This is a genomic window from Oryzophilus luti (assembly GCF_059726245.1).
This window is the reverse complement of record NZ_AP040874.1, coordinates 1-57,671: the sequence shown is the minus strand read 5'-3', so window position 1 is coordinate 57,671 and position 57,671 is coordinate 1. Positions and strand designations below refer to the sequence as shown.

Here is a 57,671-nt window from a genome sequence, read left to right as displayed (position 1 = left end):
GACCTGCGAACCCGAGCTGTGGTGCGTCCAGCCCACGGCGTAGATGATGCTCCCGACCTTCTTCATGTCTCCGCCCTTGCGGATGGAGGTGAACAGGTCGGCGGCCTTCACAATCTCTTCCTTCGAGATGCCCGTGATGCGCTCCACCACTTCCGGCGTGTAGCGCGAGTACTGCTTCTTCAGCAGTTGGTAGACGCAGCGCGGGTGTTGCAGGCTGAGGTCATAGGCCACGTTCGGTGGCAGCTTCGGCGCAGGCGCAGGCTTGCCCGGCTCAACCGCAGCCGCCTTGGCCGGAGCGGATTTTGCCGCAGACGCATCCTTGCCCGTCAGGTTTCCGCCTTCTTCGTAGTTCCAACTGCTCTTGTCGTAGCTGTGCTTCTCGGCATCAAAGCCCGAGTAAAGGCCGTCTTCCGGCAACTGGAAGCCTTCCTTCACGATGAAGGCGGCGTTCGTGTAGTTGACCAGATATTCCTTGTTGATGCGGTCGTTCGATAGGATGTAGTTGATGAACGCGCCCAGCAACGCGATGTCGGCGCCGGTGCGGATCTGCATGTGCATATCGGCGACGGCGGCCGTGCGCGTGTAGCGCGGGTCAACCACAATCAACTTTGCATTGCGGTTGCGCTTGGCTTCCATCAGCCACTTGAAGCCGCAGGGGTGATTTTCCGCCGGGTTGCCGCCCATTACCAGCATCATGTCGGCATTCTTGATGTCCACCCAGCCATTCGTCATGGCGCCACGCCCAAATGATGGTCCCAGACCTGAGACCGTTGGGCCGTGTCAAACACGCGCCTGATTTTCGATGTAGGTCAGGCCCAGGCTGCGCATGGACTTCACGGCGAGATAGTTGAACTCATTCGTGTCCGTGCAGCCGCCCGTAAAGCCAATCGACGGGCAGCGGTTCACCGTGTTGCCCTTGTCGTCCTTCTCGATGAAGCTTTCATCGCGCGACTTCTTCACCAGGTGCGCGATCTCATCGATGGCCTGCTCCCAGCCGATGTCTTCCCATTTATCGGAACCGGGACGGCGCACCTGCGGCTTCAGCAGGCGGCGCTCATTCAGGATGTCGTGATACAGCGAGGAACCTTTAGGGCACAGCGTGCCGCGGTTGATCGGATGGTCAGGGTCACCTTCCACGTGTACCACCTGCGGCGTTACGTTCTTCGCCTTGTCGCCGATGGTGTGGATGATGATGCCGCAACTGACCGAACAATACGGGCAGGTTGAGCGCGTCTCTGTCGTACGCGCAATTTTCAGCTCGGAAACTTCTGCGTATGCTCGCTCCAGACCAAAACCGAAAGCCACGGCTGGGATGGTCGATCCCAGGGCCGTGGCTTTCAGAAAGTCTCTTCTTGTAACGCTCATTCGAACTCCTTGTTTCGTCCCACTTTCAAAAGGCGTTGCCTGCCTTTGACAAAGCAGCGTTCCTCTCGCGGGGACCAAATGTGAAATTCGTGCAGCGGGGCGTCAGCCACATGAAAAAAGAGAAAAAAGACGGCAGCACAATGTTGCCGGATTTACTCCACTCTTTCTTACGATGTTCTCGCACATCGTAAGATTCACATTCTGCTCCACTTTGGGAATAAAAGGTGTGGAAAAACGACAGTATTTTTAGAAGGAATCGCCCCGCTCGTCGTCAACGGGAAAGTTGAGGACCACGGGAAGCGAGAATGGTCCCAGGAGACAGCCTTCGCGCTCGGTGGGGGTGGAAGCTGTGGCTACAACGCATCTGAGTCTTTCTGACTCACTCGATCTGCGCTGGTAGTCGTTGTAAGGACTGTTATTTTCATATTACGAACAATTTTCTGGTCGTAAATTAACTGCGAAGAATTTCAACAGGCAATTCACAATCGCGCAGCCCGCGCCACCAATGCAGCCAGCACGCTGAAAACGTACCTCACCGCAAGCAGAGGCGACTCAGAATCCGTGTGCACGGCGGAAACGATGCTGGAGCCGAGCACGCCGCCCAGCATCCCCAGGCAGCCGAGCAGTGCAGGGCCGCGTTGCGTACCCCTTCGCGTCTTCCAGACAAAAAAGTGGGGCCGCATCAGCGGCCCCGTGCAGGTGCGAAGCAGGCCCGATCACTTCGGCCGGGCCTGCCTTGCGTGGAAGACGGTTACTCCGACTTGAGCAGCTTGGCGGAGAAGTTGAAGCGCACGCCAACCTGCACGCCGGTGACATCCTTGCCGGTAACCGGCAGGTTCTTGGTAATCGGCCCGGCGGCGCCAAGTCCGAAGTCTGCGTTACCGACGTTGACCAGGCGGCCGGCGGTTCCCCACAGCATGCCCCACTTGGCAAAGTCATAAGCAGCAATCACGCTCGGCTCATGCGCCTTGGCGCGCGGCCCACTCTCAGCGCTGCCCCAGCCAAAGCCTGCGCCCACGCGCAGCTTCGGTGTCAGGCGGTAATTGCCGGAGAGCGAGTACATGTCCCAATAAGGGCCGTGCGCGACCTTCTCCGCAACGTTGCTGCTGGAGAAGTCTCCGACGCTGGCCTGCGGCGAGTTGCCGTGGAAGTAGCCGGCAAACACTTTGCCATGACCGTAGTCGTAGGACGCGCCGGTGAAGCCCGAGCGCACCGAGAACGAGCGGTCGGCGGCCAACTGCTGCTGGTAGTTGCTGACGAAATAAAACTTGTTGTTGCGGCTGTTGTAGTCCACCGAAGCGATATAGGCATTCAGCACGTCGGCCGACTTGCTGTACTTGCTGTTGACGCCCGCGATGGAGGTGTGTGCCTGCACGCGCCAGCCCTTAATGATGGGCGAGCGGTAGCTGATCATGTTGTCAAAGCGCGGGGTATAGCCGCTGGTGTTGTTGAGGAACGAGCCGAAGGTTGCACCGGAGAAGGTGTCGATGCTACCGAGCTGATCGAACAGCGGGCTGTTCTCGCGGCCGAAACGGAACTCGCCGAACTTGCCTGCAACGCCGAACCACGCCTGACGGTTGAACAGACGAGTTGTGTCGCTCAATCCGCCATTGTAGGAATAGAAGCCATTTTCCAGCGTGTAGGTGAGCTTCAGCTTGCTGCTGATTTCAGAGGCGCCGCGGAAGCCGATGCGCGTTGCCTGCCAGCCGCCGCTGTCCAGTTTGAACTGGCTGCCGGTGCCGGCGGCATCGGTGTAGCCGGCGTATTCATCAATGAGGCCGTAGATTTCCAGGTTTGTCTTTGGTACATACAGCGGCTTCACCGGAACCTGTGCGCCCGTATCGGGCTTGTCCGGCGCGCCTTGCGGATAGTTGGCCTGCGCCCATGCCGAACCGCAGACGCTCATCACTCCAGCCAGAATAAATACTGCTAACTTTCTCATAACGTCGTCCTGATTTCGGAAATGAATTATGAAGACACACTCCGGGCCTGCGGGCTGTAAGCCTCCAGCCCGGAGAAATACTCTCTTGTCGCCTATGGGGGGAACCCGGTTCTACTTCTTGTGGCAGCTATCGCAGTAGTTCTCGCTGGCCTTGTGGCCGTGGTGGCACTGCGTGCACTCAAGGTCCACAAAGTGCCCCTTGTGCGGATTGTGGTCTATCGCCTTGGTGCGCTCCGCCAGCTTTTCATAGGACTCATGGCAGGTGAGACACTGCGCTGTCTTCACCGGCTTGGTCTTCGGACGGTTGTTGTGGCAGGCTTCGCAATCCAGCCCCAGGGCCTTGTGCTTGTCGGCCAGCATTGGCTTGTCCTGCGCAAACAGCGCGCTGGAAGCGACCGCGACCGCAAACAGGAGAGCGAAGAAGAATAGCTTTGCAAATAATTTCATCACTTCAGACTCTCAATGCCCCCGGGGCCAGGAGGAGCCCCGGAGGCGTTTGGTTATGAATTAATCAGCGTCAACCGTCGCGATGGCAGCGGCTTCCTTGCCTGCGATGCGTCCGAAGACCGAGATCGCGGCCAGCGAGTTGCCACCCGCGCGATTGCTGCCGTGAACACCACCGGTGACTTCACCGGCGGCGAACAGGTTCGGAATCACCTTGTTGTTGATGTCGAGCACCTGGGTGCGCGAGGTGATGTGCAGACCACCCTGCGTGAAGTGAACGTTCTCGCGCTCCATGCCGTAGTAGTAAGGCGGCTTGTTGATGAGCTGCGTGAAGGTCGTCTTGCCGAAGTCCGGGTCCTGCTTCAGGGCCGCGTACTTGTTGTAGCGGTCGAGCGTCTCCTTCAGAGTCTTGGGATCAACGCCCATGCCCTTGGCCAGCTCTTCAATGGTGCTGGCCTTCTTGATGAGGCCGGTCTTCAGCTTGGATTCCACGGTGGCGTTCTTGATCGACTGATCGTCGGTGATGACCCAGCAGAACTGGCCCTTCGCCGCCAGAATGGCGTCGGCAATCTTGTCGCGGCGGCCGCCTTCGTTCACGAAGCGCTTGCCTTCCGCATTCACCCACACATCGCCGCCTACGTAGTCAATGGCGCGGCCACCGTACCAGGGAATGAGCTGGATGTAATCCATGCCAACAACATCGGCGCGGATGTTCTGGCCCATGATGATGCCGTCGCCGGTGTTGAAGTCCACGGCCTTGCCGGTCGGGTTGGCGGTGGTGTGGAAGCTGGCGTCAAGGCGCGGATCGTACTTCATGCGCAGTTCAACGTTGCCGGAGAAACCGCCTGTGGCAACGATGATGGCCTTTGCCAGGAAGGTGATCTTGCCTTCCTTGTCCTCGGCCTTCACGCCGTAAACAGCGCCGTCGTTGCCGTCGCGCAGCAACGCGGTGGCGCGGGTGTTGGTGCGGATTTCGACGCCGGCCTTCTTGGCGGCATCATTCAGCACACGGATGTAGTCGCGTCCGGCATTGGTGGCGCCGGAGTTGTGACCGCGCGGGAACAGGCCGCCAAAAGGCTCAAACACACGGTCGGCCCACTTCAGGCCCAGCGATTCATACCACTGCTTCAGGTCGGCGGCGTTGTCGGTGAACACCTTCACCAGCGCCGGATCGCCGCGGTTGTCGCCAGCCGCCAGCGTCTGGTGGTACATGATCTCGGCCGAGTCCTTGATGCCTGCCGGGCCTTGCAGGGCCGGATCCGGAAAGTTCATGGAACCGCCGGAGATGATGGTAGCGCCGCCCACGGTCGGCATCTTCTCCAGCATGATGACCTTTGCCTTGAGCTGCGCGGCGGTGACGGCGGCGTTGTAGCCCGCGCCACCGGCGCCGATCACCACGATGTCCGTGGTGACGATGCGCTCCGGCGCTGCCTGCGCGTAGCCGAGCGCGCAGAACATTGTGAGAATGACCAGGCATGCTGCCAAGCGGATGTATTTCACGTATGACTCCTAAGCAAGCTGATTTCTGGGATCTTCCATGTTCGGCCTCAACTGGGTACGTATGAAGAAATCTGGGAGGCCCGAACTGCGGTAACGCGGAAGAAGTCCGAGGGCATACTACCCCGGCTGTTTCTCAGGACTAACTACTTTATTTGTCTTGCCTCATGCCTGGCAGGCATATATGAAATGGACCAGTAATTATGCGGCTTTGCGCTCGTATTCACCGGCGTCGCGAGCCCACGTGCGCGCACGCTCGGTCAGCAGCGCCCCGCCGGCCCCGGCGATGGCGGCGGCAGCCGCAAGCGCAAACGCGCTGACGTATCCCCAGTGATGAATGGCCACTCCGGCCAGCGGCCCGGTGATGCCCAGCGAGAGGTCGAGGAATGCCGTGTAGACGCCCAGTGCGGCGCCTCGGTCGGCCAGCGTCACCACCTTCACGGCCTCAACGCCGATGGCGGGAAACACCAGTGCGAAACCCGCACCTGCCACGGCCGCGCCTGTCATGGCAACTGCGGAAGAGTGCGCGAGGCAGAGGCACGCGAGGCCGAGCGTCTCCACCAGCATGCTGGCTGTGGCCACGCGCAGGCCGCCATGATGGTTAATCCAGTTGGAGCCAACGATGCGCACCAGCACGAAGCAGCCTCCGAAGAGCGAGATCGGCAGCGTGGCGTGCGCCCAATGCTGGTTCTGAAAATAGAGCGTGACGAACGTGGCGATGGTGGCGAAGCCCCCGGTGGCGAGCGCCAGCACCATGCCGTACGGCAGCACGCGTCCCAGCACCCGGCTTAGTTCCAGACGCTCACCGTGCGCGACCTTGGCCACGCCCAGCATCTGCGCCACGGCCGCGCCGCCCAGCCCGACCACCGTAACGGCAATGCCGACGGCTGCGATTCCATGTGCCGCGGCCATCTCCACGCCGAGCGGTGCGCCAAGCGCCAGTGCGCCATAGGACGCCACACCTGCCCAGGAGAGCACGTGCGTGGAGTGCTCGTTGCCGACACGCGCCAAGCCCCAGGTTGTGGCCCCCGTGGCTACCGCGCCTTCGCCAATTCCAAGCACAAGCCGGCTGGCAAACAGCAGGCACAGGCTGAGCACGGGCTGCTGCACGGCGTCTCCGGCGGCTATCAGGATCATGCCGCTGAAGCCGCACACGGCCAGCCCGCGCACCACAGCCTTCTTCGGCCCAACACGGTCGGAGATTCGCCCCAGCAGCGGACGGAACAGCACCGTCGCCAGCGACTGCACGCTGATGACGAGCCCGGCTACGATCAGGTTGTAACCGAGGATGCGATGTACAAACTGCGTCAGCGATGCGAGCGGCAGCCCGATGCTGAGGTAGCACAGAAAACCAAGGAACGTGGTGCTCAGAATGCGCCAGAAGGCGCGACGGTCCAACGGGGCCTGCTGCTTCAACTGCTCGTTACTCCTCATACTTCTCCAGGCAGGCCCGGCGGCTCACGCGCATTGGCAACTGCTCATCTTCCGCTGACGGCCGGCTTCGTCTTCCACAACCGCAGCACGCGCAAAAAGTGCTGCAGAGCCATGGAGTCATTCCCCTCTCGATAGGCGACCATCAGATCAATCTCCGGTGCTGGCGTGCGCGCAATGGGCTTGACCGCCACGGTTGCCGGGGCGAACTCCCTCACGCCACCGGTCAGCACCGTGTAGCCCAGGCCGGAGCCGATCAGCGTCATCTGATCGATCAGCGTCTCGCGATCTCCGGCGGCTGCCGAACGCTTCGCCGAAAAATCCACGTTGGGGAACAGCTTCTGCAGTTGCGCCAGCACCTGCGTGCTCACTTCAATGAATGACAGATCCTTCAGATCGTCCAGACGGATGGCGCGCTTGCCAGCCATCGGGTGCCGCGCAGGAAGAAACACATAGAGCTGCTCCTTCAAAATCACTTCCGAGCAGATTTGCTCCTGCTCGATGGGACCGCGCAGAAATCCAATGTCGAGACTTCCATCCAGCAAACCCGCGATCTGCTGCGACGCCGAATGCAGCCGGAGCTGCGGCTTCATCTCAGGGAACTGCTGCTGCAACATGGGCAGCAGCGTGGAGAACACAGTGACTGCCGCTGGCGCGATGTAGCCGATGGTGATGAGTTCGCCCGCGCCACTGGCCAGCGCTCGCGTCCGTGCAATTGACGCATCGAGATCGCGAAGCAGGCGGCGCGTGTCCGAGAGGAATGCCTTGCCCGCCTCTGTAAGTTGCAACCGGTGCTGCTTGCGCTCGAACAGCTTGACCTGCACCAAGTCTTCCAGCTGCTGAATCTGCCGGCCCAGCGACGGCTGCGACGTGTGCAACAACTCCGCGGCACGCGTGATATTCAACTGCTCCGCGACGACCACAAAATAGCGCAGGTGGCGAAGCTCCATGGCGTCCTCCCTCTTCACGACCCGACCGGCCTTTCCTCCTCCCAACGCGGAATCCAGCGGTGCGCGCCGCCCAGACTGGGCGCCACAGCGTGCACTTGCAGGATGATTGCCTGCGCGAGAGCGAAACAAGCCAGACCGTAGAGGAAGATACAGGAGCGCAACCCAACCAGCAACACCACTTCGCCCGCCAATAGACTGCCCAGCGGCGCAACGCCCCAGCTTGCCATGCCGAAGACCGCCATCCGTCTTCCACGCGAGTGCCCACTACCGTCCTGCTGCAACAGCACATTGGTCGCGGAGATCTGCAGCATCATGGTGAAGCCGCTGGCAAACATCGCAAGCATCGCCGCCCATGGCTGCTGCGCCAGCGCCAGCACAATCAGAGCAAGACCGGTGCCAAGCAGCGCGGGCAGCACAAGGTGCTCCAGCCCTTGATGCCACCTGAGCCGCTGCAACAGTACGCTCGCTGCAATGGCTCCCATGCCGGAGGCAACAAGCAACAATGACAACATCATGGAGCCACCACGCAGTTCCTCGCGCGCGAACATCGGCATCAGTGTCAGCAGCGGCAGCGCGAGCAGGTTCAGCAGAGCCAGCAGCAGCACCGTGCGCAGGCGACCGCTCGATGCGCGCACAATTCTCCATCCCAGGCTTAACTCAGTCCACCAGCGGGATGCTCTGCCTGGTGCGACACTTTGGACCGGATCATTGAGATTCCACAGCACCGCCAACAGCGGCGCGAAGCTGATGGCGTCCAGCGCGAAGCATGCCCACTCGCCGGAAAAGTGTATGAGCCCTCCCGCCAGCGCCGGCCCCACCAACCGCCCCACCTGCACATAAGTTCCCTGCACGGCCACCGCGTCGCGGATGTGCGCATCTCCGGCGAGTTCTCCGCTCAGTCCATCGCGCGCAGGTTGCTCCAGCGCAAAGATGACGCCACGCGCGGCACACATCGCCAGCAGCAGCCGCACGTCCTCGCACTGCGAGAGCGCCAGCCACAGCAGCCCGCAAACTTCCAGCGCAGAGGCAACCTGCGTTGACAGATACAACCGCCTGCGGCCCCATCGATCCGCCAGCACTCCACCGACGGGGATCAATAGCAGCGAAAAACCCTGCCCCAGAAACGCCGCCAGGCCCAACATCCATCCGGAATGCGTGAGCCGGAAGATCCACCACGCCACGGCGAAGCGCGTACCCCAGCCAAAAGCCGACGAGATGCCCTGCGCCGCAAGAAGACGGCGGCATTCGGCGCTCAACCCGGTGGATTGGAAGAATGGTCTGTGCACTGTGCACTCTCTGGCGCTGCACTTCTATTCTGTCCGGTTGCCGCGATTTTGCTAAATGCTTTGTCTGCCTGCTGCCAGTCCTGCCAGGCATGGCGGACGACTGCACGTTTTGGGCGCAGAAAAAGGAGCTGGCCGAAGCCAGCTCCCTGTTGGCGCCGAAGCGCAAGGGTTAGAAGCTCAGACGGAAGCCGAACTCGCCAGAGAGCGAGCGGGCCGTAAGCTGGCTCGAAGGGTTGATGAAGCCGGACGCCGTCTTGAAATCGGACGAACCAACGTTGCCGTTGAAGTTGTTGCCATAGTTCGCACGGTTGGTCAGGTCGAACGCCTGAGCGATGATCTGCAGGTTCACAGTTTCGCGCAGCTTGAAATTCTTCGCCAAGCGGGCATCCAGGGTGAACGTCGGATCGCCACGAAGCGCATCGAACTTCGCGATGGTGGCAGTTCCGGTGAAATACGCCTGCCGCAAGTCCGCCTCCGTCTTACCGGAAGCAAGCTGCGTCTGGGACCAGGTGTAGTCCTTGGTGTTGCTGACAGGAACCAGGACACCAGTGCCGGCACCAGAGCCGTAGCCGATGTAATCATCGGGGCTGACCAAATCGTACGGACGAGCCGAACCGAACTGGAGGATCGGGGAGAACTGCAACTTCCAAGGCAGTTCCACCAGACCCGCGATGGTGACGTGGTGGCGCTCGTCGTTCGGCGAATAGCCGAAGTCAAAGCTGGACAGCGGCGCGGTCGGGTCCTTCGGGTAGTTGCGGAAGGAAGTACCGCCACTGGTGTAGCCCTGCGCCCACGCCAGGGTGTAGCTGGCGTTTACCGAGAAGTGGCGTGACATGCGCTGCTTGTAGACAAAGTTGATGCCATCGTAGCGCGAACGGCCGTTAGAGGATTCCACGCGGACCGAAGCCAGCGTCGGCACAGCGGCAGCCGCGAACGCGGAGGCCAGCGGACGATACGAACTGGTGTAGTCGCCCGCAACCGGCAGGTTCGGGTTGATGTTGATCGTCTTGTTCTCATGCAGGCTGAGCACATGAATGTACTCAACTTCGAACGAAGAGACCTTGTTCAACTCGTGGCTATAGCCGATGTTGAATTCCTCGGTTACAGGGTTCACGTAGCGCGGATCGATCAGGCGGCCCGTGCTGCCAGCCTTCAACGTGCTCGAAGCGGCCGGCAGGTTTGCAATGACCGTGTTGATGTTGGCGGTGGTGTAGGAGAAGTTATTCACCGTCGTGCCGGCGAAGCCCGGAACATAGGAACCGTCATTCTTATTCAGAGAGAAGCCCTGGAAAACGGTGTCGTTCGCCTGCTGCGTCATGAACAACGGAATGTTCTGGAAGATGTTGCCGTAGTAGAGGCCGTAGCCGCCACGAAGAATGTTCTTGCCCTTACCCGTCAGATCATAGGCAAAGCCGATGCGGGGGCTGAAGTTCTTAGTGTCATCCTGCGGAGTCTTCGAGGTGTAGGTCTTCAACCACGAAGGAGCATACGGGGTGATGGCAACCAGCTCCTGATAGGTGCGGCTGTTCTTCACCGAGTTGCTTTCCACCATATTGAAGTCGCGGTCCCAACGGAGGCCGAGGCTCAGGGTCAGGCGGCGGGTGACCTTCCAGTCATCCTGAAAGTAGATGCCAAACTGCTTGGTGCCGCCGGGGACGTTGGTCTTCGGGTCGCCCGTGGCGTAGGTGATGGTCTTGATGATGCCCGGCTGCGCGATGTTGGCGGCAACCTCTGCGGCCGTGGAACCAAGGGCCGTGGGGTCAACCGAGAAATCAACCTCGATCGGCACATCGTACTTGAAGTAGCCGCCCAGGGTCGGCTCCCAGAGGTAGTCGAAACCGGTCTTGAAGGTGTGCGCGCCCCAGGTCTTGGAGACGTCATCCTTGAACTGCCACTTACGCTGGAACGACTGCTGGGGAACGTTGGCGTTGGTGCCGAACTGCGTGCCGCTCGCAAAGGTCAACAGCGGAAGCTGGTAGTTGGTATTGATGTTGTTGTTCCAGTACTGGAAGCCAGCAGTGAACTGGTTCACCAGGCTCGGGCTCAGAACGGAATTCAAGGTGAAGCTGGCAAGCTGCAACTGGTTGGTGGTGTAGTTGCCGTTGGTCAGGTCACCGGTGCCGTCGGCCTGGTCGTTCTGGCTGTTGTTGCCCTGCGAGCTGTAGCTCAGGTAGGCCTTGTGGCTGGGATTGATCTGATAGTCCAAGCGGCCGTTGTAGCGGGTATCAAAGTACGGCGTCGGGATGCTGGCTGCGGGCTGTGCTCCCAGTGCGGTCAACAGCAACAGGTCTGAATAGTGCGTCGGATCTTCCGTCAGAGCGGTGTGTTCGCGCTGGCGTTCATAGGCGAAGAAGCCGAACAACTTGTCCTTGATGATGGGGCCGCCCACGCTGCCGCCGAACTGCTGACGCGAATATTCCGGGCTGGCCTTGCTGCCGTCGGCGAGCTTGTAATCGGCGTTGAACTGGCGCTCGCGGAAGGTGGCGAAGAGCGAACCGTGATACTTGTTGGTGCCGCTCTTGGTGATCATGTTGATGGCGGCGCCTTCCGAACGGCCGTTGGCGGCCGAGAAGCGCTGCGTGGAGATGTTGAATTCTTCGACGGCTTCCAGCGGAAGCTGCATCACCGTGCCGCCGACCGTGTTGTCCTTGTTGTCGACGCCGTTGACGGTGACGTTGACGTTACGGCCGCCCTGGCCGTTGACGGACAGAACCGCCGAGCGGTTCTTCGTCGGATCGTAGGAGTCGGCAGCCTTCACGCCCGGGACCAGGTACGCCAGGTTGGCGGCGTCGCGGCCGAGCATCGGCATTTCAACAACATCCTTCGGGGTGATCTGCTGTTCCACCGAGGTCTTGGCCTGGTCGATCAACTGAATGTCGCCGGAAACTTCCACGGTTTCCGTGGCCTGGCCAGGCTTCAGGAAGGCATTGACCGTAGCGGTCTGGCCGACCAGCAACTGAAGGGTCTCAACGTAGGCGGCAAAACCGTCCTTGGTCACCTTCACGGTATAAGTGCCGGCCGAAAGTCCGTCGAAACGGAAGCCACCCGTGCTGTTGGTGGTTGCCGAACGAGTCGCGCCCGTGTCCTTGCTGACGGCCGTGACGTTGGCGCCCACCAGAACCGCGCCGCCCTTATCCGACGAGGTTCCAACGATGCTGCCCGTGGCGGTCGCCTGGGCAAAGCCAAAGTTCACGCTCAGCGCGACGATGGCCATGATCAACAACATTTGTAGAAACTTCTTTGTCATTCTGTTCCTTGTCTCCCTGCTCTCTTCAGGAAAGAGGGTCAGTGTGTCAACGGTTGCAAAATGCGCCTAACAGCGGCAGCGCTGCCAATGCAGACGGAAATCCGATGGCGTCTCCGCGACCATGCGTGAGCATCGTCTGGATACACCTCGAACCAACAGCTCTCCGCAAACGCGGATGAACCGCTCGTAATTCCGAATGCGGCCCGCCCAAGGCAGGACCGAATCGGCAAGCTAACTCAAAACGTAAAGCCCCAATACTGAGTCAGGTTTGACTCAGCTCAGTTGATGATTCGTGGCAAATCGTCTGGTAGGTTCGCCAGCCGGGAGATGGAAGGTCTCCTCCACAAGTTGTGGTGGTAAGTAGCACGTTTAGTGCCAAATCTGGATAAGCGGGAGGGCGCATTCTCACGTGAATGCAAGTCTTTGAATTCACGCGACTCGCACGATTAGACACAAACGTGGATGATTCATGTAAATAATTTATTCTAAATATACTTATAGAAAGTTTATGAAGAGGGAGCGAAATCATGCTACATGCCCCAGATCGGTACAAATTCACAGGATTATTACAGGTTATGGAATTCGATCCGATCTGGAGTTATGGCAATTCATAGAATCACATCTCTCCAGAACCTGTCCGGCGGCATGTAGCTTCTCAGAAATCATCGGCCGCCAGCCAAGAACTCTCTTGACCTCGGAACCACTTCTGCATCAAGAATCCGGCAGTTGCATGAAACGTCCGCGCAGAGGGTGCCGGTGGCACCCTCTGCGTTTGCAGGGCATGGTCTGCGGTTCTACAAATTACGACCCGCACGCCTTCGGCAGGACCGGAGTGATCGTCAGGGAATGTCTGCTGTGGTTCTGTCTCCCCTTGGCAGAAGCGATCAGTAGAGCCGCAACCGATGCACCGGTAGCCAGACCGCTGATGCCGGACCAGCCCCACCTGACAAGGACGACTCCGCTCAACGAGGACCCTGCCGCCATTCCAAGAAACATTCCGGTAAAGAGGATGGCATTCAACCGGCTGCGAGCCTCATGATCCGCGCCATAGATGATCGTCTGGTGCGCTACCAGCGTAGCCTGCACGCCAAAGTCAAAGCCAATTGCGGCGAGTACCAGTAAACCAATTTGTGCCACGTATGGAACCAGCGGGAGGGCGAGCATCGAGGCGAACGAGATTGTGGCGATGGCAATTCCAATTCTCACCACCACGCGAGAGCCTTTTTGATCGGCCAGGCGTCCCGCAAGCGGCGCGGCAATGGACCCTGCTGCGCCAGCCAGCCCGAAGGCTCCGGCAACAGTGCTGCCAAGGTGAAACTTGCTGCCAAGCATCAGCGCCAGCGAGGACCAGAAAGCACTGAACGCAATGGAGAGCGCGCCCTGTGCCAGGGTTGAACGGCGCACCGGTGCATGGTGGGTCCAGAGGTGGCGCATGGAACCGAGTAGCGCGGGGTAGGACAGCTGTGAGTTCACCGGAAAATGCGGTAAGTGGCGCCACGCCGCAAACAGTACCGCGAGGACCGCTCCTGCGGCCAGTGCGTAGACCGAACGCCAGCCAAACCACTCGGCAATTGCTCCGCTCACCACGCGCGAGAGCAGAATGCCCAGCAGAAGGCCGGTCATCACCGTGCCCACGACCTTGCCACGCGCATGCTCGGGTGCCAGCGTGGCGGCCGCAGGGACAAAATCCTGCGCCAGCGTTGCGCTGAGTCCGATCAGCACGCTGGCAAATAACATGGAGCCGTAGCCAGTGGCGAGGGCGGTGAGTGCCAGCGCCAGAACCAGGGCGGCGGCCTTCGTCAGGATGATCTTGCGACGGTCAAAGCGGTCTCCGAGCGGGCTCAGAAACAGGATTCCAGCCGCATAGCCAAGCTGTGTAAGAGTGGGAATCAGGCTCACCATGCGTTCATTGGCATGGAAGGCCGTCGCCAGCAGACCAAGCATCGGTTGCGAATAATAAAGCGAGGCGACACCAAGGCCTGCTCCCGCGGCCAGCAGCAGGATCAGCGAGTGCGGCAGCGAAGTTGGGGTTGTTGCGTTCTGTTCTTGTTCATTCGTCTCTGGAATGGCAGGCATCTCGGTGCTCCTTCTTTCGTCAAGATGTTTCCATTCTGAATGCGGAGTTTTTCGATTTGTAGTAGGCTGCCCCTTAGAACGGCTATACGTGCGACGCATGAAGAAACTTATAGAGATCGGCACTGACCGCATCGAACTCGTGGAGACCTTTCTTCGCATTGTCGAGACGGGGAGCCTCTCCGCGGCCGCCAAGCGACTTGGCACAACGCAACCGACCGTGAGCCGCCGCCTTCAGATGCTCGAACAGTGGCTGGGCATTCGGTTGCTCCACCGCACCACTCACACGATGAATTTGACCGAGAGTGGAGAGCGCTACTTTGCCAGAGCCAAGGAGCTGATTGATGGCTGGAAGTCTCTCGAAGAAGAGATACGCGGCTCCAAATCCACGCCAAACGGACATCTGCGCGTGGTCGTTCCCCATGCGTTTGGCCAGGAGCAGTTGATCGCCCCGCTCACGGAATTTCTGCACAGCTATCCCAAGGTCACGGTGGAGTGGATTCTCCACGACCTGCGGCCAAATTTCATCATGGACGGAGTCGATTGTGCGATTCAGCTTGGCGTTGCCGATGATCCGAACACGGTGGCTCTGCATCTAGCCGAGGTGCCGCGAATTGTGGTCGCGGCGCCTGCCCTCTGCGGCAAGCCATCGCACCCTGTCTCCATCGATGAACTGCACACAATTCCGTGGGTGGCTCTGCGCCAGTATTATCGCGACGAAGCTTTTCTGATTCACGACGAGAGCGCCGTCGAACGCCGGATTCCGATTAAGACGAAGCTCCTTACCGACAGTCTCTATGCCTTGCGTGCCGCCACATTGGCGGGGTTAGGCGCGAGCCTGATTTCCGCGTGGCTGGTGGAGGACGATCTTGCGAAAGGCAGATTGGTGCAACTCGTGCCGGAATGGAGAGCGCCGACGTTGCCGGTCTATATCGTCTACCCCTACGCGCCGTTCTACCCTGCGAAATTACGCCGCTTTGTTGATCTGATGCGAGAACGAATGCCGGGCTTGGTAGGAATGCGCGCACCGCGGAAAGGTGCACGCATGAAGTAAGAGTGTTGCGAGGTTCCTCAAACGGCAGCGGACTCTAATCTCTATGCTGAGGTGTGGAACGTTCTTCTCGAACAGGAAGTCTCGCGATTCGCAAAACGGCGCTTCCCGCCCGAGCGCAAGCCTGCAGAAGATCACGAGACTCGTCTCTTTCCGCCGATCACAGACTGGACGGAACCCGAGTCACTGATTAGCCACGGAAACCTTGGGTTCAAAGGAAACACCTTTCCTTCAACAAGCTCTTTGCACGATGGAGGTCGCATCGAAACAGAAATGTGCCTACTACCAGCATGTAAGCGCAGCAAGTATGACCGGTGCAGTTCTTTGTGCTCTAGGGGTGCGGGCCTAATGGGTTGTTCTGGTGGTTCCCGACGACATATCCATTGATATGCCGTTCCAGGTCAGACAACATTCAAACGTCTGCAGATTACTCGAGAAAAAATTGGTGCCGAAGAAGGGACTCGAACCCCCACACCGTTGCCGGTACATGGACCTGAACCATGCGCGTCTGCCAATTCCGCCACTTCGGCACTGGAGTTCGGCTTGCGCGGGTCTCGCGCGCCCAGAAGGGCTGCCGTTCCATCAGATCGTAGATGATTGTAACATACCGGAAACGGTCGTCAAACCTTCCCACAACCGCATATTTACTGGCCTATCGCGCACCGCTGCGTTTTGCACAGGTGTTGCACAGGGCCGGCGGGTAACTTCCTGCGCGGCTGTTGCGGCCACAGGCGTGACGCCGGGAGCTTTGGCGCGCGGGCTTGGCTCAGTTGCGCGCAGAGGTTCCGCCCGGACGAGGGGCTTGGCGCAATCACCGCCCGTCCTCTATCATCCTTGCCACGGTGACGGGGTTGGTCGCGAAGAAGGTGCGCGGTCGGCGACAGCGTTCCGCTTCCCCGCTCCACCACCGGCGCTACGCGGCACACGAGAGGAGCCTGCACCATGACAGACGACGTCGATTCCGGCCGCAAGATTCCGCTGCAACTCTGCACACAGCTCCGCACCCTCGCGCATGACCTGTCCAATTCGCTGGAGACGATCCTGCAAGCCAACTATCTGCTGGCACAGGGAAACCTCGACGCGGGCAACCGGCGCTGGGTGGAGATGATCGACAAGGCCTCGCAGGACGCCGCGCGCATCAACCGCCAGATTCGCGAGCTCCTGCGCAGCAACACAGACTCGCAGTAGACCATCGCTCGGCACTCCCCCTCCGCCCAAATGGAAAGGCCGCCTTCTTCAGGCGGCCCATGCTAGACGCTCGAAGGCGCAGCCTACTTCAACAGCTTCGCATCCAAAGTGATCTTCGCGTTCAGCACCTTGCTGACCGGGCAGCCGGCCTTGGCGGCGTTGGCGGCTTCCAGGAACTTGGCTTCGTCGGCGCCGGGAATCTTCGCCGTCAGCACCAGGTGCACGATGGTGATGCCGAATCCGCCTTCCACCTTCTCAAGTGTGACCGTGGCCTTGGTGTCGATGACTTCGGCCGTCATGCCCATGGCTCCGAGCTGGCCAGAGAGCGCCATGCTGAAGCAGCCGGCATGCGCCGCCGCGATCAGTTCCTCTGGGTTGGTGCCAATGCCATTCTCAAAACGCGTGCTGAACGAGTACTGCGTGCTGGAAAGAACTCCGCTGTCGGAGGAGATGGATCCCTTGCCGTCTTTCAGGCCGCCCTGCCAGTGGGCGGAAGCGCTTCTCTGCATGATGAGGCTCCTTGCGCGGATTCACCGCGACCGGGCATTGTAAACCACCCCGGCACCGCTCGTCTTTTCTGCTTGACCGGGGCCAGTGTTCATCATATATTGCGTTCCTATATATATGGAGGCTTCATGAGTATCGATGCCAACCTGAAACGCGGTAGTGCCGAGCTGGCCATCCTCAGCGTCCTTCGCTCCGGCCCGCTCCACGGCTATGAAATTGCCCGGCGCATCGCCGAGACCACCGGCGGCACGCTCACCTTCGATCTGGCCTCGCTTTACCCGCTGCTCTACCGCATGGAAGCCGACAAGTGGCTGGAGGCCGCATGGGAGGAGGGGCCCAACCAGCGGCGTCGCCGCTGCTACCGGCTGACCGCGCTGGGACGCAAACAGATCAAGCCGCTGCAATCGCAGTGGCAGGCGCTGTTCGCTGCCATGCAGAAGCTCGCGGAGGCGCCCAATGCCTGATTTCCGCGCCCTGCTTCGCGAACACCTTGGCGGCGCTTCCCTGCCTCCGGACGTGGAGGAAGAACTGACGGTGCATCTGGAAGAGTTGTACAGCGCGCGCCGCGCAGATGGGGATGACGATTCCACCGCATTGGCTGCCGTGCACGCCAGCCTTGGAGACCGCGGCAAACTGCTGCGGGCGGTACGCCTCTATAAAGGAAAAGGAACCATGCGCAACTTCATGCGACACATTCTTGTTCCCGGTTTGTTCGCCACCGCGCTGTCCACGCTTGGAGAGAATCTTCTGGACCTGGTGCGGATAAACTCCTTATTCCACCAGCCGCGGGGGCTGCTGCATCGGTATGTTTGGCACTTCGGACCGGAACTGCCGATCGGTGGGCGGGCAGGCTATTTTTATCTGGAGATATTTCTGCTCTTGTTCTATGCGGCAGCTGGAGCGTTGGCGGCGTATCTCTGCCTGCGTCTCGGTGGCCGGCGCCGCCAGCAATTCTGGGCCGCACTGGTTCCAGCCGTGGCACCGCTTCTGGTCGTCTTCTTCAGCTACTTTGTCCACCTTGTGCTGTATCTGATTGGTCGGCCGGAGAGTGTGATTCCAGCCTCTGCACTATGGATGACGTTCGCCGGATATTTCCTCAGCTTCAACGTGGCTCCAGCACTCGCATTATTGCTGGGCGCCGCGCCGCTGCTGTTGCAGCACAGTGCGGATGCGCCAGCTGCCGCCTGAAGCCTCGGGTGATACACCGCGAGCCGGCCGCCCTCCACGACAGCCGGCTCCACGGTGGGAGGGCCGGAGCGATGCCGGCTCGGCCCTCAAGCTCTCAGCCGCTCGATAAACTGCTCGACCTCGGCATGAATCTCTACCGCATCGTCCGGGCTGCCGGTGGTGACAATACGCAAGGTCGGAATCGCCTTGTCATCCAGGACCGTCATCAGTGGAGAAGTCTCCACCTGGCAGGCGCCGCAGGCCTGTATGGAGTAATGAATGACGCCATCGGCCTTGCGCTCGCCGCGCAACTTGGTCAGGCATTCCTGCTGTGTCGGGCTCGGTGTAAACACCGTGCAATCGATGTTCAAATACCGCTCCACAAGCAGGCTCAACATGGCTTCTACGGTGTCACCGGTCTCAGACATCAACCACCGGCGGCTGCGTTCGCCCACGCAACCTTCTGCCGCCACGATCACAGCGCCGCAGTTTTCGACGATCGCCGGGATCGTCCAGCCCGGCACTGCCATGGGGCAGCCCGAAAGCACAATACGCGGGCACGCAGGCGGCACCACGCCCTCACAGTGGCGAATGCGCATCTCCAGCTCGTCGCACACCTGGTGGACGGCACCGGTGAAGCGCACCGGATCGTCGTAGAAGGAGACCTTTGAGATCAGCAGCGCGTCCAGCCCGGAGATGGGTGACGGCACGGCGCTGCGCAGCGAGGCCAGCCGCATCATGGCCTTGCGCTTTTCATTCACTGTCGCAATTGCCGCCTGCAATTTGGCAGCTTCCAGCTTCTGCCCCGTTACCTCTTCCAGGGTCTCCACCAGCTTGTAGAACTCGTCGCGAAGCGCCTGCTTCGCCTCCTCCGTTTTCTGCTTGGGCAGGTCGATGACGTGGAGCCGGGGCAGGAATGGGCGAAGAATTTCATAGGCCTTGCGCTTGCCGGAGCAGGTGTTTTCACCCGCCACCAGGTCGCAAGCCTGTAAATAAGGAGACTGTTTGCCGAGCTTGACGCCGAAGGCCGAGCGGATGAGTGCGCAGGTGTTGCGTGGCAGATACTGATCGACCAGCCCGGAGGCCACGTTGCCGTCCGAGCACAGGCCCACGGAGATGGCATCGAGAGCAAGGATGAGTTCTTCCGGAACGAACGTGCAGTAGGAACCGACCACCTTGCGTCCCTGCTGCTTGGCTTCCAGCAGCTCGCGGAAGCGCATGGCATGGAGATCGTCCATCACAAAGTCAAAATACTTCATCGTCTCCGGGCGGTTCTTCTGCCCAAGGACGATGTTGTGGTCAAAGCCCCCTGCCACGGACGCTTCAGGCTCCCGCGCCGGAATGACCGGCTGCAAGGCCCGAAAGGTTCCGAAATCATCCAACATGACTACACTCCTTCTGCAAACTCCCGGACCTGCCGCAAGCCTGCCCGCCACGCCCGGCAATCTGGTGTCGGAGACTCCGGCGGACGGCCAATCGCAGCTCCCGCCTCACAGACCCATCGGATGGAGACCTCCGACAACCGGAGTGCGGGATGCTTGTCCTTTTGCAACCCAAATGCCATAAGGTACTTAGAGGTTGCCGAATTCCACACCCATCATTTCAGTAATTTAGGAGCGAATTCAAGGGGCGGGATAGTTTTCAACAGCGATTGTCGATGTAAATCGGGTCGATGACACTTCGACACTTAGCCTTCGACACCTGCAAGCGGCATCGGGATCGACAGAAACGAACAGAGCGGCGGTATTCAAATAGTGCCCGCCCTGTTTTGTGACGCATGATTGATTTCACAGGAGTTGTTCGTCCTTCCGACACCATGTCGAAGAGAGAGGAGATCATCGACACTCTCGACAGTTCGACATCGACAGTGATCCTGAAAAGCGAGTGGAGCATCGAGTTTTGAGGCAAACGAGGACAGCGGACGGGATATTTCGGAGAAGATCTAGCCGAAAAGGAAGGAACCGGAAGAACGGTCAGGCGCGCAGGCCGGTACTGCCAATCGCCTTGGCGTCCAGCCCGAGCTTCTTCATGCGCGAGATCAGGGTTGTGCGCTTCAGGCCCAGACGGGCAGCGGCACCGTTGCTGCCTCCAACTACCCCGTTGGCTTCAAACAGCGCCTGCAGAATCCGCTCCCGCATTCGGGAATCGGAAACGCCCTCCGGAGAGGTAAATGAGGGGGCCGAAGGTCTGGCTGGGCTACCCAGGGGCAAGGATGGCCGCAATGGGATGTTGGGCCGCGTTTCGGTTGTGCTGCCAGCGTCGGTGTAGAGAATCTCGCTGATGGGGACGTGCAGCACCGGCCCTTTGCAAAGGATGACGGCACGTTCGATGGCATTCTCCAGTTCACGCACGTTGCCCGGCCACGGCAGGCGGCTCAGCCCTTTCATGGTTTCCGAGGAGATGGACTCGATCGTCTTGTTCATGCGCCCGGCGTACTTCTGGGTGAAGTAGCGGACCAGCGCCGGAATGTCGTCCTGGCGGTCGCGCAGCGGCGGAATCACGATGGGAAAGACGCTGAGGCGGTAGTACAGGTCGCTGCGGTAGCGATGTTCGCGCACCATCTGCGGCAGATCGCAGTTGGTGGCGGCCAGCACCCGCACGTCAACCGGGATGCCGGAGCGCCCGCCGACTCGGTCCACTTCGCGCTCCTGCAACGCACGCAGCAACTTAGGCTGAATGTCCGAAGGGATTTCGCCGATTTCATCCAGCAGCAGCGTGCTGTGGTTGGCCAGTTCAAAGCGTCCGGGTTTGGAGGAATCCGCACCTGTAAAGGCTCCCTTCTCGTGTCCGAACAGGTCGCTCTCGAAGACGCCGGTGGGGATGGCGGCGCAGTTGACCTTGACCATGGTGTGCGCCTTGCGCCGGCTCATGTTGTGGATGGCGCGGGCCACCAGTTCCTTGCCCGTGCCGGTCTCGCCCATGATGAGCACGGTGCAGTCGCTGTCGGCAACCATGCTCACCTGCTCCAGCACGCGCTTGAGCCCGGTGCTCTGGCCAATGATGGCGCCGAAGTTTCCGGCCTCGCCAATCTCCTCCTGCAGGTAGAGCTTCTCGCGCGTCAGCTTGTCTTTGAGCCGCGAAATCTGGTGATAGGCCAGCGCGTTGTTCACGCCCATGGCAATACGGTCGGCCACAGCCTGCAGCAGCGTCACCTCGTCGTTGGTGAAGGCCGCGCGCTGGGTACGCGCCAGGGTGAGCACGCCGAAGACGCTGGAACCGGAGATAAGCGGCAGCGCACAGAGTGCCTGCGTCCCGTGCGTGACCAGGAAGGCGGCAAACGGCGAGGTCGCGGCCATGCGCTGCAGCGCTTCGGCATCGGCCAGAAAGACCGTCTTGCGCTCGAAGACCACCGACAGCGGCGGCTCCTCCATGGCCTTGATGTTGTGCATCCCCTGGCTGGCCTCGGCGTTGACGTAGCGCAGCATGCCTGCGGGTTCCGCTGCTGCGCCCGGATACTCCGGCTCCGCCTCCGGCACCTTCAACTCCATGCAGACAAATTCGACACCGAAGTAGCTGCTGAGCGAGCGTGAGACCTCCGCCACCAGTTTCTGCAGGTCCAGATAGGTGATGACCTCGTTGGTCACCTCGACCAGGATGTGGTCGTTTTCGCGCTCGCGCTGGAGCCGCTGCTGCTCCAGCCGCGCCTGAGACATGGAGCTGATGCGCTCCAAGGTCTCCGCCACGGCGAATGCGATGGTCTGGATGACATAGAGGTCTTCCGAGGTCAGCGGCACTGATTGCAGGCTGATGACCTCCAGGCCTCCGAGGCAGCGCTGGCGGCTGGTAAGCGGCACCATGCAGTAAACGCCGTCCTGCTGATAGACGGGCAGGTGCGCCACAGCGGCGTAGTGCGAGCGGCACTCGGCCAGCATGCCGGTCAGCGCCTTCTGGTGTGTCCACACCCAGGAGAGCGGCCAATCCTCAAGACGGTAGTTGGGCTGGGGCTGGCTCGCGTCGGGCACCGGCTCGGGAGGTTTGGGCAGGATGGTGATCTGCCGCGTGACCGGATTCAGAAGATGGATGCTGATGGAATGAGCATGAAGAACGCCCGCCAGAACTTCCGGCAGCGATGCGGCCAGAAAAGCGGCGTCCTGAAAAGACGCAATCGCCTTGGAGGCGACAAGAAGCCTCTCGAGCCTCTCGGCGCTGGAGGCAGTGGCGACCTCGACCGCACGGATTTCCGCGGGAGCAGCGTCCATGGGCTGACGGTAACACGGAGAAAGCAGCAATCTCAAGGTTCAACTTTCCGCAAAACAAAAGCCAGCCTGACAAGGCTGGCCTGCACATCTGAATCTTGTTGATGGAATCGCGGTTCTACCCGCCTAAACACCGAACATCATGTGCATCAGGATGCGGGCAAAGACGCCCAGCACCAGCAGGAACACCACCATCCCAACCAGCAGGAACCACAAATACCGCTTTTCCTGATCGGCGGAAGGAGGAGTAACGCCCAGGTAGTAGACAAAGAACTTCCGCATGAATTGCAGCAGGTAACTCATGGTCGGCTCGCCTCGAGGTCGGTTCTCCTCCTATGGTACCGCATCCATCACCCACAGTTGCGCAACGTGGAAACTGTTTCCCGGCGGCGCTTAGGAGACGACCGTATAGTAACTCTTCTGGGCCGCGCAGGGCTTGCAAAGCGTCTTGCCATCCACCACAACTTCCCGGCCGTCCATCACGGATTCCCCGCACTTGGCGCAGGTGGCGCGGCGCAGCGGCTTGCCCGGCAGGTCACAGGGATCAAGCTGCACCTTCACCTGCTGAATGTTGAACATCTCGGGTTCCGGCACGGTCTTGAAGTCGCACTCCACCTTCTCGCCTTCCGGCTTGGGTGGCGCGGCCACCAGGCGCACGGCCTTGCCGGTTTCAAGGTTGATGAATGTCGCGGCCATTTTGCCGTAGTCGAGCACCTTCATGGAGCGCTTGCCCGGACGGCATCCGGTCAGGCACATGATGGCGTCGGAGGCGCAGCGGTCGATCTCGGTGAAGATGATGAGCTTCTTGCGGTCCTCGCCCATCGGGTCGCTGATGCCGATTTCGCGCAGTCCGGCCATGGCCATGCGCACGCCAATCGTGATGCCCGCGCAGAGATGCCCGTGAAACTTCTCGGCCACCGCCACCAGTTCGTCCACATTGTTGTAATTCAGCTTTTCCATATCGCTACCTTCTTCCATGTTATGAGTGCGGGGCCTGCAGCCTGCGCGTCCACGCAGGATTGATAAGGTTGATTTTGCGCACGCAGGTGCCAAAGAACTGATAGGCACCGCCGCCCTCGGCAATGATCTCCATTGCCTCGTCGCCGTCGGTGACCACCGAGGTTGCCACCACGGCCACGCCGCGCGCGAACAGCGGTTCGGGCACAAAACTTGCGGTCGGTCCTACGATGGCCGCAGCTGCATTTTCCGGCAGCGCCGCCAGCAGGGTCAACACGCTGCCGTTGGCAACCGAGGCGCCCGTAAAAACCCCAGTCTCGCAACGGCCCAGGGCTTCCATGGTCTGCTCCAGCGGAACAAAGTGGCCGCCGGCGAACTCGGCCTTCGTCTCTTCCTTCTTGTCGATAATGGCCACGTCGGCGGGAGCAAGCGTTGCCAGCTTGCGCAGCAGCGGCACAATCGCTCCGACCATTGCCACGCGCCGGCTGGTGAACAGTTCGGCAAAAGCGCTGAGGTCGTCGCCATCCGTGTGTGTGTAACGCGCGCCGGTCAGCCATTCGGCGGAGAGAGCGTTGAGCGTGGCGAGCCGCACCAGTTCGGCAAACGGCCCCAGGTGGCCGCCCTGCAGAACTTCGGCCACGGGCATGCCGCGGTAACGCGGCAGCTTGCCCTTGAGGATGCGCGTGCTTGCGCGCTGCACCATTTCCGGCGGTGTGTAGGCCACGCCAGTTGCGCCGTTGGAGAGGCGCACGCCGGTGAAGAACACGCCGACGATGAGCTGCTCGATCCTCAGCGTTGCGAACCGCTCGCCGTAAAGCTCGGTGAGCAGCGCCGCCGCCTCGTCGAGAATGGGCGTGCTGCCCACCGCCTGATCGGAACTCACTGTTGAGCCTCTTGCGCCGGATGATGCTGCAGCACTTCGACGCGGCGCAGATAGCGCAGCAGCCGAGGCGCGCGGTCGTCTCCGGCGGAGAGGAACAGCAGGCGTCCTTCCTTGTCATCGAGCGGCTGGCCGTTCTTTTCGAGCACCACCAGCGCCTGATCGCCAATCGCGGTGTAAAACAGTTCGCGGTAGGAGAGCAGCGCCCAGTGGCCGTCGCTGGAGGTGAGCGTGACGTAAAGATGGCTGGGAGACTCGTGCTCGCTCATCACGACATCGGCGCGCTTCAGCACATCCGTGAGCAGCACGCCGCGGCAGCTTGTGATGGAGCCGTCATTGCCGCGCACGCGGGCGAGATCGCGCACATCGGTCAGCGGCATCGCCTTCAACTCTTCAAGGCTCAGCTCAAGCGGATGCAGCACTTCCCCGCCGACGGTCAGCGAATGGGTTACAAATTCCGGGCCGAACAGCTTCGGCGTGGTGCGCTTGGGTTTTTCCATGAATTCGCTACTCCTGATGATCTCTTCCAGACAATAAAACTGCTTTAGGCACCGCGCGTGCGCAGCACGGGCATCCCGCAATGCGTGGCCTGCGCGCGCTCAAACAGCGCGGGCGGCAGAGCGTAAAGCTCGGCCATCTGCGCGGGCGTCACCGTCTGCGCGGGCGTGCCGTCCTGCAGGATGCGTCCATTTTGAATCGTCACCACGCGGTCGGCAATGGAAAGCGCATGCTCCGGATGATGCGTGGTCAGCAGGAAGGTAAAACCTTCATCGGCCAGCAAACCTACACGCTCCAGCAGACGCACCTGGTTGCCAAAGTCGAGACCGTTGGTCGGCTCGTCCATGATGAACACGCGCGCCTGTTGCGCCAGTGCACGCGCCACAAGCGTCAACTGGCGCTCGCCGCCACTGACCTCCGTGTACGGACGCTCTCCCAGGTGTTCAATCCCCATGCGCTCCAGCGCCTGCCAGGCAATCTGTGTGTCACGCTGGCTGAACTGCGAGAGGAAGCCACGGTGCGGCGTGCGGCCCATCAGCACCACGTCAAAGACCGTGTAACCAAATGCCTCGCGGTGCGACTGCGGCACGTAGGCCAGCTCGCAGGCCAGTTCGCGCCGCGTGTAGCTCTGCAGGTTGCGTCCGAGCAGGTTCACCGTGCCACTGGCGGGCTTCAGCAGACCAAGCAACAGCTTGAGCAGTGTCGTCTTACCGCTGCCGTTGGCGCCGAGCAGAGCCACCACGCCGCCTTCATCCACGCGCAATGAAAGGCCGTCGAGCACGCGATGGCGTCCATAGGAGAAACCGAGGGAGTCCACTTCAAACAGCGGCATCAACTCCACCCCTTGCGCGCATTGCGCAGCACGAAGGCAAAACACGGAATGCCAACCAGCGCGGTGATGATACCAATGGGGATTTCAAAGGCAAAGGCGAGGCGCGAAATGTCGTCGGCCACAATGAGATAGGCCGCGCCGATGAAGATGGCCGCAGGCACCAGGCGACGGTTGTCCGGGCCGGTGATCATGCGCGTGAAGTGCGGAATGATGAGTCCAACCCAGCCGATGGTGCCGGCAATCACCACGGTCAGCGCGCTTACGACGGTGGCGGCAAAAATCACCACCAGCCGCATGCGCTTCACGTTCACGCCCAGCGCGCGCGCTTCCTCGTCGCCCATGCTCATCACGTTCAAGTGGCGCGAGCACAGCACGAGCACCACCAGCCCGATGACGATGGGGATGGCGATACGGATCACTTCTCCACGGTCAGAGAGCGTCAGGCTGCCCATCAGCCAGTTCACGATGGTCGGCAACTGGTTGTAAGGATCGGCGAGGTACTTGACGAGCGAGAGCAGCGAGCTGAACAGCGCGCCGCTGATGATGCCACCCAGCACCAGCATGATAGTGCTGTTCACCGGGTAGGCATGTGCGATGGCCACGGCAATAAGCACCGCCAGCACGCCACCGAGGAAGGTGGCAAGCTGCACGCCGAACCACGTCTTCAAATACACGATGCCGAGCGCCGCGCCGAACGAGGCTCCGGCCAGTACACCCAGCAGGCTCGGAGAAACCAGCGGGTTCACGAACATGGCCTGGAAGGCGGTGCCCGAGGCCGAGAGCGCCGCCCCGATCAGCCCGGCGGCCAGAATGCGCGGCAGACGAATCTCCACCAGAATGCCGTTCAGCAACTGCATGCGGTCGGCGGGGATGCTCTGCACGCCCAGCCACTTCTGCGCCACAAAACGCAACAGCTCGGAGATTGAAACCGGATACTTGCCCAGTCCGAGCGATACCAGCATGACCGCCACCAGGGCGACAATGCTGCCCGCCAGTGGCAAATGCCTCCGGAAGAACCCGGCGCCGGAACGTGTGTTGCTGTCCGGCGCCGCATCGCTCTCCGCGAAGGTTGCGTTCATAGGCTGCACGGCACTCATTGCGCCAGCAACTCCCGCGCTTCCTTCTCCGTCAGCTTCACGTTCAGGAAGACGTCATAGAACGACTGCGTCTCCTTCACGATGTTCGCTTTATAGGAAGAAGCTGGATAGACGTTGGACATCACCCACTCCAGCCCCAGCAAGCGCATGAAGGACGGCGGGCGGTCAAACCAGTTGAGCGGCACGCGCGGAATCAGGTAGACCTTGTGCTCGCGCACTGCCTTCACCTGCTGCCACGCCGACTCGTGATACACCTTGTCGAAGAACAGCTTGTCCTGCACCAGAATCACGTCCGGCGCAGCCACCAGCAACTGCTCGAGTGAAACCTTTTCATACCCCATGTGGCTTGAAGTGTGGCAGCGCTGCAAGTTGATGTCGCCCGCCAACTGAAGAATCTGAACGTGGATGGAGTCATTGCACTCGGTCGAAAGACCGTCGGGGCCTTCGGCGTAGTAAACCTTGGGCCGCTTGTTCGCCGGGATCTTCGCCACCGTGGAGTCAACGTCGGCAAGAATCTTCTCGGCCTTTTTTGCCATGAGTTCGGCGCGCTTTTCGCGGCCCAGCAGCTTGCCCATGTAGCGGATCGCCGCCGGGTAGCCCTTCATGCCGTCGGCCACCACGTAGACATAGGGGATGCCCATCTTGTCATACTGCGCCGCCGCGCGGTCGTCGACCGGATTGGTGTCGTTCTTCCACAGAATCAGCAACTGCGGGTTGGTCTTGGCCAGCGATTCCGGATTGCCCGGACGCGGTCCGCCACCCAGCACCGGCAGTGACCACAGATGCTTATCCATGTACTTCTTGTCGCTGTCCTTGACCTCAAAGACCACGCCGGTCATCAGGTCGGGTGCCAGGGCGTACATCATGAAGGCGCCATAGGGCGAGGGCGCGAAGACACGCTCGATCTTGTCCGGCACATTCACCTTGCGCCCGGTCATGTCGACCACCTGGCGCGCATGCATCATCGGCGCCATCGTGGCCAGCAGCAGAAGAACTCCACACAGCCTTGCTCTCACTCTCATCGCATCTCCCTAAAACTCTCGCGGCAATTCGCCGCATATGAATGCTGCCCAGACTTCGTTTTTCTGAACCAAACCCAGGTGCCGTTTTCACCGCGCAGAACTTCGCCGGCAATACCGGCCTCGCGCAGCGCATCTTCGTAATAGCCATCCGGATGACGGGGAATATTGCTGCGCTCACCGTTCACCCAGTTCGGGTCGCGCTCGCGCATCTGGCGCATGATCTGCTGGCGCATCTCGGGCGTTCCCAGCCCACCGCCCACGTAGGCATGCCCGCCGGGCTTCATAACACGTTGGATTTCGCGGAAGGCCTGCGGCAATTCCTCCCAGAACGGAATGGAGCCGCGGCTGACCACCAGGTCGATGGAATCGCCAGGCAGCGGTAGTGCCTGTACTTCGCCCTGCATCACCCAGACCGGTGTTGGCAGATGGCGTTCCAGGGCGTTGCTGCGCGCACGCTCCACCATCTGCGGCGATTGATCGACCAGCACCAGCGCCATGCCGCTGCGCTCGGCCAAGGCCAGTCCAAGATGCCCGCCACCGCAGCCCACATCAAGGCAGCAACCCCGATTGATGCCGGTGCGCGTCAGGATTTCCCCCGCGTAGTAGGGATAGAGCGGTGCGAATGGCCCGGTGGCAATGGCGTGGTAGCTCTCGGCGTCCATGAATCGTGCAGCTCTCTGCTCCATCGCTCCTCCCGGCCGTGGATGCCTCGCGCCAGACGTCTCGTGTACACGACAAACACCCGTTCGCGAGGATAACGACGCCAGTGTACACGACACTGTCTCTTTTGGTAAACACAAGTTTTACCGTCGTGCCGCCCCTGCCGGAGGTGCCGGTCGGAGCGCAAGCCGGCACCGAACTTTGTTAGTTCGTGTACCGTAAAACATGTACTAGTTTTGTATAGTAGACATTCACAAGGAACCTTGAAACGCCATTTTCGGTTGGAGAACCGCGTCTGATGACCCCATACGAAGAAGCCGTAGCCATCATCCTCAATCATGTACAACCCTTGGGAACAGAGAGTTGCTCCACCCTTTCCGTACTTGGCCGCGTCGCTGCCGAAGCGGTCCACAGCGGCCTCGACCTGCCGCAACAAGCCACTGCGGGCCCGGATGGCTACGCGCTCCGTTCAGCCGATCTCGCCGAGGCCTCGCGCGAGCACCCAGTCACGCTCAGGATCGGCGAGACGGTGGGAGCCGGCTGGCTTCCACGGGCCATGGTTGAACCCTGCACCGCCGCGCGGGTCATGACCGGCTCCGTGGTTCCCGATGGCGCCGACTGCGTGGTGCGTTTTGAAGACACCGATGAGCCTCCTGAGAAGAACGGCCCCAACGTGAACCAACCGGCGCAGGTGCGCGTCTTTGTCTCCGCTCGGCCGGGGGAGAACATGCAGCCTGCGGGTGCCACCGTGCACAAAGGGGACGAGGTGGTTCCGGCCGGTGCAGTGATCGGCCCAACGCAGATTTCGGCACTCACCTCCATTGGGTGCCGGCGCATCCGCGTCTACCGGCGTCCGGCGGTTGCCATTCTCGCCACCGGCGACGAACTCATGAGCAGCACGGCAAAGTTGCAGCGCAGCAAGTCCTACAACGCAAACACGCCGGCGCTGGCCGCGCTGGTGCGTCATCACGGCGGAGTGCCCCGTATCCTTGGCATTGCGCGAGACAACGAGCCGTCACTGACCGTGAAGCTCAAACGCGCGCTTTCCGCAGACGTCATCCTCAGCAGTGGCGGCGTCTCCCGCGGAGACTTCGACCTGGTTCGCATCATGATGAACCGCATGGGCCGGCTTGTTTTCAACCGCATCGCCATGGGCCCCGGCGCGGCCTTCAGCTTCGGCATGCTGCAGGACGGCAAGCGCACGGTGCCGTACTTTGCCACTTCCGGCCCGCCCGCGGGATGCCTCATCAATTTCGAGACACTGATCCGCCCTGCCCTGCGCAAGATGCAGGGACACACCGAACTGCGGCATCGCACGGTGGAAGCCGAGGCTGCGGAAGCAGTCGCCAACCGTGCGCCCTTCAACTTTGCCCGCTGGACACGACTGGAGCGCACGGATCACGGCTACTCCGCGTGGTTTGGGGCAACGGGCGGACGCGGCTACCTGCCGTCTCTCTCGCACGCCAACGCACTCACCATTCTGGAGCGTGGTGCCGACATCAAGGTCGGCGATCGAGTAAAGGTGTTGCCGCTCGATTGGGTGGATTAACGCGCGGGCTGTGGCAGTGCTTTACGTTCTGCGAGTGGAGGCTTCCGCACGTTGGCCCAGGACCATGCAGAGGCCTCACCCCGCTGCGCAAGTGAGGACCGAGGGGAAAGCCTCCGCTCCCTTTACGCAGTCTCTGATCGGAGAAATCGAAGGGAGTCTCAGTGGGAAGACACACCGTTCACGAGGATCAAGTCTTGCGTCGAATGCTGCGATTCTGCTCCCGCCTGAGTCAATCACTCGGTGTCATTGTCTTACCCCTCGCGAGATAGTGAGGCTTGACCGACTCGCCATCCAAGGCTGGGCTCCCCGGCAATATTTCTTCCTCTGACTTTCAAACTCGGGCTACACTCAAGATTGACGATTCTCGCCCTCCGCTGTCTCCCCCCCCCGGACCGGGCCGTCGCAAGTGCCGTTCAATTCATGTTGTTGTTCTCGGTTTTGGCCGGGCAGGGCTGTTTTGCCACTGGGAGGATCCATGCGTTCCAACATTCGCACCTGGGCAGTGCTCTCTTCTTTGTTATTTCTATTTGCCAGCTTGTCTCACGCGCAGGTCAGTTCGCCGCGTGCACGCGTGGTGGAGCCGGTCAGCGACACGAAGATGACAACGCTCGCCGGGAGCCGCCACCCGATGGCCCGTGCGGAGCTGGACCGCGGCGTTGCACCCGACTCAATGGCCACTGACCGGATGTTGCTGCTGCTCTCCCGCGCGCCGGAACAGGAGGCGGCACTGGCAAAGCTTCTGGAGGAGCAGCAGACCGCCAGTTCGCCGAACTATCACCAATGGCTGACGCCCGCCGAGTTTGGTGCTGCCTACGGCGCGGCCGACAGTGACGTGGCAGCCGTGCGCTCGTGGCTGGAGTCACAGGGCTTCCGCGTGACACGCGTCTCGGCGGCGAAGAACCTGATTGAGTTCAGCGGAACAGCGGGCCAGCTGCGAACGGCGTTCCGCACAGAGATTCACAAGTACCGCGTGAACGGACACAACTACTGGGCAAATGCTACTGAACCCAAGGTCCCCGCCGCACTGGCGCCCGTGATCGCAGGCTTCGCCTCATTGAACAATTTTCCGCACCGGCCGCAGCACCGCCTTCTCGGCAGCTTCACCCGCACGGCGGAAGGCACAATGTCGCCGCTGGTCACACTCAGCAACGGTTCGGTGCACTACTACGGCGTCGGCCCCGGCGACTTCGCCACCATCTATGGCTCCAAGTCCCTGCTGAGCTCCGGCATCAACGGCTCGGGCCAGACCATCGCCGTCATTGGCGAAACCAATGTCAACCTGCAGGACGTCACCGACTTCCGCACGTTGTTCGGGCTGACTGGCGGCACCACCTCGGTTGTGATCGACGGTGCGGATCCGGGCATTGTCAGCGGCGCTGAGACCGAATCACTGCTCGACCTGCAGTGGGCTGGCGCTGTGGCACCCGGCGCAAACATCCAACTGGTCTCCGCATCTTCAACCACCACCACGGCAGGCATCTTTCTCGCCGCCGGGTACGCGATCGAACAGAACAAGGCCAGCGTCCTCAGTCTCAGCTACGGCGGATGCGAGGCGAACCTGGGCACGGCTGGCAACCTCTACATAAGCCAGCTCTGGCAGCAAGCTGCGGCGCAGGGCATCACGGTCACCGTTTCCACCGGAGACGAAGGCTCGGCGGGCTGCGATTATCACGCCACCTCCGATTACGCGTCGCACGGGCTGGCGGTGAACGGATTGGCCGCGACGCCCTATAACGTGGCTGTTGGCGGCACGGACTTTGACGACGCAAACTCGTTCACCACGTATTGGAGTTCCACCAACAACTCCACGGACTTCTCTTCCGCACTCTCCTACATTCCGGAAAGCACCTGGAACGATTCCTGCGCGGCCTCAGCCGCGGTGGGCAACCTGACGGTGTGCGCCACGGCCGCCCCCAGCGGCGACCTGAACGTCATCGCAGGTTCCGGCGGTGCCAGCAACTGTTCCAGCTCGAGCGACGTCAACGGTTCCGTGGTCTGCAACTCCGGCACGGCAAAACCTGCGTGGCAGACCGGAACGGGCGTCCCCACGGATGGCGTACGTGACCTGCCGGATATCTCCCTGTTTGCCGAGGGTGGCGGCAGCAGCTCGCGCAGCTTCTACATCATGTGCGAATCTGACGCGCTGCCCAGCGGCTATCCCTCCTGCCAGCGATCCGGCGGGACCTATTTCCTGGCCGTTGGCGGAACCTCCGCCTCTGCGCCCAGCTTTGCCGGAGCCGTGGCTCTGGCGGCGCAGAAGACCGGCAAGCGGCTTGGAAACCTCAACTACCTGCTGTACAGCCTTGCCGCCGGATCGGGAGCATCCTGCACCTCGAGCGGCACACAGGCTTCGAGCTGCATCTTCCACGACGTGGTAAAGGGCAACATCAGCGTGCCCTGCGCGGCGGCATCGCCCAACTGCAGCGCCACCAGCGGCTCGGCCTATGGAGTGCTGGTGGATGCGAGCAACAAGCCTGCCTACACCAGCGGCGCGGGCTACGACCTCGCCACCGGACTCGGCTCGGTGAACATCACCAAGCTCGCCAACGCCATTGCCACCGGCACGGCGGCGTTCACGCCGACTTCCACTTCGCTGACACTCAACGGTGGCACCACGCAGGTCAGCGCCAGGCATGGGGATGCGGTGAACGTGGCGGTAAACGTTTCGCCCACTGCAGCCAGCGGTAAGGTTGTGATTGAGGGCGCCAACGGCCAGCAGATTGACACGGGAACGCTGACCGGCGGCTCTTCTTCCTGGAGTTCCACGATGTTCCCCGGCGGCACCTACACGGCCAAGGCGCACTATGCCGGTGACGGCACGCGTGGCGCCAGCGACTCCAACACCGTTTCCGTCACCGTTTCCCCGGAAAGCAGCAAGCTGTTCCTTGACGCCATGAGCTGGGACCAGAGCGGCAACTTTGTCGGCTGGAATTCGACAACCGTGCCGTACGGGTATTCCGTGCTGCGCATGGCTGTGGCCGATACCAACGCCACCGACTCGAACTCCACGGGCGTGGTCAGCCACTGCACGCAAGGCCAGTCCAATTGCCCCACCGGCACGGTCACGCTGCTGGCCAACGGCACGGCCCTGGATGGCGGAAGCTTTCCTCTGAATCACGAAGGTTACGTCGAAGACTCCGCACTGTCGCTCACCCCAGGCAGCTACACTTTGACGGCAAGCTATCCGGGTGACGCCAGCTACGCGGCCAGCACTGGCACGCTGAATCTGACAGTCGGCAAGGGCTACACCAGCTCCGCCGTAAATGCCCCGGACACCGTCGGTTATGGCGACTCTTACAACATGACGGCCGTTACCACATACTGGGACAAGGGCGCCGTTCCCACCGCGTACCCCACGCTGCTTGTCGACGGCGTCACGGTCAACCTTGGAGGCAGTGGCAGCTATGGCTCGGGAGCGATACGCTTCAACGCAAGCACCTGGTTCTCCACTCTTGGCACGCATACCGTGGCCGCGCAGTTTGCGGGCGACAGCAATTACCTGCCAAGCACGAGCCCGGTACTGAAGGTAGCAGTGGGGCCAAGCTCGTCCTATACCTACCTCTCCGTTTCTCCTTCACCGACGATCCCAACCATACCCGTGGCTCTCACCGCTACCATCACGCGACTTAACAACTATGCGACGCAGGTGCCAACAGGAACGGTGACTTTCTCTGACAATGGTGTCGCGCTGGGATCCCCGGTGGCCATCAATACAAGTGGAGGCGGATCAACAGCAACCGCGCAGTACACGTTCGCGACGCTGGGCATTCACACCATCACGGCGTCTTACTCGGGCGACAGTTACTATTCCGCATCCGATAATTCGGCTTTTCCCTCGCAGTTGACGGTTCAGAGCAAACTCACACCCAATATTGGGGTCATGTACACCTCAACCTCTCCTGCACTCGTGAACCAGCCGGTTACGATCAATGCGGGGATCTGTGGAAATCCCGTGGCCCCGCTGCCAACAGGCGGCGTTACATTCTCTGACGGCTCCACCCTCCTGACTGAGACGATCTCCTATAGCGCCAGCAGTTCCCAGTGCGTGCTGGCAACAATCACACACACATTCACCACCACAGGCACGCATACCATTAATGTCAACTATGCGGGGGACTCTATCTATGAGCCGCTCACCCCTGAGGGAACGATGCGCCTGAGCGTGGTCACCGCAATCCCCACGGCCGTGAGCATGCACACGACGCCGCCTTCTCCGACAATCAACACACAGGACAACCTTGTGGCCATGGTGACCAATCAGGCCTCTGGCGCACCGGCTATGACGGGCGCGGTTACCTTCTATGAAGGAACAACAGCTTTGCCCGGCACGGTAAGCTATCAGTTCTATAACTCTTTGCTCATTGCGACCATGCCCTATTCCTTCACCTCCGTCGGAACGCACACCATCGTCGCCAAGTACAGCGGTGACTCCACTTTTGCCGCTTCCCAATCCAGTGACGTTAACGTAACTGTGGTCGGATTGATTTCCCTGCAGAGCTTCAATGCAGAAACGATTGGCTCCTCTGGTGGCACCGCAACGCTGACCAACTACGTTGCCAACAACAACAGCGCGGCCACAACCGTCACGCTGGGCTGTACTTCCGACCTTTCGACGGCCAGTTGCAGTGTCAGCCCGACCACGCTCACCATGGCCCCCGGACAGATGTCGTACCAGCTCACATACAACATCCCTGCGCTGAGTTCGGCGTCCACCACACCGCTGCTGCCGTGGCGTCACAAGGGCGCCTTGGGCCTTGGAACGCTGCTCGCCTGCACCGTACTGTTCACGCGTAGACGCCGCAAGATCGCGCTCCTGATACTTGCCATGCTGCTGGCAATGGGCGCACTCGCCTGTGGAGGAAGCGGCAGCAGCACCTCCGGTGGTACCGGCGGAGGCGGCAGCACAACGCCAGCTTCCCGGACCGTGCACTTCACAGTGACGGCCACCGACGGCACGAACACTGACTCAAAGGTCCTGACCGTCACACAGAGCTAGGTGCACGCAGGATTCGTCCTGCGACTGGCACACAGAAATGCCAAGAGGGGAGCCGCCTATGCGACTCCCCTCTGCGTTTGAGCTTGCACGTTGGCACCACGCGGGTGACCTGCGTTGGCGGTCCTCGCAAGTGAGGACCCCCTGTGTCCCTCACGCAACAGACAACCGCCGGACCGCTCAACATGAATGAATTGTTGGTGGAATGTGGAACCCAGAGAACATCAGAGGAAGGATTGGTCGGGGAGAGAGGATTTGAACCTCCGCCCCCTAGTCCCGAAACAATCAACGATTTTCTATCTAGTTGATTCGCTTAGGACGGCTCTGCGCGGTTTTACCTCTTGTTCGCCCATATTTGGCCCCAAATTCGACGAATGGACCCAACTTAGACCCAATTTCTGAATCCCTGTTTTCATGCAAAAGGGATTCACTACTTACTCCATTGCGCGTCAAGGCTCCCCATCGAAACCGCGTGAACTGCTCTTCTTGAGTGAGGTAAGGCGCTGGGCTTTATCAAAGTTCCCATGGCTTCACTCCCTGACTTCGTAGTTCAGCTGCTTCCAATATCCGGTTTGTTCGCAAATAAGCCAACAATAGGAGTGAGCGAGCAAACTCCCGAGTTTTCTGGCTCGAATGATTCTTGAGCGGCTCCAATTCCTCAATCACAAGCTCGAATTGTCCTTTCTTTGCCAACATCACACCAAGTGCATGAAGCGTTAGTGCATCATTAGGTGATTCGACAAGCGCAATTCGAAAATTTTGTATTGCTTGATCCGCGCCCTCAGGATCTCCTGAATCACGAAGCAACATTCCCCATTCACGAAAGATCAATGCTCGTTCTTGACCATGCGCTGGGGCATTCCCCGCGGCAATTTCGTAGAGTCTAAGCGCTTCCGTAAGTTTTAACAGCTTATGCCTGTTGAACTCCGCATACTGCCGTGCGGCTTTCCAACTAGTGGGGTTGCGAGCTAACGCTTGTTCGTAAAGAGATTTGGCGCTCTCGAAATCACCTCGCCGCTCCGCGCCTTGCGCTAAATCAAGCAACGCAGTTTCTGATCCTGCTTTCCCCTGACGTACCTCACGAATAACGACTCGTTCGCGAGCATCTTGTATATCACGTGCCTCAAAGTACTCAGACAGCCGCCCACGGATACGATCTTCCAGTCCTTGCTCACGCGCTATATCACTTCTAACAAATGCGCGCGTGATGGGGAGTAGCGTGTACGAATAATCATTTCTATCGGGGTCGAAGAGCCGATGCAAGACAGAATCGGTGAGCAAGTCTTCAATAGCATCCGTAAGTTTAAACTGCGCAATCCCCGTTCCCACTAGTATTACCTCGGCAGGGATGGGACGCTGAAATAGTGCGAGGACTTGGAGAACACTCCGTTCTGTGCCTGTCATTGCATCGAACACGCGTCTAAAGCAGAACTCTAGTAATTCCTCTCCATGTTTATCCGATACTTTGATTCTTTCGGCAAGGGATATCGCTTCGCTAGCGGAGCTGCACCTTGAAAGCGTCCACCTTATCGCTAAAGGCAATCCATCGCAGACTTCGCCTACCTTCTGTCGCTCCGCAGAGGTGAGCTCTCCAGCGTACGCGAACCCAGGCAGTGTTGCGATTGCGCCAATGAAATCGATAATTTCCGCGGAAGTAAGTGCGCCGACTGTTACAGGATGCACCGATACACGAACTGAGGTCCGTCTAGACGTTGTAAGCGCGCGAACTCCCACCGGAAGCGAATCCAAGAATTGAATGATCCGCGCATCGTCAACTGTCTCAAGATTATCCACAAATAACAAACCATTACTGCCTTCAATCAGGCCACGAACTGCGGACTCTTTTTTGTTAAGGCTCTCCGCCTTGATGTCTGGAAAACTTAAGACATCCAAGATGCCATCCAAGAGTGCCTCAAAACTTGTCAGTGCAGGTTCTAGACCTCGAATCCCTGTTGTTGTGAGTTCTCGGTCCTTTGCTGTAATTGACACAATAAAGCCAAACTGTCGCGCATCGTAGGCCTGAAGGGCCGCCCACGTAGCAAGAGCTGTTTTGCCGGTTCCGCCGACCCCTACCAGTGATGCAATTGCTGATCGTGGATCACTCAGGGCCTTCTGAACTTCCTCGCAAGGTTTTTGCCGCAAAACAAAGTGATGATAGTCAGGGCTAAGAATTCGAAAGAATGGTTCATCCACCGCGTACGGCTTTCCCAAGGTGATGATACCGAGCTTTCGTGAGAATTCATCTGCCTCCGTCCTCTTCAGTAAACGAGATGAATCGTTTTCCCTAATTGCGGATTCTCCCGCAAGAAAGATTCTCTTTCCTTTGACGGTTGGGGCATCGCCTCGAAAACGTTCAAGAACTGGCCCTCGTGGCGGAACCAGCGCAATACCGAGATATCGTTGATCGGCTTCAATATGAGGCCGATAGAATTCCACCCAAATACGATCAGGAAGAAAGCGCCTGATTTGATCGTTGAATAGTTTGCTATCTGGGCGATTAATGGCACCGCAAAAGGAGTAGTCACGATCACGGATTCCGAATACGATCACTCCGCCGCGGTTGTTGTGAAATGCAAGGACGTCAACCGCAATTTGCGCCCATTCCGCAGAGTGATCTTTGCCTACTGAGGGACAGCTCCCTTTGTAATCCCACAACTCGGTCTCCGATGCAAAACCGGGCCGCACCATTGGAGGATTGCCCTCAAACATTAGTTCTGTGATTATTGAAATATCTCTCTGCCGAACTGCACACGCAAAATCTTCAAGAGGAGACGGCATTTTCGCCTTCCTTACCGGATATACATGTGCTGGGCATAAAGTCTGCACCAAGCTCATGTCCCCATCACGTGAAGTGTACGGCAATGAAACTAGGGCCACAGAATTTAGCCAAGCGTGTTCTCGTTAGCTAAACCCTAACCTTCATCGCTAACTCCAACCGACACCCCGCAACCGAGTGTGCCTTCCCCAAGGAGGCACACTCCCATTGCCAGTGCTGGGTCAGGAGCGAGAATCAGGCGAAGCGATGATCTTATAAAGATACTTCTGAAACCCTCCGAAGAGCGCTCCTATTTCTTCCGGCTTACCTAGATCGGCAATTGCATCTGCGATGGAGTTGTCGTACTTGAGCCGCAGTAATGGTGTGAGCTTCTCCATCCCGAGTTCTTCAACGCCAACGCCAACGTAATGCGCGAGCACAAACTCCAGAAAGGCTCTTTGCTTCGTCGTGAACTGCTCGCCAATTGCGACCCGCGCACGGGTTGCTCGCTCCTCGCGGGTTAGCGTCGGCATGGCATACGCGACATACGCAAGAACATCGAACAAATCGCTCTTTTCGGCGTCGATAATCTTCTGCATCTCGGCAAGCTGGTCGCGGCCAAATCCGTTCTCTGCCAGCCCGTCGAGCAGTTTGCGTCGAGTTTCCGGCAGGCTCCACAGTTCGCGAAGTTCTTCTTCGTTCTTGAAGAACTCCGGCAGCTTCCCAAACATTGCCTCCATGAATTGCTGCGCCGACATTGGCGTTCCATCCGGATGCCAAAAAGTTGTTGCAATCATGTGCTGGATGTTCCGTTCTTTGCCGTCCGCCAGCTTTACCTTCGCCTTCTTCTTGCGCTCACACACGCACGGACGCTTGCCACACTTCTCGCACGACTCCTTGGGGCACACACAAGGCAGTTGACCACATTCAGGGCAGGGCTTCGGTTCCGGCTTGGCGCATTGGCAAGGATAGAAGCCGCATTTCTCGCACGGCTCCGGCTCCATAGGTTCGCCATCCCACTCAGGATCGCTGAAAAGGTGATATGCCTTTACGAAGTCGTAGATCGTGAAATAGTCCTTACCGTCGTAAAGGCGGGTCCCACGCCCGATAATCTGCTTGAACTCGATCATGGAGTTGATCGGGCGCATCAGCACAATGTTGCGGATGTTGCGTGCATCCACGCCGGTCGAGAGCTTTTGCGAAGTCGTCAGGATCGTCGGAATCGTCTTTTCGTTGTCCTGAAACTCCCGCAAGTGCTGATCGCCGAGAGTCCCATCGTTTGCCGTCACTCTCTGGCAATAGTTGGGATCTGTACTGGTCTTCATCTGATTGATCAGATCCCGCACGGCCAGGGCATGGTCTTGCGTCGCGCAAAAGACGAGAGTCTTCTCCCTTTGGTCAATCTGCTCCATAAACAGCTTGACCCGGTGCGCTTCGCGCTCCTTAATCTCGATGATGCGGTTGAAGTCTTCTTCGGTGTACCGCTTGCCGTTCTCGACCTCGCCTTCCACAACCTTGTCGTCGGGCGTATAGACGTATTCATCCAGCGTGGTCGAAATCTGCTTTACCCGGAACGGTGTGAGGAAGCCGTCGTTGATTCCCTCTTTCAGCGAATAGATGAACACCGGTTCGCCGAAGTATGCGTAGGTGTCGGCGTTCTCCTGGCGCTTCGGCGTGGCAGTCAACCCAAGCTGCACCGCCGGGGAGAAGTACTCCATGATGCCGCGCCAGTTGCTCTCGTCGTTCGCGCCGCCCCGGTGGCATTCGTCAATCACGATGAAATCGAAAAAGTCCGGCGGATACTCGCCGAAGTATGGCGACGGCTTTTCATCCTTCGGCGGACCGCTCATGAAGGTTTGGAAGATCGTAAAGAAGACGCTGGCGTTCTTCGGTACCTTCCCCTTCTTGCGAATGTCTTCCGGCTTGATACGCGCCAGGGCGTCATCCGCAAAGGCCGCGAATGAGGTGAAGTCGTTATACGCTTGATCGGCCAGCGTGTTTCGGTCGGCAAGGAACAGGATGCGTGGCCGCCGGGTTGGCGAACCACTCTTTTTCCAGTCCGTCAGGTTCCACCGTGCACTAAACAGCTTCCAGGCAATCTGGAACGCAATAGAGGTTTTTCCGGTGCCGGTGGCGAGGGTCAGCAGAACGCGGTCGCGGCCATCTTCAATAGCCTGCAGAACGCGATTGACGGCAATCTCCTGATAGAAGCGAATCGTCCATGTGCCGCTCTTATCCGGGTACGGGATGGCGGCGAAGCGGTCGCGCCATGAGTTGGCGACGGCGAAGGTTTGCTGCCAGAGCTCATCCGGAGTCGGATAGCGAGAGGTCTCGCCTTCCTTGCCGGTCAGCATATCGATGCCGTAGATGCCCTGGCCATTGGTCGAGTATGTAAAACGGAGGGCGAGCTTTTCGGCGTAATCCTTGGCCTGTGCAACGCCCTCGGTCAGTTGCTTGTCCCAGGCCTTGGCCTCAACAACTGCGAGCTTGGTGTTCCGATACTCCAAAACATAATCCGCCGTCAGCGGCTTTCCGCGACGGCCTTGGCCTTCGATGCGCCCCGGCACAATGTTGAACTCGCGCCGAATACGGCTCCCCTCTGTCACTCCCCATCCGGAGGCTTTGAGGGCCGGATCGATATGTTCTGCTCTGGTTTCGGATTCGTTCATGTTCGTTTCTTATAGTTGACCGGTGAATGCTTGGTGCAAAAGTGACTTCTTGAGTTCCTCAAGGGCCACGAGCTTTTGCTGGTAGATGGATTCGAGACGCTTGGTCTCTTCTCGAAGATCGTCGAACTGAGCAACTATGGCGCACTGTTCTGGTACAGAGGGAACGTGGAGCATTACCTCCTTCGCCGCAGTTATATTGAAGTGCTTCTGGGCTGCTCCTACAATCTTTCCGAGGACGAGTTGCTTTCCAAAAGTTGAGTTGAAAAATGCTGCGAGGAAATGCGGATTCACTTCATTGCCAGGACGGACAATTACCAAATCGCTGCAATTGGAATCCGGCAGGTCAGGTGGAATGACCGCAGCGGTTCCGGGATAGCCAGTTCTCACAATCGCAAGATCGCCGGGGCGCAGTTGAGATTTCTTGAGAGCATGATGAAACGACTCATCGATGTACATGGCGTTATCCATCGAAATCTCAAATGGGCGTATGTTTTGAGACCTCAGGAAAGGGATACCAGTTTCCTTATATTCTGTCTTCATAGGTCCGACATGACCAACAGTTATTTCAGAGCAAAGCGAGGCCAATTGCCGGTCCACCCACCCTTTGCCGCGTCGGGTGAACACCAATTGAAGCTGACTTTCAAAAATTGCGCGGGCATTCTGGAGATTCTTTTCGGCGTTGGATTTGGCGGTGGCAATACCCTCAAACGCTTCATCGAGAATGCCGACAATCCGCTTCTGCTCGGGAAGTGGCGGGACAGGAATTCGATAGCTCTCAATAAACTCCTTTGAGACCCGTTGCTGACCGACTGCCCCTCCCATCCGCTCAGCGCCCTCGGTACGAAATTGAGGGCGAGATAAAAAGTAGTACAGAAATTCTTTGTCGAGGCTAGCCGAAGGTCGAAAAACCATGAATTCACTTGAGCCAAAGCCGACACCATTCTTTAGACCAGTTGCAATTCCGAGTTTTCCGTTCTCGAAGCAGGGGGTAATCTTGGCGAGGACTACGTCGCCGTCTGCGAAGTACGTATAACTCCCAACAACTGAGGAAAGGGGTTTGGCCTGGGACACATTAAGGAACTTGCGGTCAATTCCTAAATCTTCCATTGGCGCAAACGAGACCAATCCATCCGCAGGGACACGTTTGCGAGCTTCCGCCTTTGAAGGCCTAATCTCACAGACCTCCGCCAAGGTTCTGGTCTGCCATCCATTCTTCATAGCAGCGCCTTTATGCTTTCCAGCACTTCGGCGCTCTCGGCATCAAGCGCGGCAATCTCCTCCAGAATCTCCAGAGGAGTGCGGTGCTTTACTTCTTCGCCGCCATTCGGATTCTTCACGGACAGATCGAAGGTGTTCTTGTCGATGTCCTTTGCGTCAACGCTCCAGCTCTTCGGAGAGTCGGCGGAAGTCTTCTGCAATTCAATAAACTCGGCGAGGTCGTCGTCGTTTAGTGGATTCGTTTTGCCAAGGCTGCGGCCCGGATCAAGCTGGTAGTACCAAGTGTTGCGCGTGGGCGCGCCCTTCTCAAAGAACAGCACCACGGTCTTGACGCCCGCGCCCTGGAAGGTGCCGCCGGGACAATCCAGAATCGTGTGCAGGTTGCAGCTTTCCAGCAGCATCTTCCGCAGACTGACCGAGGCATTGTCACTGTTCGACAGAAATGTATTCTTAATGACCACGCCCGCACGGCCACCCGCCCGCAGCATCCGGATGAAGTGCTGCAAGAACAAGAATGCCGTTTCGCCGGTACGGATCGGGAAGTTCTGCTGAACTTCCTTGCGCTCTTTTCCGCCAAATGGCGGATTCGCCATAATCACGTCCACCCGGTCCTTTTCCTGAATGTCGGCAAGGTTCTCAGTGAGCGTGTTGGTGTGGATGATGTTCGGAGCCTCAATGCCATGCAGGATCATGTTCATGATCGCGATGACATAGGCCAGGGACTTCTTTTCCTTTCCGTAGAAGGTGCGCTCCTGAAGCGTCTTCAAGTCCTTGGTCGTCAGCTTCGGCTTCGCGCTCAGGTAGACGTAGGCTTCGCACAAGAACCCGGCAGAGCCCACGGCACCGTCGTAAATCTTCTCGCCGATCTTCGGCTTCACCACCTGAACGATGGCACGAATCAGAGGACGCGGCGTGTAGTACTCGCCACCGTTGCGTCCGGCGTTGCCCATGTTCTTGATCTTCGCTTCGTACAGATGCGAAAGCTCGTGCTTCTCAACCTGTGAGCGGAAGCGCAGCCCGTCGATGTGGTCGATGATCTCGCGCAGATTGTAGCCGCTCTGAATCTTGTTCTTGATCTCGCCGAAAATCTCACCAATCTTGTACTCGATGGTGTTCGGCCCGCTTGCCCTCTGCTTGAACCCTTGCAGGTAAGGAAACAGCTTGAGGGTTACGAAGTCGCGGAGGTCGTCGCCGGTTTGCGCTTTGTTGTGGTCAAGCGTGCCGTCCTTCTGCTTCGGCGCAGCCCAGGTGCCCCACCGGTAGGGCGCATCGAGAATGTGGCTGTACTTCTTGCCTTCGAGGGCAGCCTCGGCAGCACGATCCTGCTCAAGATCGTCCAGGTACTTAAGGAAGAGCAGCCAAGAGGTCTGCTCGGTGTAATCCAGCTCGGTGGTGCAACCGGCTTCTTTCCGCAAAATGTCGTCAACGCTCTTGAATACTTGTTCAAACATAAGAATGATTGTGGACCCTAGAATTCTGCTTGCCCGCGAACAGCAGACAAGACCATTTCTTTCAGCATGATCTCAGGGAAAAGCTATCTGTGACGGTCAGAATACACGTGATGCCCCGCCGACAATGCCTAGCACTTTCACGCTGCCGCTGTGGAGATGATACGACTTGGGCGATAGGGGAAAAAGAGAGAACTCTGAACGTTCCCAGAGCCGCGCCTACTTGGGCTCAGCGAGACCTCGAACGAATGCGAGGGCCGTTTGAAAATCTCCTTCTTCGTGACTGCCCCGATCATCCCAAATTCGCTGGACTGTGCTTTCGCTCAGATTGAAGCGCATTGCAGCGCGCTTCTTCGCGACCTCAACTGAACAACCACTGACAATTAGATTACCAATACAGGCGATAACCTCGGCTTGCTTCTGCAAGGGGATGCTCGGCCGCCCACTTGGTATCGGTGGCAACAGTCTTTCGCTCCGTTCTGCCGCTGCCCGCATACCAAAGCGCGTAAGCTGTGGGAAATACTTGAGCACCGTGAGAATGATCCTCTTTTCCATAGGGGAAGGATCGGAAAGCCGCCCAAGCACTTCCCTCGCGCTCTCGCGGGTCCGCAGTTCCTTCGCACCCTCCAGAAAGAACTCCAATATCTTGATGTGCCTCTCCATTGCGGCCTCGTAGGTCGGCGCCCCCGTATCGCGCATAAGCGCGTCCAGGAGATTCATCACTTTGTCGAGGAACATTGGGTCTATTGGCTTCGATACGGCCTTCTGATCTTCCATGCGCTCCCTCAAATCTCCCGCCTATTTTGAGCCATTGACAGTCACAATCCAAGCCGATTTTGGGCCGCTGGATCGACAAACTCCTCTTCGAGATGAGACACCCGCTCTCACAATAGCGCTCTAGTTCTTCGCATACGCATACCACAGAGTAAGAACCATCAACTGACAACGAAGCAGGGCTTCGTGAATTGGAGAAACACTATGTCGACATGCGTGCGGTGCGATCAACCGGCGGGCTATTCACTCAGTCTGCTGCTCTCGACGAAGCGGATTCGCCCCAGAGCTCAAAAGTGCTCACAAGCAATTTCTCTCTGCGCGAGCTGTATACGCGCTTCCGCTGAGGCGCTGAAAGACTTCACCCTGCCAGAGCTTGGCAAGCGCCTCTCAGACGTGCATACGTGGGTTGAAACCCATTCGACGTCTGCTGCAAATGCCTCCCAAAGCACACAACCTGCCCCAACCTCCAACCACGAGGTGGCGCGATGAAGCGGAAGAAGAAGCCCGCAGGGGATGGCTATGCCTACGAATTTCACGGCTCGTACACCGAGAAAGACAAGGCAGAGCGTAAGGCGAAACGGCGCGGGGGATGGCTTATTAGCCGGATTCCGCGCGGAACCAGTAAGCGGCGCTTCATCGTGCTTACGGAAAGGGTGCCCTTCTAATGCGCTTCTACAACCATCGGCGGCACGGACACGTTACCGGGACGGTCTACCTGATTCACTTTGACCGGCGCTATCACCGCGCGCAGCACTACATCGGCTTCACTACCAACGTCGCGGAGCGGATCAAGGCGCACAAAGCTGGGCGCGGGGCTCCTTTACTCAGGGCCGTTACAGAGCGCGGCATTCGCTGGAGAGTTGCGCGGTTATGGCGCAGCAAGGACGGCCACTTCGAACAGGAACTCAAGCGGCGCTTCGCCTCGCGTGACCTGTGCCCGGTCTGTTCCGGGCCGCACGCGCACAACAAGGGGAACTGATATGGGCACCAAGTTTGCAGGACACGGCGCAACTCAGAGCGGGCAACGGTTCCTGGACAGCTCCGCCCCGCGACTTATACGGCACGCCGCCTCCTGCGAAGCGGCAGGCGGGAAGTTGGTAGTCTTCCTGCCTGCCGGTAAGGATGAAAAGCTGTCCCGGGAGTTTGAGGGCGGAGCCCTCATCGGGCGCGCAGCGCCCGTGCCTTCTTCACTTGACCAAATAACGAATAATCGAAACACAGAGCCTCATGACCTTGATGCGCGTCCCCAAGGACGAGGCAAGCATTGTGGCAGGTTTTCAATCAGAGGGGTTGACCACAAGACCGGTACGGTTCGGTATCGCCGGGTGAACTGCGGTTCGTGGTCGTGTTCCTATTGTGGCCCTTGCAAGGCAAAGCGTATGCGGCGGGCAATCCGCGAAACAGCCGCAGCGGTTGACCTGTCCTATTTCCTGACGCTTACGCTCGATCCTTCGAAGCTTGGGAGCGCCGAGGATTCCGTAAAGCACATTCGGGAAGCGTTCAACAAGTTCCGCACCTACTTGCGTCGTAAGTTTGGCGAGACTCCAAAGTACATTTGCGTGCTTGAGTTCACGAAGAACGGACGCCCGCACCTTCACATCCTGATTGATCGTCGAATCGAACACAGATGGATCAGTGAGACTTGGGACAAGCTGGGCGGCGGGCGCATCGTTTGGATTGAGCACGGAACCATTCGCAAGGTTTCGCATTACCTGGCCAAGTATCTGACGAAGGAATTGCTGCTCTCTGCTCCCAAGGGGACACGCAGAATCACGTGTTCGCGCGCAATCAAGCTTTGCCCGAAGTTCAAGTCTGAAATTAAGTGGGAGTTGCTGAAGCATTCCATCTGGTTCGCTCGAATGCTGCGGGATGACTCTGCCGAGCATCGGCAGCAACGTCTATTCACGATCATCGACGTTCAGCTTGACGAAGAGGGATTCCTTCAGGCTTTTGCGGTGCCGCTTGAATCACCGCCGCCGGGTCCAACGCTTGCAAAGCTTCAAGGCGACGGCATCAAGGCTTGACCGGGTGCTCATAGCAGGACTTGAGAGGTTGGGGGATCACGACATGCGAATGATGGAAGAGCGAGAAATCACGCAAGAGTACCTGACAATTGCCGAGGTCGCGGAACTTCTGCGCGTACCGGTGTCGTGGATTTACGACCGTACGCGGCGCGACGGCTGCGAAAAGATTCCGCATATCAAGCTTGGCAAGTACCTCCGGTTCGAACCGGACGCGGTGCGCGCCTGGGTACGGACGCTGCGGGAGAACTAGCCTTGTCCTACGCCACCCGTAGCACTACACTTCCAACCAGCGCAGAACCGCCTAAGCGGATCAATCGTGGAGAACGAATGATCCGTACAAAGCGATTCCAGCAAGGCTCGCTCTCGAAGCGTGGCAAGCGCCCCAAGGTTTGGGTGCTGCGCTGGTGGGATGAAGCTGTGCAACCGGATGGCACCGGTAGGCGGATTCGCCGCTCCGAAATTCTCGGAACGGTTTCCGAAATTCCCACCCGCAGTGATGCGGAGCGGCTGGCAGCCGATCGGCTCCATGCCGTGAACTCTGAAACCGCTCAGCAGCGGCGCAACTGGACTCTCCGGTCCTACATTGAAGACCGGTGGCTTCCGGAAGTGTTGCCCACCGTGAAGCGCTCGACACAGAACCATTACCGATACGTTGCCAACGTCCATTTGATTCCAGAACTTGGTGATATGCAGATGCGCCTTATCACTCGCCATGAAATTCAAGACATGCTCAACCGTAAGCGAGCGGCTGGTCTTTCTTGGCGAACCGTGAAGCACATCCGTGTAACGCTTGGAACCGTCTTAGGAAAAGCGGAAATCGATGAGTTGATCGATTCGAATCCGGTTCCGAAGACAAAACTTCCCCGCCGGGGGTTGCAGCCGGAACGTGTACCGGTTGCACCGGGTAAGATTCGAGAACTTCTCGAAGCGCTTCCGGAGCCCTCGCAAACGATTGCTACGTTGCTCACCATCGGTGGGTTCCGGATCGGTGAAATTCTCGCCATCCGGTGGAAGGATGTAGACCTTGAAACCGGGTTGATTCGCGTCCGGCAAAGCGTCTACGAAGGAACCTTCGACGAACCGAAGACACAACGGAGCAAACGGGATGTTCCTTTAGGTCCCATTGGCATTGCCGTGCTCAAGGCTCGCAAGCCTGAAACGTGCGCCCCGGATGCGCTTGTTTTTCGAACGCGCCTAGGTTCGCCACTCAGCCGACGCAATCTTCTCAACCGGCAACTGAAACCGGTTTGCGAAAAGCTCGGCTTGAAGGGCGTCAACTGGCACTGGTTCCGGCACGCGAACGCTACGCTGCAAAGTTCGGTGGGAACGCCTCTCGGAACGATTCAGCAGACGCTCGGACACGCATCTTCGGAAATCACGCGCGATGTTTATCTGCACGCGGTTCCGGAGGACGCACGCAAGGCGGTCCGCTCCGTGGAAGCGCTTATTGGACCCAAAAGGACCCAAGTTTCTGAGTTTGGAAAATTGGTGACGTCTGTAATTCAGTGATTCTGTGGGATTTAATGGTCGGGGAGAGAGGATTTGAACCTCCGACCCCCTGGTCCCGAACTCTGAAAAGAAAAACTCTAAGTGCTTTGCTGCGTGTCGCTTAGGGGCTTGAAAGCCGTTCCTTCTCTCGCTCGTTTGTACCGGAGTTGTACCGAATGGCAATCCTCACCAAGGGTGTCAACTGAAATGAAACAACGGCTAACGCACCTTCGCAAACTTGCAACTACCAATCAACGCCAAGAACCTGGCCAAAACCTCGTTCTATAAAAGCGGCACCGAAAGTCTGGAGATACACCGGGGGCAAATACGCTCTGGGCGGATGCATATTGCCCTTCTTCTGCCACCAACCTTAGAGCTTGGCGGGAACGTCCCACTCCGCAAAGACAAATTCACTGAGCGGCTTGCGGGTTCGCGGCGCTAACTCACGCTGCCGAAGTCGATCCGGCAACGAATCCGGGTTGACAAAATAGCCGATGGCCCAGCAGGCACCGATCGCGAAATCTACGTAACCAGTGACACTGCTAACTCTCCCCACCCTCTCGCTTCGCGAGAAGGATGGGGCACCCGAAACACCTATTTCCGAAAGGCTACGCCACCCGCCAAGATCACCAGGCCAGCGACCACCACTCCCCGCCACGCATGAGCCAGACAGAAGCCTGCAAACGCATCTTCCCAAGCCCCGCCAGAAACGCAAGGTTAAACCTCACGACTACTGGTGCGCGGTTGGTTCAAAAATGCTCGTTACCCTGAACTGCCCATCCGGCAGCGGGCCAGATATCCATACGACCCCGTCCCCTATTGCTACACCATCCGTCATAGAATCGAGCGCCCAGGTCTGCTGTTCGGCAATGGACTTTCGGAGCGAGGAAGAGAATATCTTGTCATATTCGAGCAAAGCTTGATGGGAGTCGTGGATCAGTATCGTCTTTCCTTTTCCGTGATAACGTAACGGGTATGCCACCATCCCGGCAACCTTGCTTCTCTCGTCGCTGGCAACCGCAATTTTTAGTTCGTTAACAAAGTCTCGAACCATGTAGCAATCCTGGATCGACATTCCGGCGCTTCTGAACCGCGATATGCCTATTCCAGTGACCCTAAATTGACCATCTTTCAGTCTTTCGAACCAAGCTTCTCCGCAACCGAAAACAAATGCGTCATCGTCAGCCCGAAAGTGCTCAGCACTCTCGCCTAGGACGGCTTTGATCGCCCTCGAATCCCATATTTGGTCAAATTCTCTGCTGAATACTTCCTTGTCAACGTCCCTCCTTGTCTCACCTTCTCCCACCCTCAAGGGGAATCGCGTCAGGCCAAGAACCTTGGCTTGATCTCTAGCCTGAAGCGCCTGCTGCAAAGACTTAGCGAATTCGGCCGGCGAGCCCGGCATCCGCGGATGTCCATCGGCCATTTGACTTCCGCTCTCCGTGACGGCTGCCGTACCGGATCGCTTGTCGTTGCACCCGCACAGCGCAAGCAGACAAAGACACCACAACAGTACAGACGAAAACGTCACGCACGCGCTACTGGATCGGATGCCCATTTGATGTATAGTCTCCGTTGTTCCACAGATTCTTCTCATCCTGCCGTCGGCCCCGAATGCTCGGAGGCACCAACCAGCCCATAAAGCCGTCTCCGGCTAGTTTGTAATTTCCTGTGTTGAGTTGCTTCAGCAGAACCGAGCTCGCGAGTCCGCCTTTCCCGGTCTTGGCATTTCCGCCACCAACGGTGAAAGTGAAATCAATTAGGGCATCTAGCTCTCGCTGTGCGAGGCCAACGTGAACTTGACGCTGGATTGCAGAGAGCGCTCTGAGCTGGACATCCTTGAACAAAAGGTCCTCTGCATCTCCTCGGTCGAATCCCGTATATGCGGCGAAATCCTGAACCTGGCAACGGCCGTCGCGAATCTTGTGCCCCCAGCCTATAGTGCAGTTCCCCGTCGCTGATCCGTCTTTGTCGTATGGTTTCAAAATGGGCTGCCCACGTCTGCCTTCATGCCACTTAAGAAACTCTTCCCCACGATCGCTTTGCGCCGTAGCGCCCCGTGGTTCAGCACTTCCGCCCTTTGCGTATTGAGAGGACTGAAGGGTAGCAAGTGCATAGATCGTCGCACCCACAGCAAGGGCTTCCACAACCGAACCAAGGTCAAAGTCATTGCCACTTCTATCAGTCCGGTCGGCTGGATCGTTCCCAGTGAATACATGCTTATGCAAGGTGGTTGGATCCTCGTCGTCGCCTTCTTCTGTATCCATCCCCCAGAACCTACCGCTGCGGACGTCGAGGTAGCGGGCGCGGTTGTAGTAGAGCCCGAGGTCCGGGTCGAACTGCTCACCCGCAAACAGATAGTTGTTCGCCGTTGAGCCTGTCGAGCTGATCAGGTTGCCGAAGGCGTCGTAGTCGTACGTGTCGGTGACCGTGCCGGACTCGCTGAACAACTGCCGCACCGAGCCGTGCCCATCGAAGCCGTACCAACTTCTCGCCCAGCCACTCAGAAGCAGCGCTGCACATTGTGCCGTGATTCCGTTTTCAAAGAACAACCCCACTCAACGAGCAGCGAGCGGAGTGGGCCACCGGCCCCCAGAGTTGGAACTGCGCCAACTCTGGGCCACCCGTCCTTCAACAGAAGTACTTGTGCGAGAAGTACTCTGCTGCTCTCAGCTTTTCGCTATTGAGAAAACGTTGGGTCACGGCGGGATCTCGGTTTATGTAAATCTGCCAGGCGGGATCGTCGTGCCGAGGGATGTAAATCCATGGGGCGGATTCCAGAGCTTTGAGTCCGAAAGAAAGACGGTCCTTGTTGACGTAGTCAGCGACACGGGCAAAGTCCTGCAAGGCTAACCAACTGATCCTTTCATCCAAACCGGAAGCAGTGACGATGATTGTCGCACTGCTGTTGAGGTATTTACTGAGGGCATGCTCATCATGAATGCGGACCCACCTCCGCCGAACCACGCCAAACTGATACCCCTCTGCTTCGGAGACTATCTCTACTTGCGCGGGCAGAGTGGAGATAGAATCGTGCCGTTCAACACTCAGGGCCAAAGCCGAATCGCATCGACCACGTCCCTGCTCCCACAAGGCACTCGCGCTGGACTCTTGCGGACAGCGAAAGATAGCACCCCGGAACTGTTTGTCTCTTAATTGCTCGACTGTGTAACAGGACACAGCCAGGTTGCGGGGTCCTAATGCCAAGTAGTTCGTCAGCTTTGCAAAACTCGCATCGTCAGAAGCGATTAGGGTCATCATCAGCCCTGTGCCGTAGACACCCCACGGTATCAGGGACCACGAATACCCCTGGCTCAACTTCTCAACGTGTGCACATCCATCAAGGTAGGAAACACCGTCTTGGTGCGCCATCTTCAACACCGGCGGGATTTCGCTCCCCGTTTGCGGCCCGTGTAGATACCAATCCCGTCCATGCGTCTCCCATTGGAGCGCTTCTTTCACGAGTTCAGGGAACCGCTGAGGAGGCTTCTCCTCGTCGTCCTCGCGCACGGATGCACCGGGAAAAACATGTTGCATCGCCTCTAGGACGGGAAATAGTTCTTCTCGGAGTAAGAAACAAGCAACTCTGCCAATCATTTTCATCAATCCTTCGGAACCTGATAGTTCAGCCAACGACCGTCATACCAAGAATCCAGATCGTTGCCGGTTGGACCTTCGTGCCCTGGCGCGATAAGCGGAATAACCAAGTCAACGTGGAACAATTGCACCTCGCTGACAGTTCCTCCTGAGAAGCCCATGCCGAGCAGTGCACCTCCGCCTTGAGTTGTTATTTTCAGTTGTCGTCCGGCAACCTTTAGCCCCGTTGAAATAGGAGGGACTTTTCCGACAAAGCCTGGGAGATACAGCAGTATCGCCGCATCCGACGCTGTGAATGCACGAGCAAGCTTGGCATCCTTTGCCGGGCTGAGGAGATTCGTCTTTGCAATTCGGAGTGCATTCTTCGAAACGGATTCAAACAGTTGTAAGGGGAAATTCACAGCCTCTTTCCCAAGTCTGTCAATGGCAGCAGATTCGACTTTGCTCGCAAGACCCAAAACTCCTCCACTTCCCTCAGTGGCAAGCAATATGCCGAGATCCTTAATCGCTCCCAACAAGTCGATTACAGTAGAAACCTCGTCCTTGATCCGAACCATTCTCTGAACACCGGATATCGTCTGCAACGTCTCGCTAATAGCGCTAGCAATATCCAGTTCAGCGATGCTTTCGTGTCCCGAGGGATCACTCCGGTTAGCTGGATTCGCATCTGCGTAGAGATACTTGTGCAGCGACGTCGGCGACTGCGGATCCCCCTCGAAGTTATCCATCCCCCAGAACCGGCCGCTGCGGACATCGAGGTAGCGGGCGCGGTTGTAGTAGAGGCCGAGGTCGGGGTCGTACTGCTCGCCAGCAAACAGATAGTTGTTCGGCGTTGAGCCTGTCGAGCTGATCAGGTTGCCGAAGGCGTCATAGTCGTACGTGTCGGTGACCGTGCCGGACTCGCTGAACAACTGCCGCACCGAGCCGTGCCCATCGAAGCCGTACCAACTCAGGTTCGAGTCTACAGTTTCGAGTTTCGAGACCAGTTGCAGGCCCCACGTGTAGCTGCGCGCCACGCTGCCCGGCTCCAACTCCTCCAGAACCTGCGCGTAGCCCGTCGGGTTCAGCATGTCCACTAGGTAATTGGTCGTCTCCCCGCCCACGGTTTTCGACACCCGGTTGCCGTCCCCGTCATAGACGTACGCGATGCCCCCGTTCTGCACCAGGTGGTTCTCAAAGTCGTACTGGTTGGCGATGCCTGCCTGCGACACGATGTTTCCGGCAGCGTCCGATACGTCGGTTGCAACCCGGTCGTTCGCATCGTAGTTCCACAAGCCCGCAGGCAGCGCCGAAACGGTCGACGTCATCTGCTGGCGGTTGCCTACTGTGTCGTAGACGTAGCCAAGGCTTCCGTTTTGAGACGGCGCTCCGGCAATGCTCTCCGAAGTCAGCCGGTACAGGTTGTCGTAGCCGTAGGCAACAGTCCGCCCGCTCAGCTCCGTGACCGACGTCCTGTTCCCCGCCGTTCCCAGCGTGTATGCGTAGCTGGCAATAGAGGCTCCCTTTGACGCGGAGGACATCCCCGTCAGCCGGTTCAGCGCGTCGTATTGGAGCGCGGTCTGCATGCCGTTCGGGTAAGTATAGCCCGCAAGATTACCAACCTCGTCATACCCATAGATGGTGGGCGACTGGCCGGGAACGGTGACGGTCCACAAGCGGTTCAGCTTGTCGTAGGTGTACCCCATGGCCGCACCGTTCGTGTTCGACGAGCTGATGGAGGTCACATTGCCCGCTGCATCATAGGTATAGGAGATGGCGCCGAACGGCGTCTGCTTTGAGGCGAGCCGGTCGGTTTGTGGATCGTACGTATAGGTGGTGGTGCCTCTGGCGTCGTTCATCGACTGGCGCTTGCCGCTGGCGGTATAGGTGAAGCTCACCTGCGCCGCGCCAAGCTGGTTCTGCGCAAAGTACGGATCGGCGGTCTTTGAGAGCAGGCGGTTGGCAGCGTCATAGACGAAGGTTGTCGTGCGCCCGTTGAAGTCCGTGTGCGAAGCCAGGTTGCCATTCGGCTCGTAGGCGTAACTTTCCGTCTGCCCCATCGGCAGCGTACGTCCTGCGCGACGGCCCTGCGCGTCATAGGCGAACCGCGTTGTGTGGTTGTTGGCGTCGGTCTGCGCCACGCGGTTGCCCAGCTCGTCGTATCCATAGCTTGTAACGAGGTTAAGCCCACCAGCGTCCTGCGTGACCGAGATCAGGCGCCCGAGAGCGTCGTAGCCGTAACCGGTAACCACGCCGGCCTGGTCGGTCTTTAACGTCATGCGGCCAAGCGCGTCATAGCCGGTAAGGGTGAATGTCTTGTCCGGGAAATCCACCCGTATTTGCCGGCCATTCGCATCGTAGGAATAGGCAACGATGCTGCCACGCGCGTCGGTAACCGAGGTTTGCTGCCCGACGGCATCGTAGGTAAATGTGGTCACGTGGTTTAACGCATCCGTTGTGCCCGTTCGGCGACCGGCATCGTCATACGCATAGCTTGTAGTGTTTCCGTTGCGGTCCGTCGTGGATACAACCCGGCTCGCCGCATCGTAGCCGGTCGTGCTGCTGGAACCATCCGGATACGTCGTGGCTGTCAGGCGGCCGGCGTCATCGTAGGCGTAGGAGGTGGTGTGACCGCCGCGGTCGGTGTAGCTCAAACGATGGCCCTCGGCATCATAGGTGGTGCTGTCGCTGGTGCCATCCGCATAGGCAGTTGAGCTGAGACGACCATCATTGTCGTAGGCATAGGAAGTCAGGTTGCGCTTGGCATCCCACGTCTTGTCCTGCTTGCCAATGCTGTTGTAGTGGACTTCCGTGTAGCTTCCGTCCGCAGCGGTCGTCTTCGTCACGCGGTTGTTGCCATCGTACTCGAACTTGGTCAACAGGCTCTGCCTGGTGCAATTGGCGAGCGTGCGCGTTACCGTCTGCGAGAGCTTATTGCCATTTGCGTCGTAGGTGTACGCACTGGTGTTGCCCAGCGCGTCGGTTTGGCTGACTAGGTTTCCACCCGCGTCGTACCCAAAGCCTGTCGTGCCATTCAGCGGGTCGGTCACCGATGTGACAGTGCCGTTGCCGTTGTAGGAATAGCTGGTGACCTTGCCGCTCGGGTCCGAGGTGGTCAGCAGATTGCCCTTTGCATCGTAGGTGTTGGTCGTAGTCTTGTTCAGCGGATCGGTAACGGTCAGCGCCTGCTTGCGCGAGTTGTACGAATATTTGGTTGTGTGCCCCAACGGGTCCGATTGCGTCAGCACATTGCCAAGCGTGTCGTACGTGTAGTTCGTCGTCAACGCACGACCACCGATACTAATGGTCTCTGAAAGCTTGTTGTCATTCGCGTCGTAGGTGTACGACGTTACATTGCCAAGCGGATCGGTCTTGCGCGTGATGTTGCCGTCGTTGTCGTATTCGTACAGCGTGACCTTGCCAAGGCGGTCCGTGATCTGCTCGTTGTTGGCCGAGAGATTCGGATTGTAGGTGATCGTTTTGCCATTGGCGTCCGTGGTCGAGGTCAACCGACCACTGTTGTCGTACTCGCTGCGCACCGCGGCAACCCCACGTGGGTCCTTGATGGCTTTCAAGTAGTGGTTGTTGTCGTAGTCGAAGGTGGTCTGGTTCTGAGCACGATCAGTGACGCTCGCAAGGTTGCCAGTGCCGTCATAAGCGTAAGCAATCTGCGCACCCGCCGGATCGGACACCGAAAGAATGCGCCCTTGGCTATCCCGCGAGAACGCCACGCTAACGCCCGTTGACGACTGAACGCCGTTGCTATTGAGTACCAATGCATTGCCGTTCGGGTCGACGACCTTCGTCGCACCTTTGCCGAGGTCAAGGTAATAGACGTACCCTTCGGCCGTTGTCAGCTTGAACTGAGTGGCGTCATATGCGTTGCCGTCATAACCGAGCAGATTCACGACGCCCGGCACCGGACCGTCGACCGTCACATCCCCGCCATCCAATAGCTCCAACTTTGCACCGGCGGTATTTGACCCAGTGGAGACCTGCGCAAATGCAATGTTCGTAGCAAGCAGCGGGCCATAGGACTGGCAGTTCTTCGCCGTGGTCGCCGCAAAGCGGTAGACGCGCCCATCAGGGAATGTCGCACTCACCGTGTGATTTTTGGCAGACTGCAGACAGTATGCGTCCGCATATCCACTCCACGACAATTCTTCGTCCCATGAAGTTCCCAGTGCTCCGCCATTCTTCTGAACGCGAACATTCGTAACAGCCAGCCTCCATCCGTTACCGAAGTCTCCCTGTGTCCGATCTCGTGAATCGTACGTCCGAGTGATGGTGATCGGCAGCCCCGGCAAGGGGACGCTCAGATCGCTAAACGCGATGGAGAATGCGCCAAGCTTCAGATTGCCGTCAACTGTGATGCCAGCGGTGGTGGTTGCAGACTGACCCCATTGATCCGTGGTAGCCAGGCGAACGGAGTAGTTGCCATTCAGCATGACTGACGGATCGAGAGTCCCGAGAACTCCCGACGAAGGACCGGTTCCAGATGCAAACGTTTGATAGGCACCGACACCGTTGGCGGTAATCGGAGCGTATGACAACGTCCAGGAACCTGAGGAAATCGTTCCACTGATCGCAGCGGGCGATTTGAGATCAAGACCATCGGTGAGGGAAAGCTGAACCGCAGGCACTGGTCCTGGCTGCGACTGAACAGTGATTGGAACTGTCGCAGTCGTTGAAAGCTGCGAATCGCTTGCGACGAGTTGGAAGACATAGCTCCCGGCCTGGGTGAACGTAACTTTTGTAGTGCCTGAAGTGGGCGCCGCGATCACAGCCGTGGCGGGCCCGCTTACCTGCGACCAGAGCAGACTGACGGTACTTCCCGCCGGCAACCCATCATCGGCCACGGCTGCCACAAATGTGACCGCGCTGCTGGGCAGGGTCACGGCACCAGGCGCCGACACTTTCAATGTCGGAGGCTGGTTGACCTGACCTGTACCGCCCCCCTGTGATGCAGGGTTTACTACTACTGTTGTTGTGGAAGTGGTGGTGTACTGGCCATTGCTGGCCGCAAGTTGCAACAGATAGATTCCACTCGCTGTAAAAGTTGCCGTCGTGCTCGCAGCATATGGATTCGCAAATGCCACGGTCGCCGGTCCACTGATCTCTGTCCAATAGATTGTGAATTGTCCCGTGGAAACGCCAACAGGCCAAGCGGCGCCGCTGAGAGTTGCGGCAGTTGTTGGCAACGTGATGCTCTAGCTGGCACCGGCGTTCGCATAGGGCGCCTGAGTTGTGCTGCTGGCGCTTGTTGCATTCACCGGAATTGTGATTGAAATGCTGCTCGTGTATTGGGAATCGTTCGCGCTCAATTGGAGAACATATGTTCCACTCGTGCTGAATGTAACCTGCGTTGCAGCAGCCGATGGTGTGGCGAAAACAGCAGACGCAGGCCCACTCGATTGCGTCCAGCGAACAGAGAGTGTGCCATTCGGCAGGCCGTCGTCAGTTGCCGTACCGTTCAGCACCAGCGGGACTCCAACAACTGCCGGCACTAAAGCAGACACCGTCACAACCGGCGGCTGATTCTGACTGCTTGGCACCGCATCAGTCACAACGATTGTGGTGGTTGACGAGGTGTTGTACTGCGAATCGTTCGCACTGAGCTCAAGCACGTACGTGCCCGACACGGAGAAAGTCGCTGTTGCAGTCGGCTGGCTAGCATCGCTGAAAACGACAACGCCAGTACCAGAGACAACGGACCAGCGGCTTGTCACCACGGAACCAACTGACCTGCCCCCATTCTCCGATTGACTGCGATCAACCAACTCTCAGGAATCTGTGTCACCTCCAATCACCTCTCATCGCAGCGTGCTCTTACGGGAACTGCCCTCTATCTATGCCTTCACGCGAAAAGCGGCTATAGCCGGGTCGGGTTCGCCAAAGTGGATTGTTAGCCTATCGTCGTCGGACTCAGGGTGAGCTTCCACAACAATCTCCTTTATCAACCTTCCCTGTGAGAGCATCCACCGGAATGGATTTTCTCCCACCTTCATTCCATAGTCCGTTCGAAATCCTTAAGGGTCATCGTTCCTGCCATAATCTCCAAGAGTTTCCGTGCGGACATCTCTACGGAGCCTCCGCATGAGAGTAGTCCTAAATGTCTTCCCGTCATCCCGTTTTTCCTCTTCATGTGCAGCATCGCGTTCACCGGGCTCTGCTCCGGAGTCGGTAGCTGCGCGGCAAGATTCGCGACCAACTCTTGGACTGCGTCTTTATCATTGCCAGTGTCCTGGCCAAAATAGAGTGAAGTTTGTATGAACCGTTGAGCCTTCTTGCCGAACGAACCACTCTCGTCAACCACCACAAAGATTGCAACGAACGACACTGAACGGTGCTGCCTTAGAAAATACTGTACAACCTCGTCAATTGTGTAAGAAGCCCAATGAGTCCTTCGATCATGTAGAATTTGGCAACCAGCATCACACAAAAGTATTCCACGAAGACCCGTAAACCCAGATCTGTTCAGCTGGTCTGCCTTGTCGCTGAGTGCGTGATACACGGGGTTTTGATCAACGACGGCAGCATGTGCGAATGCAGGATGGCTGCCACCGCCAAAACCACGCCGGTTAGGGTCGTACTGAATTCGCACCGATGTGTTTTCTCGATTTACCTCGTAAGCCCGTGACACATCTGGGTTCTGGCGCACCGTCTCCATGAACTTGTGGAATTCAGTAGAGCATGTTTCATAAATAGGTTCGGCCTCAGATCAGATACTTACGCGTGAGGCGGGTTGACTGATGAGCTTTTGTCATGAAGAAGCGGCAGAAGCTGTTGACCGATGAGCAGTGGGAGCTGATTGAACCTTTATTGCCTCCGCCGATTCGGCGCAGGGATAACCGTGGTAGGCCGTGGGCGTTCAACCGGGCGTGTTA

Annotated in this window: 43 protein-coding genes and 1 tRNA gene (1 of these 44 running past the window's edge); 11 read left to right on the top strand and 33 right to left on the bottom strand. The window is 58.7% G+C overall.

The window, feature by feature from the left end; all coding sequences use genetic code 11:
* From fdnG to AC6IZO_RS00175, 10 genes are all read right to left on the bottom strand, one after another.
* Positions 1–732, bottom strand: the 5' end (the start) of a protein-coding gene (fdnG, locus tag AC6IZO_RS00220; protein ID WP_497806783.1) for a formate dehydrogenase-N subunit alpha. 1,818 nt of this gene lie to the left of the window's left edge; 732 of the gene's 2,550 nt are visible here — the first part of the coding sequence; the start codon lies at positions 730–732; its stop codon lies beyond the left edge, outside the window.
* A 48-nt stretch (positions 733–780) separates the two neighbouring features.
* Entirely contained in the window at positions 781–1,365 is a 585-nt protein-coding gene (locus tag AC6IZO_RS00215) for a hypothetical protein (RefSeq protein WP_497806782.1), read from the bottom strand.
* A gap of 751 nt (positions 1,366–2,116) precedes the next feature.
* On the bottom strand, positions 2,117–3,307 hold the full coding sequence (locus AC6IZO_RS00210; RefSeq protein WP_497806780.1) for a porin: 1,191 nt from the start codon (positions 3,305–3,307) through the stop codon (positions 2,117–2,119).
* 111 nt (positions 3,308–3,418) lie between these two features.
* Positions 3,419–3,754 (bottom strand): cytochrome c3 family protein, encoded by a 336-nt coding sequence (locus tag AC6IZO_RS00205; RefSeq protein WP_497806778.1) that lies wholly within the window; start codon positions 3,752–3,754, stop codon positions 3,419–3,421.
* 60 nt (positions 3,755–3,814) lie between these two features.
* Positions 3,815–5,251: an FAD-dependent oxidoreductase gene (locus AC6IZO_RS00200; protein WP_497806776.1), complete on the bottom strand. Its 1,437-nt coding sequence runs from the start codon at positions 5,249–5,251 to the stop codon at positions 3,815–3,817.
* 198 nt (positions 5,252–5,449) lie between these two features.
* Positions 5,450–6,682 (bottom strand): MFS transporter, encoded by a 1,233-nt coding sequence (locus AC6IZO_RS00195; RefSeq protein WP_497806774.1) that lies wholly within the window; start codon positions 6,680–6,682, stop codon positions 5,450–5,452.
* 44 nt (positions 6,683–6,726) lie between these two features.
* On the bottom strand, positions 6,727–7,647 hold the full coding sequence (locus AC6IZO_RS00190) for a LysR substrate-binding domain-containing protein (RefSeq protein WP_497806772.1): 921 nt from the start codon (positions 7,645–7,647) through the stop codon (positions 6,727–6,729).
* The gene (locus AC6IZO_RS00185; RefSeq protein WP_497806770.1) at positions 7,644–8,915 is read right to left on the bottom strand and encodes an MFS transporter; all 1,272 of its coding nucleotides are present in this window, start codon (positions 8,913–8,915) and stop codon (positions 7,644–7,646) included. Before AC6IZO_RS00185 ends, AC6IZO_RS00190 begins: the two co-directional genes overlap by 4 nt.
* A 169-nt stretch (positions 8,916–9,084) precedes the next feature.
* The gene (locus tag AC6IZO_RS00180; RefSeq protein WP_497806768.1) at positions 9,085–12,162 is read right to left on the bottom strand and encodes a TonB-dependent receptor; all 3,078 of its coding nucleotides are present in this window, start codon (positions 12,160–12,162) and stop codon (positions 9,085–9,087) included.
* A gap of 801 nt (positions 12,163–12,963) precedes the next feature.
* On the bottom strand, positions 12,964–14,238 hold the full coding sequence (locus tag AC6IZO_RS00175) for an MFS transporter (protein WP_497806766.1): 1,275 nt from the start codon (positions 14,236–14,238) through the stop codon (positions 12,964–12,966).
* A 97-nt stretch (positions 14,239–14,335) separates the two neighbouring features.
* Here AC6IZO_RS00175 and AC6IZO_RS00170 point away from each other — a divergent pair, with 97 nt between their 5' ends.
* The gene (locus AC6IZO_RS00170; RefSeq protein WP_497809998.1) at positions 14,336–15,289 is read left to right on the top strand and encodes a LysR family transcriptional regulator; all 954 of its coding nucleotides are present in this window, start codon (positions 14,336–14,338) and stop codon (positions 15,287–15,289) included.
* A gap of 440 nt (positions 15,290–15,729) precedes the next feature.
* Here the strand turns inward: AC6IZO_RS00170 and AC6IZO_RS00165 are convergent.
* Positions 15,730–15,816 (bottom strand) — tRNA-Leu (locus AC6IZO_RS00165).
* 412 nt (positions 15,817–16,228) lie between these two features.
* On the opposite strand from AC6IZO_RS00165, the gene AC6IZO_RS00160 reads away from it, so the two are divergent.
* Entirely contained in the window at positions 16,229–16,474 is a 246-nt protein-coding gene (locus tag AC6IZO_RS00160) for a hypothetical protein (protein WP_497806764.1), read from the top strand.
* Positions 16,475–16,557: 83 nt separating this feature from the next.
* On the opposite strand, the gene AC6IZO_RS00155 is transcribed toward AC6IZO_RS00160, so the two are convergent.
* Complete coding sequence (locus AC6IZO_RS00155) at positions 16,558–16,983, bottom strand: OsmC family protein (protein WP_497806762.1); 426 nt, start codon at positions 16,981–16,983, stop codon at positions 16,558–16,560.
* Positions 16,984–17,109: 126 nt separating this feature from the next.
* On the opposite strand from AC6IZO_RS00155, the gene AC6IZO_RS00150 reads away from it, so the two are divergent.
* Positions 17,110–17,445, top strand: coding sequence for a PadR family transcriptional regulator (locus AC6IZO_RS00150; protein ID WP_497806760.1), 336 nt, complete (start codon positions 17,110–17,112; stop codon positions 17,443–17,445).
* Complete coding sequence (locus tag AC6IZO_RS00145) at positions 17,438–18,169, top strand: hypothetical protein (RefSeq protein WP_497806758.1); 732 nt, start codon at positions 17,438–17,440, stop codon at positions 18,167–18,169. The genes AC6IZO_RS00150 and AC6IZO_RS00145 overlap by 8 nt, the downstream gene beginning before the upstream one ends.
* Before the next feature lie 86 nt (positions 18,170–18,255).
* Here the strand turns inward: AC6IZO_RS00145 and AC6IZO_RS00140 are convergent, their stop codons facing one another.
* The 10 genes from AC6IZO_RS00140 to AC6IZO_RS00095 form a co-directional block, all read right to left on the bottom strand.
* The gene (locus AC6IZO_RS00140) at positions 18,256–19,533 is read right to left on the bottom strand and encodes a double-cubane-cluster-containing anaerobic reductase (protein ID WP_497806756.1); all 1,278 of its coding nucleotides are present in this window, start codon (positions 19,531–19,533) and stop codon (positions 18,256–18,258) included.
* Between the two features lie 588 nt (positions 19,534–20,121).
* On the bottom strand, positions 20,122–22,383 hold the full coding sequence (locus AC6IZO_RS00135; RefSeq protein WP_497806754.1) for a sigma 54-interacting transcriptional regulator: 2,262 nt from the start codon (positions 22,381–22,383) through the stop codon (positions 20,122–20,124).
* Between the two features lie 87 nt (positions 22,384–22,470).
* Complete coding sequence (locus AC6IZO_RS00130; RefSeq protein ID WP_497806752.1) at positions 22,471–22,647, bottom strand: hypothetical protein; 177 nt, start codon at positions 22,645–22,647, stop codon at positions 22,471–22,473.
* A gap of 90 nt (positions 22,648–22,737) precedes the next feature.
* Positions 22,738–23,304 carry an FmdE family protein gene (locus tag AC6IZO_RS00125; protein ID WP_497806750.1) on the bottom strand — a complete coding sequence of 189 codons (567 nt, stop codon included), beginning with the start codon at positions 23,302–23,304 and terminating at the stop codon, positions 22,738–22,740.
* A gap of 19 nt (positions 23,305–23,323) precedes the next feature.
* The gene (locus AC6IZO_RS00120) at positions 23,324–24,184 is read right to left on the bottom strand and encodes a Rossmann-like domain-containing protein (RefSeq protein ID WP_497806748.1); all 861 of its coding nucleotides are present in this window, start codon (positions 24,182–24,184) and stop codon (positions 23,324–23,326) included.
* Positions 24,181–24,681, bottom strand: a complete 501-nt coding sequence (locus tag AC6IZO_RS00115; RefSeq protein WP_497806747.1) for a molybdopterin-dependent oxidoreductase — start codon at positions 24,679–24,681, stop codon at positions 24,181–24,183. The genes AC6IZO_RS00120 and AC6IZO_RS00115 overlap by 4 nt, the downstream gene beginning before the upstream one ends.
* 44 nt (positions 24,682–24,725) lie before the next feature.
* The gene (locus AC6IZO_RS00110; protein ID WP_497806745.1) at positions 24,726–25,511 is read right to left on the bottom strand and encodes an ABC transporter ATP-binding protein; all 786 of its coding nucleotides are present in this window, start codon (positions 25,509–25,511) and stop codon (positions 24,726–24,728) included.
* Complete coding sequence (locus AC6IZO_RS00105) at positions 25,511–26,590, bottom strand: FecCD family ABC transporter permease (protein WP_497806743.1); 1,080 nt, start codon at positions 26,588–26,590, stop codon at positions 25,511–25,513. Before AC6IZO_RS00105 ends, AC6IZO_RS00110 begins: the two co-directional genes overlap by 1 nt.
* A 14-nt stretch (positions 26,591–26,604) precedes the next feature.
* The gene (locus tag AC6IZO_RS00100) at positions 26,605–27,624 is read right to left on the bottom strand and encodes an ABC transporter substrate-binding protein (RefSeq protein ID WP_497806741.1); all 1,020 of its coding nucleotides are present in this window, start codon (positions 27,622–27,624) and stop codon (positions 26,605–26,607) included.
* 2 nt (positions 27,625–27,626) lie between these two features.
* Positions 27,627–28,316 carry a class I SAM-dependent methyltransferase gene (locus AC6IZO_RS00095; RefSeq protein ID WP_497806739.1) on the bottom strand — a complete coding sequence of 230 codons (690 nt, stop codon included), beginning with the start codon at positions 28,314–28,316 and terminating at the stop codon, positions 27,627–27,629.
* A gap of 272 nt (positions 28,317–28,588) precedes the next feature.
* Here AC6IZO_RS00095 and AC6IZO_RS00090 point away from each other — a divergent pair, with 272 nt between their 5' ends.
* Positions 28,589–29,839, top strand: coding sequence for a molybdopterin molybdotransferase MoeA (locus AC6IZO_RS00090; protein WP_497806737.1), 1,251 nt, complete (start codon positions 28,589–28,591; stop codon positions 29,837–29,839).
* A gap of 475 nt (positions 29,840–30,314) precedes the next feature.
* A complete protein-coding gene (locus AC6IZO_RS00085; protein ID WP_497806735.1) occupies positions 30,315–34,835 on the top strand; it encodes an Ig-like domain repeat protein in 4,521 nt (1,506 codons plus the stop codon).
* A gap of 510 nt (positions 34,836–35,345) precedes the next feature.
* On the opposite strand, the gene AC6IZO_RS00080 is transcribed toward AC6IZO_RS00085, so the two are convergent.
* The 5 genes from AC6IZO_RS00080 to AC6IZO_RS00060 all read right to left on the bottom strand — a co-directional run bounded on the left by AC6IZO_RS00080 (position 35,346) and on the right by AC6IZO_RS00060 (position 43,699).
* Positions 35,346–37,667 carry an RNA-binding domain-containing protein gene (locus AC6IZO_RS00080; RefSeq protein WP_497806733.1) on the bottom strand — a complete coding sequence of 774 codons (2,322 nt, stop codon included), beginning with the start codon at positions 37,665–37,667 and terminating at the stop codon, positions 35,346–35,348.
* A gap of 162 nt (positions 37,668–37,829) precedes the next feature.
* Entirely contained in the window at positions 37,830–40,256 is a 2,427-nt protein-coding gene (hsdR, locus tag AC6IZO_RS00075; protein WP_497806731.1) for an EcoAI/FtnUII family type I restriction enzme subunit R, read from the bottom strand.
* A gap of 9 nt (positions 40,257–40,265) precedes the next feature.
* A complete protein-coding gene (locus AC6IZO_RS00070; protein ID WP_497806729.1) occupies positions 40,266–41,474 on the bottom strand; it encodes a restriction endonuclease subunit S in 1,209 nt (402 codons plus the stop codon).
* Positions 41,471–42,925, bottom strand: a complete 1,455-nt coding sequence (locus tag AC6IZO_RS00065; protein ID WP_497806727.1) for a type I restriction-modification system subunit M — start codon at positions 42,923–42,925, stop codon at positions 41,471–41,473. Before AC6IZO_RS00065 ends, AC6IZO_RS00070 begins: the two co-directional genes overlap by 4 nt.
* Positions 42,926–43,141: 216 nt before the next feature.
* Positions 43,142–43,699 (bottom strand): hypothetical protein, encoded by a 558-nt coding sequence (locus AC6IZO_RS00060; protein ID WP_497806725.1) that lies wholly within the window; start codon positions 43,697–43,699, stop codon positions 43,142–43,144.
* Positions 43,700–44,181: 482 nt separating this feature from the next.
* Here AC6IZO_RS00060 and AC6IZO_RS00055 point away from each other — a divergent pair, with 482 nt between their 5' ends.
* The 5 genes from AC6IZO_RS00055 to AC6IZO_RS00035 all read left to right on the top strand — a co-directional run bounded on the left by AC6IZO_RS00055 (position 44,182) and on the right by AC6IZO_RS00035 (position 47,229).
* Positions 44,182–44,361: a hypothetical protein gene (locus AC6IZO_RS00055; protein WP_497806723.1), complete on the top strand. Its 180-nt coding sequence runs from the start codon at positions 44,182–44,184 to the stop codon at positions 44,359–44,361.
* On the top strand, positions 44,361–44,675 hold the full coding sequence (locus tag AC6IZO_RS00050; RefSeq protein WP_497806721.1) for a GIY-YIG nuclease family protein: 315 nt from the start codon (positions 44,361–44,363) through the stop codon (positions 44,673–44,675). The genes AC6IZO_RS00055 and AC6IZO_RS00050 overlap by 1 nt, the downstream gene beginning before the upstream one ends.
* Position 44,676: 1 nt before the next feature.
* Positions 44,677–45,720, top strand: coding sequence for a rolling circle replication-associated protein (locus tag AC6IZO_RS00045; protein WP_497806719.1), 1,044 nt, complete (start codon positions 44,677–44,679; stop codon positions 45,718–45,720).
* Positions 45,721–45,763: 43 nt separating this feature from the next.
* Positions 45,764–45,970, top strand: coding sequence for a helix-turn-helix domain-containing protein (locus tag AC6IZO_RS00040; protein WP_497806717.1), 207 nt, complete (start codon positions 45,764–45,766; stop codon positions 45,968–45,970).
* 77 nt (positions 45,971–46,047) lie between these two features.
* Positions 46,048–47,229 (top strand): tyrosine-type recombinase/integrase, encoded by a 1,182-nt coding sequence (locus AC6IZO_RS00035; RefSeq protein ID WP_497806715.1) that lies wholly within the window; start codon positions 46,048–46,050, stop codon positions 47,227–47,229.
* A 709-nt stretch (positions 47,230–47,938) separates the two neighbouring features.
* On the opposite strand, the gene AC6IZO_RS00030 is transcribed toward AC6IZO_RS00035, so the two are convergent.
* From AC6IZO_RS00030 to AC6IZO_RS00005, 6 genes are all read right to left on the bottom strand, one after another.
* On the bottom strand, positions 47,939–48,634 hold the full coding sequence (locus tag AC6IZO_RS00030; protein ID WP_497806713.1) for a hypothetical protein: 696 nt from the start codon (positions 48,632–48,634) through the stop codon (positions 47,939–47,941).
* A 112-nt stretch (positions 48,635–48,746) separates the two neighbouring features.
* Entirely contained in the window at positions 48,747–49,760 is a 1,014-nt protein-coding gene (locus AC6IZO_RS00025) for a glycoside hydrolase family protein (protein WP_497806711.1), read from the bottom strand.
* Positions 49,761–49,839: 79 nt separating this feature from the next.
* The gene (locus AC6IZO_RS00020; protein ID WP_497806709.1) at positions 49,840–50,811 is read right to left on the bottom strand and encodes a hypothetical protein; all 972 of its coding nucleotides are present in this window, start codon (positions 50,809–50,811) and stop codon (positions 49,840–49,842) included.
* Positions 50,811–55,817, bottom strand: coding sequence for an RHS repeat-associated core domain-containing protein (locus tag AC6IZO_RS00015; RefSeq protein WP_497806707.1), 5,007 nt, complete (start codon positions 55,815–55,817; stop codon positions 50,811–50,813). Before AC6IZO_RS00015 ends, AC6IZO_RS00020 begins: the two co-directional genes overlap by 1 nt.
* A gap of 177 nt (positions 55,818–55,994) precedes the next feature.
* Complete coding sequence (locus AC6IZO_RS00010; RefSeq protein ID WP_497809996.1) at positions 55,995–56,264, bottom strand: PKD domain-containing protein; 270 nt, start codon at positions 56,262–56,264, stop codon at positions 55,995–55,997.
* 524 nt (positions 56,265–56,788) lie between these two features.
* Positions 56,789–57,454, bottom strand: coding sequence for a hypothetical protein (locus AC6IZO_RS00005; protein ID WP_497806705.1), 666 nt, complete (start codon positions 57,452–57,454; stop codon positions 56,789–56,791).
* Positions 57,455–57,671: the final 217 nt, after the last annotated feature.

Coding starts and splice junctions, on each gene's coding strand:
- AC6IZO_RS00215 (WP_497806782.1), bottom strand. CDS start 1,365: ATGAGCGTTACAAGAAGAGACTTTCTGAAAGCCACGGCCCTGGGATCG.
- AC6IZO_RS00210 (WP_497806780.1), bottom strand. CDS start 3,307: ATGAGAAAGTTAGCAGTATTTATTCTGGCTGGAGTGATGAGCGTCTGC.
- AC6IZO_RS00205 (WP_497806778.1), bottom strand. CDS start 3,754: ATGAAATTATTTGCAAAGCTATTCTTCTTCGCTCTCCTGTTTGCGGTC.
- AC6IZO_RS00195 (WP_497806774.1), bottom strand. CDS start 6,682: ATGAGGAGTAACGAGCAGTTGAAGCAGCAGGCCCCGTTGGACCGTCGC.
- AC6IZO_RS00180 (WP_497806768.1), bottom strand. CDS start 12,162: ATGACAAAGAAGTTTCTACAAATGTTGTTGATCATGGCCATCGTCGCG.
- AC6IZO_RS00175 (WP_497806766.1), bottom strand. CDS start 14,238: ATGCCTGCCATTCCAGAGACGAATGAACAAGAACAGAACGCAACAACC.
- AC6IZO_RS00170 (WP_497809998.1), top strand. CDS start 14,336: ATGAAGAAACTTATAGAGATCGGCACTGACCGCATCGAACTCGTGGAG.
- AC6IZO_RS00160 (WP_497806764.1), top strand. CDS start 16,229: ATGACAGACGACGTCGATTCCGGCCGCAAGATTCCGCTGCAACTCTGC.
- AC6IZO_RS00155 (WP_497806762.1), bottom strand. CDS start 16,983: ATGCAGAGAAGCGCTTCCGCCCACTGGCAGGGCGGCCTGAAAGACGGC.
- AC6IZO_RS00150 (WP_497806760.1), top strand. CDS start 17,110: ATGAGTATCGATGCCAACCTGAAACGCGGTAGTGCCGAGCTGGCCATC.
- AC6IZO_RS00145 (WP_497806758.1), top strand. CDS start 17,438: ATGCCTGATTTCCGCGCCCTGCTTCGCGAACACCTTGGCGGCGCTTCC.
- AC6IZO_RS00140 (WP_497806756.1), bottom strand. CDS start 19,533: ATGTTGGATGATTTCGGAACCTTTCGGGCCTTGCAGCCGGTCATTCCG.
- AC6IZO_RS00130 (WP_497806752.1), bottom strand. CDS start 22,647: ATGAGTTACCTGCTGCAATTCATGCGGAAGTTCTTTGTCTACTACCTG.
- AC6IZO_RS00125 (WP_497806750.1), bottom strand. CDS start 23,304: ATGGAAAAGCTGAATTACAACAATGTGGACGAACTGGTGGCGGTGGCC.
- AC6IZO_RS00115 (WP_497806747.1), bottom strand. CDS start 24,681: ATGGAAAAACCCAAGCGCACCACGCCGAAGCTGTTCGGCCCGGAATTT.
- AC6IZO_RS00110 (WP_497806745.1), bottom strand. CDS start 25,511: ATGCCGCTGTTTGAAGTGGACTCCCTCGGTTTCTCCTATGGACGCCAT.
- AC6IZO_RS00105 (WP_497806743.1), bottom strand. CDS start 26,590: ATGAACGCAACCTTCGCGGAGAGCGATGCGGCGCCGGACAGCAACACA.
- AC6IZO_RS00095 (WP_497806739.1), bottom strand. CDS start 28,316: ATGGAGCAGAGAGCTGCACGATTCATGGACGCCGAGAGCTACCACGCC.
- AC6IZO_RS00090 (WP_497806737.1), top strand. CDS start 28,589: ATGACCCCATACGAAGAAGCCGTAGCCATCATCCTCAATCATGTACAA.
- AC6IZO_RS00085 (WP_497806735.1), top strand. CDS start 30,315: ATGCGTTCCAACATTCGCACCTGGGCAGTGCTCTCTTCTTTGTTATTT.
- AC6IZO_RS00080 (WP_497806733.1), bottom strand. CDS start 37,667: ATGAGCTTGGTGCAGACTTTATGCCCAGCACATGTATATCCGGTAAGG.
- hsdR (WP_497806731.1), bottom strand. CDS start 40,256: ATGAACGAATCCGAAACCAGAGCAGAACATATCGATCCGGCCCTCAAA.
- AC6IZO_RS00070 (WP_497806729.1), bottom strand. CDS start 41,474: ATGAAGAATGGATGGCAGACCAGAACCTTGGCGGAGGTCTGTGAGATT.
- AC6IZO_RS00065 (WP_497806727.1), bottom strand. CDS start 42,925: ATGTTTGAACAAGTATTCAAGAGCGTTGACGACATTTTGCGGAAAGAA.
- AC6IZO_RS00060 (WP_497806725.1), bottom strand. CDS start 43,699: ATGGAAGATCAGAAGGCCGTATCGAAGCCAATAGACCCAATGTTCCTC.
- AC6IZO_RS00055 (WP_497806723.1), top strand. CDS start 44,182: ATGAAGCGGAAGAAGAAGCCCGCAGGGGATGGCTATGCCTACGAATTT.
- AC6IZO_RS00050 (WP_497806721.1), top strand. CDS start 44,361: ATGCGCTTCTACAACCATCGGCGGCACGGACACGTTACCGGGACGGTC.
- AC6IZO_RS00045 (WP_497806719.1), top strand. CDS start 44,677: ATGGGCACCAAGTTTGCAGGACACGGCGCAACTCAGAGCGGGCAACGG.
- AC6IZO_RS00040 (WP_497806717.1), top strand. CDS start 45,764: ATGCGAATGATGGAAGAGCGAGAAATCACGCAAGAGTACCTGACAATT.
- AC6IZO_RS00035 (WP_497806715.1), top strand. CDS start 46,048: ATGATCCGTACAAAGCGATTCCAGCAAGGCTCGCTCTCGAAGCGTGGC.
- AC6IZO_RS00030 (WP_497806713.1), bottom strand. CDS start 48,634: ATGGCCGATGGACATCCGCGGATGCCGGGCTCGCCGGCCGAATTCGCT.
- AC6IZO_RS00020 (WP_497806709.1), bottom strand. CDS start 50,811: ATGAAAATGATTGGCAGAGTTGCTTGTTTCTTACTCCGAGAAGAACTA.
- AC6IZO_RS00005 (WP_497806705.1), bottom strand. CDS start 57,454: ATGGAGACGGTGCGCCAGAACCCAGATGTGTCACGGGCTTACGAGGTA.